The following is a 57,671-nucleotide window of genomic DNA, read 5'->3' as shown; positions in this document are numbered from 1 at the left end:
CGCCTATTCTGGGTAACCCAGCCACCTACGCAGTATCCTTTACGAATAACGGACCGGCCGAGGCACTGAGCAGCACCCCGGAGCTGCGCATCACTACTTACCTGGGCACGGTAGTGGCGTCGGGCGGGGGCGTATATGACCAGACGACGGGCATCATCACCTTCCCTACTATTACCAACCAGGCGGTGGGTGCTGCCGGCACCGTAACCCAGACCGTAACGATTACCGTGCCCGACCGGCCCATTATTGGCGCCGCCGGGGTGGCCAACGTATCGCGGGCCACCAACGACCCTATTCTGAGCAATAATGCCGGCGGCCCCATTGCCGTAGTACAGCCCGCTACCAGCACTCAGGTCGATTTGCAGACCACCATTACGGCCACGGACAGCAACAACTCGCCGATTACCACGCAGCAGGCCGGGCAGCCGGTGGTGTTTACGGTAGTGGCTACCAATGCCGGCACCGTCGCCTCCGCTATGCAGGAGCGCGTGAGCCTGCCAGCCGGTCTCAGTGTAGTGGTGCGCGATGCCACCAGTAGCGTGCTGGCGGGTGCCTATGATGCCGCCACAGGAGTTGTTACCTTCCCGAGCATACTCAACCAGATGGGCGGCACCAGCAGTACGTACCGGATTACCGTCAACAACCCGCTCAACGACCCGCTCGTGGCCACGGCCCTCATCGATGGTGTGTACTCTGACCCGGTGGCCAGCAATAACCAGCAGTCGTTCAGCGTTGCTATTCAGCCCATTGCCGACGTAGCCATTCAGCTCAGTGGCCCGGCTCAGACGCTGCCCGGCAGCGTGGTTACCTACCAGGTGATTGCCCTAAACAACGGGCCTTCGCCGGCCAACAGCGTGAGCCAAACCGTACAATTGCCTACCGGCCTCACCGACGTGACGGCCTCGGGCGGCGGCAGCTACAACCCCACTGGCGGCCTGGTTACCTTCCCCGGCATTGCCAAGCAGTCAGTAGGCAGTCCTGGCACTGTAGCTAATACCATCTCCTTCACCTTCCCGACCACGGCCCAGACCCTGACGGCTGCCGTCAGCACAACGACGACTGAAGTAAGTGGGGAACGGCCAACAACACCTCGCCGGTGCTCACTACCCTGGCCAACCAGTTCCCGGTAGCTAACGCCCGGTTCAACCGCCTGCAATCGCCGGCCGGTAATACCGCCGATGCGCTCCCCCTGGGTGCCATCAGCGGTATTGACCTCGATGGTGCCGTGGCTTCCTTCACTGTTACGACGCTGCCAGCGGCGGCAGCCGGGGTATTGGCTCTCAACGGTACCCCTGTCGCAGCCGGGCAGTCTATCGCCCTTGCCGATATAAGCAGCCTCACCTTCGACCCGGCCGCTACGTCTGTGGGCAACGCCTTCTTCACCTTCACCGCTACCGACAATGCCGGAGCCGTGTCGAAGCCAGCCCTGTACGAGATTGCCATTGGCCAGGATAATGCGTCGGTGTACACTAGCACGCCGCTGAAAGGCGGCGCTAACGAATACCAGGACGGCGACGCAATTGCCAACGTGGTCGATGCCAACAGCAGCGTGTACAACAGCGCGGCGGCCCTCACCGATAACGGGGTGCGCACGGCCAGCGTGAGCAGCGGCAGCCTCGCGCCCGGCCTCGAGTTGGATGCCGAAACGGGCCAGGTGCGCGTGCTCGACCGCCAGATGCTGCTGGCCGGCACGTACCCGGTGGGCATCCGGACCGTGGATGCCAACGGGGGCATCACAACCCAGACGGTGAACCTGCAAATCGGCAACTACCCGCTGCCGGTGGTGCTCACGAGCTTCACGGCTACGGCTGCGGGCGTCGATGGGCAGCTGCGCTGGACCACGGCACAGGAGCTTGCCAACAGCGGCTTCGGGGTAGAGCGCTCGTTCGATGGTCTCCGCTTCGAAACGCTCACGTTCATAGCGGGCGCAGCCACCTCGGCGCTATCCCACCGCTATGCCTATGATGATGCCGGTGTGGGACGGCTGCACCTCGGTACGGTGTACTACCGCTTGCAGCAGCTGGACCAGCGTGGCAAAGCCAGCTACAGCCCGGTACAGGTGGTGACGTTTGCCCCGCCCGCGCTCACGATGCAGGTGGCGCTTTACCCCAATCCGGCCCAGGCCTCGACTACCCTCGACATGACTCAGCTGCCTGCCGGGCCGTATCAGGTAACCATGCTCGATGCTACCGGCCGCGTGGTACAGGTGCTGAGCCTGGCCGGCGGCTTGGCCCACGAGCTCGCGGTGGCTGACCTTCGCAGCGGCCTCTACCAGCTTATTATTCAAAATACTCCCCTGAGAGTCATGCAGCGCCTGCTCAAAGAGTAGCCCGCTGAGCGGCCCACCAAAAAGTCTCTCCCCCAAGAGAGGCTTTTTGGTGGGCCGTTACTACCCGAATTGCCGGGCAGCGTGCTTTTGCCTACTGGCTGATTAACAGCCCGCAAGCAGCCAGCCCTGCTTTTGGCCAGCCGTAAGCTTAACGCTGGCGGCGGTTGACCATGACCCAAAAATTGGGTAGGCTTTTTACCCGCCCCACCCGCCTAAGCAACCGAAATTTGTTATCTGGCAGCCCAACAGCCCAGACCAGTGCTTCGTCTAAGGGTATTTATTCGCGTTGTTTTTGGGCGGGCAATCCGCCGCCGCTGCCGGCCTGGCTGCGGCAACCATTCTCTACTACCGCACCGACAGCTATGGCCGCCCCCACGACACCCGAATTTTAGAGAGTTTGATGAGCTATTCCTCCGACGTTATCTGCGTTATCGACCCCCATGGGCGGTTTCAGCGGGTGAGCACCGCCAGCCTGAGCATTCTGGGCTACGACAGCGACGAGATGGTCGGCAAGTCGTTTGGCGACATCATGCACCCCGCCGACCGCCAGACTGCCCTGGCTCAGTGCCTGCGCACCTACCAATCGGCCCCGATGTATTTCGACAGCCGCTGCCTGAAAAAAGACGGCCGGGAAGTAGGTATTTCGTGGTCGGCCTTCAAGGTGCCCGCCGATGGGGTACTGCTGTGCGTGGGCCGCGACACCACGTCTGAGCGCCAGCCGCCGCCCACCTACGGGCACGAAGCCCTCAACGAAGTATTTATCGGGCATGGGTTCGACATGGTAGGGCTGCTTACTGAAGAAGGCGTGTACACCTACGTGGGTGGCGCTACACTCAAAACGACAGGCTACCGGTCCGAAGACCTCATTGGCAGAAGCTGTTTTTCCCTGATTCATCCCGACGACCTGCCCCAGGTGCTGGCCCTCTGGAATCAGATTGGCGTTCAAAAAAATATTCAGATATCCGATTTTCGCTTTCAGACTGCCAGTGGCGAATGGAAATGGATTCAGACAACGGTAAGCAACCAGCTGCACAACCCGGCCATCCGGGCGTATGCGGTAAGCTCGCGTGATGTTTCGGAGCAGAAGCGGGCCAGCTTTGAGCTGGCCGAAAGTGAGCAGCGCATGCGGCTGCTCTTCGAAAACAACCCGGCCCTGGCCGTTTTTCAATCCACGGAGGGCCTTATTCTGGATGCCAACCCGGCCTTCCTCAGCTTCTTTAAGAAGCAGAAACCGGAAGTAGTCTACCATCCGCTCGCCGAGTTTTTGCCCCATAGCCTGCGCCTGCTTTTCGAGCAAAGCTTCCGCGAGGCCGCGGGTGGCCGCCGGGCAAAATTTGTGGCTGCCGTCAACAACGAGGCCGGGGAAGAGCGGCACCTGCGCGTGAAGCACGTGCCCCTGGTAGTGCAAGGCGAGATAGTGGGCGTCCACGTAATGGCCAAAGACATCACAAACATCCTCACCGCGCAGCGCCTTATCAAGCAACAGGCCGAGCAGCTCACCACTATTCTGGAGAGCATGACCGATGCCTTTTTCTCGCTCGATAAGAACTGGAATATTACTTATCTCAACCGCGAAACCGAGCGGGTTTTTGCCATAAAGCGCAAGAACTTCTTAGGTAGATGCATTTGGGAGGTCTTCCCCGACCCTGACCCTATCTACCGCAGCAGCTACCAGCAGGCCCGCGACACCAACCAGACGGTACAGTTCCGGGTCTTTGAAAAGCTATTGAACTGCTGGCTACAATTCAAGGTCTTTCCATCGCCCGACGGCCTGGCCGTGTACTTTTCTGATGTCACCGAGCAGGTAAGCGCCGAAAAGAAGCTCAAGCAGCTGGCACTCGTGGCCAGCGGCACCGACAACTCCGTTATTATTACTGACGCGCAGGGAATTACGGAGTGGGTAAACGAAGGCTTTACCAAGCACACGGGCTATGTGCTGGCCGATATGGTGGGCAAAACCCCCGGCCAGGTCTTGCAGGGAGCCGAAACCGACCCCGCCACCATCGAGCGCATCCGCGAGCGCCTGCTTCAGCAGAAGGCCTGCCACGTGACTATCCTCAACTATAAAAAGTCGGGGCAGAAACTCTGGTTTGCCATGGATATTACGCCCATCTACGACGATAGCGGGCAGCTTATGCAGTTTATATCCATTCAGCAGAATATTACCTACCGCAAGGAAATTGAGGCGAGCCAGGCCAAAATGACCCAGGACCTGTACCGACAAAACCGCGACCTTCAGCAGTTTACCTACGTGCTTTCGCACAATCTGCGGGCCCCGCTGGCCAATGCCCTGGGCCTGGCCAACGTGCTCACCAAGGTTGATAAAAACAGCGCGGCCTTCACCAACTCGCTGGCCATGCTGGGCCAGAGCATGAAGCAGGTCGATACCGTACTGCACGACCTGAACCTGATACTATCGCTGCGCGATAACCAGGACGTCCAACCTCCCGAAACAGTAGCGCTGGCCGACGTGTGCCGGGAAGCCATCGAGCACCTGGCCGGGGCCCTGGAGCAGTGTGGCGGTCGGGTAGAGCTTCGGCAGGAAGAGGGCCTTAGCATCCACGGCAACAAGGCTTTTTTATATAGTATATTTTATAATTTATTATCCAACTCCATCAAGTACCGCTCGCCGGAGCGCTCGCTGCTGGTAGAGATAAGCTGGCAGCGTACGGCGCAGGGCGGCATCAGCATTTCTTTTACCGATAATGGCTCGGGCTTTGACACGTACAAAGCGGGGTCCGATGTCTTTCAGCTCTACAAGCGTTTTCATACCAACCAGCGCGGACGGGGCATTGGCCTGTTTCTGGTCAAAACCCACGTCGAAGCCATGGGTGGCAAAATTGAGGTAACTAGTGCCGTCAATGCCGGCACCCGCTTCCTGATTCATCTCGACGCTCGCTAACTTGCTTATGCTTACGTATTTAATCGACGATGACCTTATCAGCCTGTATCTGGCCGAACAGGTGGTGGAGCTGGAAGGCTTTGCCTCACAAATCTGCACCTTCCACTCGGCTACCGAGGCGCTGGCGCACTTGCTGCCCCGCCTGCCTGCCCCCGAGCCGCAGGTCATTTTCCTCGACCTCAACATGCCGGTGATGGACGGTTGGGATTTTTTGGAGGCCCTGATGCCCCACGAAGAAGCCCTGTTGAAATCTACCCGCATCTACATCCTCACCTCGTCGCTGGCCCAGGCCGATACGGCCCGCGCCGCTAGTCATCGCCTCGTAGCCGGCATTATCCGCAAGCCTATTGCCGAGCAGGAGCTGCGCGCTATTGCCTCGCAGCTGCGCAGCCTGGGCTGGGCCTTCCCGGCAGCCGACAAGCCCCACCTAAACCACTAATTTACCAGGAAAAGGGCATGGATAAGCTACCGCATTTAGGGTAGTATTTTTTGAAGTCGGCGGTGGTAGCAACAGCTAATTTTGCTGTGTACTTTTTGCCCGATTTATGTGCTCATACTTTACTTCATTACCTGCCCTGGCAAATAGCAAGTGCTCCGGCTCCGGGCAGGAGGCTCTGGTTACTAAACGCTTATTCTGGACTATTTGGCCTATTTTGGTGGCCGTACTGTTGCTGGCAGCGCAGCCCGGCTATTGCCAGAGTCCTCAGTGGCAATGGGCCGTGCAGGCGGCCGGCAGCGGTACTTCGCAGCTTAAAGGCGTAGCCACCGACAAAGAAGGCAACACCTACGCAATAGGATTTTTCACAGAAAAAACTGATTTTGAGCCAATTTCGCTCACCAGCCAGGGTAAGAGCGACCTGTTTGTAGCCAAGCTCTCGCCCGCAGGCAGCTGGGAATGGGCCATAGCGGCGGGCAGCAGCGGCAGCGACCAGGGAGCCGGCATTGCCCTCGATGCCTCGGGCGCCATTTTCGTTACGGGCAGCTTCAGCAACCAGGTTACGCTGGGGGCCACTACCCTCACCAGCCAGGGTGCTACCGACGTGTTTGTGGCCCAAATCGGTACCGATGGCCAGTGGCTGTGGGCTACGTCGGCCGGCGGCCCCGGCCTCGACCTGGCCCGTGCCCTGGCCACTACCGGTACTGGCGCGCTAGTAGTGGCCGGGCAGTTTGCTGCTACCGCTGCTTTTGGCCCCAAAACCCTGACCAGCAACGGCATCAGTGATGCCTTTGTAGCCAGCCTTACGCCGGCCGGCGGCTGGCAATGGGCTACGGCCGCCGGCAGCGAGGGCAATGATGAGGCGCGGGCACTGGCCGTATCAGGCAAAGGTGATATATACGTAACAGGCTATTTTAGTGCGCTGGTTGCCTTTGGGGCCACCACGCTGCGGGGCCGAGGCCTCAACGATGCCTTTGTAGGGAAGCTGAGCAGTACGGGCCAGTGGCAGTGGGCCACGGCGGCTACCGGCACCAACACGGCCTATGGCAAGGGCCTGGCCGCCGACCCCGCCGGCGGCGTATTTGTAACAGGCTCGTTTAGCGGCGATGCCTTTTTCGGGCCCATTCACCTCTGCGGCGACAACGATGATGGCTTTGTGGGCCGGCTTAGCGCCAACGGCCGCTGGGATTGGGTCAAGAGTATTTCAAGCCCGTTTCTGGAAAGTATTGTGGGCATCGCGCTCGATAAGAAGGGGAAGCTCTACGTGGCCGGCACTTTCAGCGACCAGATTAAGGCCGGCGGCTTTCAGCTCGTTAGTCATGGGCACACCGATGCCTTCGTGGGCTACCTAAGCCGGGCCGGTAACTGGCTGGGCCTGACGGCGGCCGGCGGCGCCGACGACGACGATGCCCAGGCAATGGCGCTGGCGGCTGGCGGCGAGGTATATATAGGCGGTGAATTCTCCTCCGAGGCCACATTTGGCAGCTCGCAACTCCAAGCTGCCCAGCCCTATACCCAGCTCTACGTGGGCCGGGCCAGTGTGCTCCCGTCTGCCCCACAGCCCTAGCCAGCACCGTTGACTATCGGCTGAGCGCTGGACTTATCCAGGCTGCTCGCTTTATCTACGGCTATTGTCAGGTTGGTGTACACAGTGGGCTGTCGGCTTTTGGCCGGCAGCCCGCTCGCATAGTAGAGCGGCTTAGCGGTCAGAGTACACTTTCTCCTAGCCTCATTCCTCCTTTCTGAAGGAGAAGGGGCCGGCCCCAAAGGGTCTCGTAAGGCGAACGCCAGAACGCCCGTATACGCTGACCTAGACACTTCTCTAACTCCCAGGGCATTACCAGGCTTTAACCGGCTATGCCGATTTACCGCTGCTTACCCATTGCTACCTAACCAAGCGGAGTCTAGCTACAACTCGCATCAGGTGCCGACGCCCGGTATTTCGGGAAAAGAAGGAGGTAGGGAGAAGCAAGCTGGCCCACCACAGCGGGGGCATAGCATAGAAAACATATTATTTTCTTAATATACAAAACAACTTGAACCTATCAACTTGAATTACACGGAGGCGCGAGAAAAAAAGAGAAAAGAATACTAGCAAATTACGAAAGATGCAGGTTATATGAAGACAAATTATACTTATAATAATCCTAATAAAGATGACCTAATAAAGTTTTCAAGGCGCTCATTATCAATAAAAGCATAAATGCGCTACACTACCTGCTAACTTTACAGTGGGAATTGCGACAATAAAGTATCTTCCCTTCTATACTAATATGAAAAACAATTATTCAGGGGCGTTTACTAATTTTTCGCTACGGATAGGCCTGTGTTTCTGCTTGCTGGGGTTGTTGTCTCCGGCTCTGCTACAAGCCCAGACTATCGTCTTGCAGGGCTCACTGCAAGGGTTTGGCACCATACCGGTTAACCGTACCTCGGCTAGCCAATCGTTTCAGGTAAGCGGCCAAAACCTGGCCGACAATGTGACCGTGACGGCACCGGCCGGCTACGAGATGCGGGTTGGCAGCAACAGCTTCTCGTCGGCTGCCATCACGCTGGCGCCATCGGCCGGCACAGTTAGCGCTACCAGCATTGATGTGCGCCTGGCCCCGGTGCCCTCCGGCACCCACCCCGACGGCACCGGCGACTATAGCGGCAGCATTACGGCAACGGCTAGCGGCGCGGCAACGCAGTCGGCAGCCGTTACGGGCAATGCGCCGGCCGGGCCTTATGTATTCGTGGACCCGGCTACGCTGCCGTTTGGGCAGGTATCGGGCAGCGGCTCGGGCCAGACCAAAACCTTCGTGGTCGGCGGCGGCAACCTGGGCACTACGGCCCTCACGCTTACGGCTGCCCTCACGGGAAGCACTACATCAGGAGCCATTCAGCTACGTAACGTGGCCGTTTCGGGCACTTTTGCTACTTCGCTTACCATCGCTCCCATCAATGGGCAGGTTCCAGAAACAACGATTGAAGTCCGCATCGTGGGGCCGATTGCCAGCCAGAGCAACTTCACGGGCACTATCACGGCTAGCAGCGGCAGTGCCGTAGCCGCTCCCGACAATGTGGTGCAGGTGACGGGTAACAATCCCTTCACGGGCAGCAATACGTCTTCAACGTTTACAGTTAGCAACCCCAGCGGCGGCCAGCCGCTGCTGCCATTCAGTACCGTGCCCGGCAAAGCTTCCGCCAGCCAGCAACTGCTAGTAAGCGGCAGCTTTCTGGTAAATCCTATCACGGTGGTGGCACCCAACAACTTTCAGATAGCGCTGGACCAGGCCTTCACCGGCCTCGGCGATGGCAGCACCGGCACCACCACGGGCAACACCATCAGCATCAGTCCGGCCGCGAATGGCACCATCAATAACCAGACGCTGTATGTGCGCTACGTACCCCAGGTAGCCGGCACGGAGAGCGGCACGGGCATCACCTTTGATAGCTCGCCCGCCACTTCAATTGCGACCATTGTACAGGCCAACAGCATCGGCAGTGTGCAATCGCGTACCACTTATGTGAAGCCGGGCCCGCTGGTTATCGGGCCCGGCGTGCGGAGCACGGCTCAGCTCATTCACCTTCACGCGGAGCTGGTAAGCAGCGCCATGCGCATCTCGGTATCGAGCGAATCGGCCGGGGCACTTGGCAACCCAAGAGGCTATGCCCAGTTCCGGGTTTCACTCGATGGCACTACTTACACCGACCCCACCGCTGCCGGCACCAGCTACCTGGTACTCACGCCCGATGCCAGCACCAACCTCATCGACCAGGATATCTACGTGGTGTATGCGCCCACCCGCGTAGGCGCGGCGCAGGCGGTATTGCAGTACCTCACGCCCGACGTAACAGCCTCGCCGGCCAATACGCTCACGCCCGTTGTTAGCAGCTTTTCGACCACCGACGCCAATAAGCTGCTCGGTACGACGATTGCCGTAGCGCCCACCCGCGACACGCCCTTTACAGCCACCCGCAACACCGGGGAATCATCAGCTTCCATCACGTTCAACCCCGATAATCAATACAGCGATTACGGTCAGTTTCATATTGTGCTGATAAGCACCAGCTCCAGCCTCACTACGCCGGACGTGCAGCCGGTAAACGCGACGGATTACAACTCCAGCAACGGCAGCTTCCAGGGCACAGGCCAAAGCACGCTGCAAGACAGCAAAGGCAACGTTTACTACGTGGTATTTACCGGCGGCGGCCCCGCCACCATTACCAACCTGAACCCGAATACCAACTATTACGCCTACGTATTCGACTACAACAGCACCAACCCGAACTCGACGACGTTTATCAACAACGCCGAGAACTACAAAAGCCCGGCTCAGTCAACCGTCTTCGGGGCATTACTGCCGGGCTCGCCTCCGCTGCCCGTGGGCCTGACCGCCTTCCTGGCCCAGCTACAGGGTGCCGCCGTGCGGGTGAGCTGGACTACCGCTTCGGAGGTCAATAATGCTGGCTTTGTGGTTGAGCGTAGCACGAGCGGCCAGGACTTTACCAGCGTGGGTAACGTAGACGGCGCGGGCACCAGCGCCAGCACCCACAGCTACTCGCTGCTCGATACCCGACTGCCGGCCGGCGCTACCAAGCTCTATTACCGCCTGCGCCAGACCGACCTGAACGGTATCAGCACGTATTCGCCCATCCGGACCGTATCGCTGGCCGGCGAGCCCAGCCCGCTGCAGCTGGTGGCTTATCCCAACCCGGCCCGTGAGGCCCTGCACGTGCAGGTACTTGGCGCTACCACCTCGGCACCGCTGGAACTATTCGATGCGCTGGGCCGCCTGGTGCGCTCGCAAGCCGCCCCGGCCCTTGGCACCGAGGCCACGCTGCCACTCAATAACCTGCCTGCGGGCTTCTACATGCTGCGCTGCGGCCAGCTGAGCCAGCGCCTGACGCTGAACTAATTGCCACCTGCAACAGGAAAATAGCAGCAAGGGAGCTGGCCGATGGCCAGCTCCCTTGCTGCTATTTCTATTATGGCTACACTCCCTCAAAATCATATGGATAGCCAATCTGCTGCAAATCGGCCGCCAGCTGCGGCCAGTCCTCCAGCTCGTCTACCAACGCCAGCACCCTGGCTCTGGTTAGCACCTCATGGCGGTAAACCGGGGCCACTGCGCTCGCGCTAACCGGCTTCTTATCAGTTTCCTCAGTATAATATTCGGTGGCCCATGCGGCATAGGTGGCCGGCTGGTTGTCCAGCATAAATAGCAACTCCTCCGAGCCATCGGCCGCCCCGCCTTGCCAGCCCTGAACGGGCGTATACCACAGGCAAAAAGTAGTACCTATGGAAGCCACTGGCTCGCCAAACATAAACTCCTCGAAGGCAGCCGGCAGGCCGTGCGTGGCCAGTGCCTTGTCGGGCTGGTCGTACCCGGCCAGAAAACCATTCATAACGCAGCCCTCGGGCCGGAATAAGACCAGCAGCTGGTCGCCTTCGCCATCGTTGAGCTCAAAAGCCGCCTCATTTTCGCTCCATTCCGGGTTATAGGAAAAGTAGCGATACTCCTCATCGGGCGAGTTTACGGCATCGAGGGCGGCCAGTGCCTGGCACAGGCGCTGCAAGTCGGCGGCGGGTGGCAGGGCTGTATAATCAGTAGTGGAAAGCATTTGCCGCAAATATTATAAATTTACTATATTAAGAAGCGAGCATTATATCTTTCGGCCCGGTACGGGCTAAACGTACAAAAAGCCGCCGGGATACCCCAACGGCTTTTTGTGCCTTTAGTAAAGTGTTGCTTGCGGGGCCAGCTAGTTGCGGCGCTGCACCGGCAGGTCTTCGAGCTGCGCATAGCTTAGCTTCCAGGTGCCATCGGCGGCGGGCTTCCAGAGCAGCAGAAAATTGCCTTCGCCGTAGCCAGCAGGCTGGCCGGCCGCCACCGGCAGCACATCGACCGAAAACGTGCCAGCCTCATACGTCAGCTTATCGCTCGACTCGGAGCTTACCACACTGGTTTTCAGGTTGCTGATACTCGACTGGGTTGCCCGCACCCACTTATCACTGACCTCAGCTTTGCCGCTGAAATGAGCATTACCTTGCAAAAACTGCACATCGTCGGCCAAGAAGCCAAGCGTTTTTTCGAGGTCTTTGTTGTTCCAGGCCATGATAAACTCGCGGTCGAGGTCAGCGGCATTGGCGGCAGTAGCCGTTGTGCCGGCCGACTTGCTGCAAGCGGCCAGCAGGGGCAGTGCACCTAACAAAACAAAACGGGCCAGGGAAATACGCATAATTCAGGTGTTTTTTAAAGAAGAATGAGAGAAAGAAGGGCAAGCCAAAAGCCCAGACCGGTTGGCCTGGGCTTTTGGCTTGCTTGATAACTGCTTACCAACTGCGCTGGCGATAGGCCGAGCCGGCATAGGGATTGGCAGGGTCAGCAGGAGCCGGGTTGGGCAGGTAGTTAGCTTCTGAGGCCGTGAGGGCCGTGCCGGAGGCACCGGCTGCCAGGGCCGTAGCGCCGGCCACGCCGGCAGCCGGGCCATAGCTTCGCACCCCGGTTTCGCGGGTGGCAGTGCGGCTGGCAACGGCCGAGCGGTGGGCAGCCTCCTCGCGGTAAGCGGCTTCACGCTCAGCTTCGGTAGCCGCAGCGCGCTTTTTCTGGCGATTGTCGATGTGCTTGCCCACGGCGTAGCCGGCTCCTGCGCCTACCACGCCCCCGATGATGCCACCCACGCCTCGGTTATGCTTATCAATAACGGCGCCTAGAATGGCCCCGCTGCCGGCCCCGATAACGGTACCTTTAGCCTCTGGGCTGAAGCGACGCTGGGCCTGGGCGGTAAATGTGCTGCCGAGAAGGGCAGTCACCAAAAGAAAGGCGAGAAAGAACTGGTTATTTTTCATGGTTTGGAAAGAATAGGTACTCGTGGCAAGGCCTCACCCAACAAGCACCGTGCCGTAACGGCAAATACCCGAGCTTAGTTACGCAACTTGCCCTTGCTCACACGTAGCTTCGCCGGCTCGCCACCAGGTCAGCTTTCCTTTCTACTAGCTTATGACACCCCTCCCACCCGCCCCCAAGCAACCTGCCGAGCTGGCGCTGCCGCTCTACGTGAAGGCCCCGCTCATTTTGCTGGGGCTGGCGCTGCTTGTGCTAACGCTGCACCTGGCCGCCGACCTCGTTTTCCCGCTGCTGTTTGCGGCCATTTTTGCCATTATGCTGCATCCGGTGGAGCAGTGGCTGCTGCGGCACCGGGTGCCGCAGGTGCTGGCTATCGGCCTCACAGTAGTGCTGGGTGTGGCCGTCACGCTGGGATTGTTTTATTTTATCTATATAGAAGCCGTTCAATTTTCCAGCCAGCTTCCGCTTTTCAAAACCAAGCTGCTGGAGCTTACCCGGCAGCTCACCCAATGGCTTAACGTCCGCTTTGGTCTCACCAATCAGAAGCTGATGAGCTACGTGAACGAGGCCAGCAGCCGGGCAGCGGGCCTGCTGGGTGGCACGCTGGCCGCCATATCGGGCTTACTCGTGATGGCTACGCTTATCCCGGTTTATATATTTCTGCTGTTCCTCTACCAGCGGCGACTGGTCGATTTTCTGACCCAGGTATTTTCGGGCCGGCGGCGCGATACCGGCGTGGCCGAAGTGCTGCGCGAAAGCAAGGCTGCCATTCAGAGCTACATGGTGGGGCTGCTCATTGAGGGGGGCATTGTGGCGGTGCTCAACGTGGTGGGGCTGCTGGCGCTGGGCATTCCGTATGCGCTGCTGCTGGGCGTGCTGGGCGCGCTGCTCAACTTTATTCCGTACATCGGGGCCTTATTGCCATTGCCCTGCCGGTGCTCATGGCCTTTGTGAGCAAGCAGGGCTACGGCTATCCGCTGGGCGTGGTGGCGGTGTATGCCGCTATTCAGTTTATCGACAACCACTTCCTCATTCCGCGTATCGTGGCTTCCAAAATAAAGGTGAACGCGCTGGTGGCTATAGTGGGCGTGCTGGTGGGCAATGCCATTGGCGGGGTAGCCGGCATGTTTCTAGCCCTGCCCGTCATCGCCATTCTCAAAATAGTGTTTGACCGTATCGAAAGCCTGCGCCCCTGGGGCCTGCTGCTTGGCGACGAGGAACCCACCGCCAGAGGCCGCCGTCAACGCGTTCAGGATACAAAAAATGTATAAGATTCGGGCTTTATATGAAATTACTTTCTTGATATTGTTCTATTCTTCATGATTATCAATTTCTGGGCCAACCAGCGGCGGCTGCTAGCCTAGTCTGATTTTCTTCAGTCAAGCATCATCTAAAAAGCCTCCTTTCGCAGAGAAAAGGGGCTTTTTTTTGTATTATCTAATCGAATGTGCTGTACATCAACGAAATCGGGTTGCTACATTACTTCATTTTTAATTCATAATTAACAAATTAGGTAGGTTGAGCAAACTTGCTACCTTGCACGGCCTTCAGGCAACAATCATTCTCTCTTTTACCAAACCAATCTTCTATGTTCCACAAGTACCATGCAGCAGCCTGGCTCGTCCTGGGTGTTGCGGCATTCCCCACGTAGCCAATGCCCAGGATAACCTGGTGCAGGCCAAAGAAATAGGCACCGACGGCCAGCCGACCCTCGTGCAGTTCTCCCCGGCGGGCCGCGCCCGCTTCCGCGCGGCCGATGCGGCCCAGGTGCTGCGCCAGCACCTGCCGCTGCAAGCCAGCGACGACCTCAAGCCGGCCCGCGTCGAAACCGACCAGCTTGGCTTCAGCCACCAGAAGTTTGAGCAGTACTACAAGGGCGTGAAGGTGGAGCACGCTACGTACACTGCCCACTCGCGCGGCGGCCAGATTGAAAGCCTCAGCGGCGACTTTGAGGCCGTGCCCGAGCTGAGCGTACAGCCTACCCTAAGCGCCGAGGCAGCCCTGAGCCGGGCGCTGGCCACCATCGGGGCCAGAAAGTATATGTGGCAGGATGCCGCCGAAGAAGCTGGCCTGAAAGTACGCGACAGCAACCCAGCCGCCACCTACAAGCCCCAGGGTGAGCTGGTGCTGGTGCGCGACAACCGCACCAGCCCCGACAACACCGGGCCGCTGGTACTGGCCTGGAAATTTAACGTATATGCCCAGCAGCCGGTGAGCCGCGCCTACTACTACGTAAATGCCAATACGGGCGACGTGGTGCTGCGCGATGCCATTATTAAGCACGCTACCGGCGGCACGGCCACGTTTGCCACCGCCTACAGCGGCACCCGCTCGCTGGCCGATGAAACCACTACCGGCGGCTACCACCTGCGCGAGTACACCCGCGGCCAGGGCATCGAAACGTATAATATGAAGAAAGGCACCAGCTACACGGCTGCCGTCGACTTTGTGGATGCCGACAATAACTGGACGGCCGCTGAGTATAACAACTCGAACTACGACAACGTGGCCGGCGATGCGCATTTTGGGGCCCAAAGCACCTACGACTACTGGAAGGGTGTACACGGCCGCAATAGCTACGACAACGCGGGCGCCAAAATCAGGAGCTACGTGCACTACAGCACCAGCTACGAGAACGCCTACTGGGACGGCACCGAAATGACCTACGGCGACGGAGCGACAACCTTTAAGCCGCTGACGGCGCTGGACGTGTGCGGCCACGAGATTGGCCACGCCGTGTGCCAGAGCACCGCCAACCTGACTTACTCCAACGAGTCGGGCGCGATGAATGAGGGCCTCTCCGACTGCTGGGGCGCCAGCGTAGAGCAGTACACCTGCGCCAACCTGGGCATCACCAAATCGACCTGGGATATTGGCGAGGATATTATGAAGGCCGGCGGCGCGCTGCGCTCGATGAGCAACCCCAACCTGTATAGCCAGCCTGCTTTGTACAAAGGCAAATACTGGTACACCGGCACCAGCGACAATGGTGGGGTGCACACCAACTCGGGCGTGCTCAACTACTGGTATTACCTCATCAGCGTGGGCAAAACCGGCACTAATGAAGCAGGCAGCAGCTACTCGGTAGCCGCGCTGGGCATTACTGCCGCGGCGAAGATTCTCTTCCGCACCGAAAGCGTGTACATGACGGCCTCTTCAACCTACGCCAACGCCCGCAGCTACTCTATTCAGGCCGCAACCGACCTGTATGGCGCGGGCTCGACGCAGGTGCAGGCCGTAACAAATGCCTGGTACGCCGTGGGCGTGGGCGCCGCTTACGGTGGCACTACGCCTCCCCCTACGGGCACTACGTACTGCACCAGCAAAGGCAGCACTCAGAGCTACGAGTACGTTGACCTAGTGAAGCTAGGCAGCATTAACCGCACCAGTGGGGCCGATGGTGGCTACTACGACGGCTCGGCTACGAGCACGAGCGTGGCAGCCGGCTCAAGCCAGACCATCAACTTCTCGGCGGGCTTCACGGGCTCGGCTTATACCGAGTACTGGAAGATTTACATCGACTACAACCAGAACGGCGTCTTCACCGATACCGGTGAGCTGGTGGTAAGCGGCAGCAGCAGCAGCAGCGGCACCCTGGCCAGCACGTTCACGGTGCCCACTACGGCCCGGAATGGTACCACCCGGATGCGCGTAGTGATGAGCGACAACTCGGCTACAACCAGCTGCGGCAGCTATACCTACGGCGAAACCGAGGATTATAGCCTCACCATTACCGGTGGCGCGGCTATCGCGGCCACGCCGGCTTCGCTCGCGGGCCCCACGGCCATCAGCGGCGATGCCGTGCTCAGCGCTTACCCGAACCCGGCTACTTCCCTGCTCACGCTCTCGCTCAGCTCAAACGCCGAGCTGACGAAAGTAGAAGTGCTGGATGTGCGCGGGGCTACCGTGCCCACTGCCCGCTACCAGGGCAACGGCCAGCTCGACGTATCGGGCCTGGCGGCTGGCCTCTACCTGCTGCGGGCCAGCGATGGCCAGCACAGCTTCGTGCAGCGCTTCACCAAGCAATAAGCGAAGCTACCCGGCATTAACCAAACGAAGCCCGGCCAATTGGCCGGGCTTCGTTTGGTTAATGCCATTTACTCAATACTCAGCAGCCAGGCTTCGGCCTCGGCAATAGTATCGAACCGCTTGAATATAAAACCAGGGGCGCGGCACTCACCACGCTTTGCGTTGAAAGGCGGTGCATGGGGTTAGCGCCCTCTACAATCGCGCAGTGGCAGGCGCGGGCCTGGCTGATAGCGCGAGGTATCCAGTTGGTTGTAAGCCAGCTTTGAGCTTCGGGCAGCAAGGGAACCCGCTGGCCGTGGTCAGATAAGATAAGATGCGAGGTAGTGCGCAGGAGCAGCGCCAGCGCCTGCTCATAATAAGCCTTAACGATTTCTGTCGTTGTCCGCTCGCTGCTCCACGCTAGCCGCACATACCCAGCCGTATGATAGAACAACTGCCCAGCTTGGTTTTCGAAATAAAGTTTTTCCTGTGCGTGGGGGGCATAAACATGAAGCAAAACGAATTGTAAAGCTACTCAGGCCGGCCCGCCCGCCACCAACACCGCACCCAAAACCGGTAGCCCGACTCTACTTGGCGTTCGTGCGCAATAGTCACCGGCCTGCCCGGCCTGCCCGGCCTGCAGCCCGCCACCCTCAAGACAGCCGGCCACCCGGTAGGTAGCAGCCTGCCAGCTACGTTTTCAACGTGTAGTAACGAGCGCGGGTTACGAAGCCTGACGTGCCCGGCCCTACCTGATTATTACTTTGTTATAACCAGCTCTACCCGGCGGTTGAGCTTGCGGGTTTCCTCGCGGTCGTTGGAGAACTTGGGCCGCGAGCCACCGTAGCCAACGGTAGTGATGCGGCTGGCGGCCACGCCCTTGCTTACCAGGTAGCGTTTTACCTCGGCTACGCGCTGCTCGCTGAGCACCTGATTTTTATCGGCCGGCGGCTCATTAGAGGTATGGCCTTCGAGGCGAATCTCCAGCTGCGGATTATCTTTCAGCGACTCGGCCAGCCGGTTGAGCGTCGCGTACGACGAGCCCAGCATCTTGGCCTGGCTTTGTACAAACAGCAGGTCGGGCAGGTCGAGGCGCGAGCCTACGGTGGCGGGCGTCAGGCGCGGCTCGTAGCGGCGCGACTCGCCGGCCCGCACCGTGAGGGTATCGACACGGGTGAGCAGGCCGGCCGTGGTGGTGAGGCGGTAGCGACCAGGGGCCAACGACATCTGGAAGCCTACCTGGTCGGCGTGGGCCGTGCTGCGGAAATCAATCGGCCCTCCTATCATCAGGGCCTGCACTTCGGCCCCACCGGCCAGCGGCTGGCTGGTGCGGGCATCCAGCACCCGGCCCGTAAGCATGGCGCGCGGCTGGCTCATGGGGTCGGCCGCGGCGGCGATGATGGCCGTGGAGTCTATGACTGGCGGCGGGCCCGGCGGAGTACGAAACAGCTTTTTGGGCGAGGTATCGCGGGCGCCGGTGCTGGCATAGTACGCCGTGCCATCGGGGCCCAGGGCAAAAAAGGCGTCGTAGCCCGGCCCGTTGAAGCGAGGGCCCAGGTTTTCGGGCTGGCTCCACTTCGTCCAGCTCTCATCGAGGCGCTGGCTCACGAATATATCGGCCGAGCCATAGCCCTGGTGGCCATACGAGCTGAAGTAGAGGGCCTTGCCATCGGCCGATAGCCAGGGCGCGAACTCATAGCCCGGCGAGTTTACCACTGCGCCCAGGCTCTGGGGCGCAGTATAGCCGCCGGCCCCGTCGGGGCGGCTGAGGTACAGGTCGTTGGCCCCCTGCGAGTCTTCCCGCTCCAGCGACAGCAGCAGAATTTTCTCATCCGGCGTCATATAAAAGCCAGTGGCCGGGCTGCTAGACGAATACCCCGCAATGCGTAGCGGCACGGGCCGGGCAGTACCCGCCACTGCCACCCGCGAGGCTCCCTCATCGTGAAAGCCAGCGCCGTCATAAGCCCCGCGCAGCAGCAGCACCGGGCTACCAGCCGTCCCTACCACGGCCTGCACGGCATTGTTCTGGGCCGTATTCAGGCCGGGCGGGCTGTCGAGGTGGGTGGGGGCTGCCCAGGTGCGACCCTGGTCGGCGCTCCGGCTCAGCCAGATATCACCGCTCTCGGCCACGCCCTCCACGTTGCCGGCAAAGCGGGTACGCGTGAAGTATAGCGTTTTGCCATCGGGGCCGGCACCGGCTGCAGCTCGTTGCCGGCAGGTGAGCTAAGGGCAGTCAGCGGCTCGGGCGCGGCAAAGTAGGGCGGGCCGGTAGCCAGCTTTAGCTGCAGCTGAAACAAGCGCCACTGCTGACTAACGCGCCCCAGCCCACGCGCCGCCACAATAGCCGTATTGTTGAATTTGTCGTTGGTAGCCAGCGTGGCTACCCGACCATCGAGCCGGTTTTCGAGCTGAAACGAGCCGGGGGGCCGGTGGGCACCAGCCGCCACTGCTGGCCCAGCCCCCCCGTAAAGGGCCGCTGCACCAGCGGCGTATTGGCCCCGCTCGGCGCCGTGGCGTTTACTTCCAGCGTCAGGCACTGGCCGCTGTGCTTGGCTTCGAGGCGGTAATATTCACCGCCTTCCCGAATAATAACCAGGTGCCACTGCTGGCTGGGCGCGTGGGTAAACTCCCACTGCACGGCGGCGGCCCCGCTCGTGGTGGCAGCCCGTGCCACATCGAGGCAGCGCCCGCTACTGCGGTTGATGATGCCGTACAGCGCCCGGTTGTCGGGCGAGAGTGGGGTTTGGGCAACGGCTGAAAGTGCCAGCAGACACAGGAAAAGTACTCTAACCATGCGGCAAAGGTCGGGCAATAAACGCTAATGCTTTTTTACGAGCCGTTTGCTTACGTAAAAATCCCGCCGGCCGCCAGGGCCATGCCAGTGCCGCTAACCCAATAAACCTGGGCGGGCCGAATCTTCTGGCCGCCGGCAGCGTTAAAAAGATACTATTTTAACTTCGCTTCACGTATGCGCAAAGGCACCCAGGTTAGCTGGAAATACGGCACCGGCACCGCAACCGGCAAAATCGAATCTGTTCACAAAGAACCCATTACGCGTAAGCTAAAGGGCAGCGATATCCACCGCGCCGGCTCGGCCGATAATCCGGCCCTGATTATCGTGCAGCAAAACGGCGACCGCGTACTTAAGCTCCGAAGCGAGGTAACGGCGGCCGGCTGATTCTGTTCTGGCTTCCGCCGGAAATCAAAAACCCCGCCGGCGTTACTGCCGGCGGGGTTTTTAAGATAGTCGACGCTGAAAAACTACCGATTGTTGGGGTCAGGCTTGATAAAAGCTTCCTCGTCCATCTCCGTAGGTACTACTACGATACCTTTTTGAAGCATTGAGTTGCGCTTACCATATAGGAAATACACTATAAATCCGAGCAGCATCCAGCCAAAAGCTACTTGCAGCGTAAACGAGTCGAGGCCCACAATCAGCAGCGTACACACGATAGCGCCCATGATGGGCACCAGTGGGAAGCTGGGCGTGGAAAGCGGCGAGCGGAACGGACGCGGCTGGTCGGGGTCAGACTTACGCATAATCCATACGCCAAGGCTCACGAGTACGAAGGCGAGCAGCGTGCCAAACGAGGTGAGGTCGCCGGCCAGCGAGCCCGGCACGAAGGCTGCAAACAGCCCCACAAAGACCATCAGCATGAGATTGGACTTATACGGGGTGCTGAAGCGAGGGTGCAGTTCGGAGAAGGCTTTGGGCATGAGGCCGTCCTTGGCCATGGAAAAGAAAACCCGGCTCTGGCCCATCAGCATAACCAGGATAACCGAGGTGAAGCCCAGCAGGATACCTACCGTGACGGCCGTAGCCAGCCAGCCATAGCCGGGCATGTGCGCCCGGATAGCATAAGCTACGCTGGCCTCGCCGCCCAGGGCCGGGTCGGCAAACTCGCGCCAGTTGGCCACCCCCGTCAGCACGTGCCCAAACAGGATGTAGAGCACTGTGCAGATGGCTAGCGAGCCCAGAATACCGATGGGCATGTCGCGCTTGGGGTTGCGTGCCTCTTGCGCGGCCGTGCTCACGGCGTCGAACCCGATAAAGGCGAAGAATACAATGCCGGCGCCGCCGATAATGCCGCCCCAGCCGTGCTTAAAAAAGCCATCGTAGGTGCGCACCACTTCGCCAGCCGCATTTTTCACTACGGCGTGGTCCGGAATGAGATAAGGCGTGTGGTTGGCGTGGTTGATAAACTGCCAGCCTACGGCAATAAAAATGATAACGATGAGCACCTTCAGCACCACCACAATAGCGTTGAACAGGGCCGACTCCTGGGTGCCTTTCACCAGCAGCAAACTCAGGGCCACAATGATGAGCAGAGCCGGCAGGTTGATAAAGCCTTGCTCCGACACGCCGTTGATGACGGCGTGCTCGAAGGGCGAATGGCTCAGATTATACGGTATACTGGTATGAAAGACCTCCAATAGCTTGTTTAGGTATTCGCTCCAGGCAATGCTGACGGTGGCCGCGCCCAGCGCGTATTCCATAATCAGCGCCCAGCCGATAATCCAGGCCACAAACTCGCCCATAGTGGTGTAGGCATAGGTGTAGGCCGAGCCGGCGATGGGAATCATGGCCGCAAACTCGGCGTAGCAGAGTCCCGCAAACACGCAGCCGAAGGCCGCCAGCACGAAAGCCAACGTCACGCCCGGCCCCGAGGCCTGCGCGGCGGCGGCGGCGGTGCGCACAAACAGGCCGGCCCCGATAATAGCACCCACGCCCAGGGCCACGAGATTGCCGGCACCCAGCGTGCGCTTGAGGGCACCGTGGCCGGTTGAGTTAGCTTCACCCAGAAGTTGGGCGAGCGGTTTTTTGGCAAAAATACTAGCCATGCAAAAGGAGGTAAAAGAACGAGTGGGGGAGGTAATAGTAACTATTTTTTCACGTTTAAAAAGGGCCGAGCGATAATCAGCCGGGCCGAAAATACGCTAAACTTCGCGACCAGCCTCCGCCTGGGTTTGGCCAGGCGGAGGCTGGTCGGCCGGGTAGCCCCGCCTTGCGGCGCGACGCCCCCGTTTTGCCCGCCGCCCAAGGCCGGGGAACCTACTTTTACCGAATTGCTTTTCTTGAAGCTGTTATGAAAAATATCCTTATTCTTACCGCTCTCTTTAGCTTGGCAGTGGCCAGCACCCAGGCCCAGCCTACGCCGGCCGTGCAGGCGGCCGTGGCCAGCCAGGCCCAACGCATGGCGCAGGAGCTGGGCCTCTCGCCCGACCAGCACGCCCGCCTGCGCCAGGTGCTGCTGCTGACCCGCCAGCATATGGATGCCGACCTGACCACCCACCACGACGACCCCGCGGCCCTGCGCACCGCCATGGCCTTCGACCGCGCCAAGTCAGATGAGCTGATTCGCGGGGTGCTCACGCCCGCGCAGTACGTGCGCTACCAGCAGTACAAGGCCGCCCGCATCGGGCAGCTTCACAGCACCAGCCAGGTAGGCCGGTAATAGTTTTGTTGGTCGGCAAAAAAGCCCTTTCCATCGGCGTGGAGAGGGCTTTTTTGAGCCTGAGGCTCTTTTGGCTTACTCCTTGCAACCTACCAGGCATCCGGAGCCAGCGTGGCCGCGCTTCCTGCTTTTCTCTCCTTTTTTCTGCTTAAAAATTTTGTTATCCTTATGAAAAAGTCCCTGCTTCTGCTGGCTTCTATGGCCTTTGCTACCGCCAGCTTTGCTCAAACTACTCCTGCTACCGCTGCTACAGCACACCACGGCAAGCGTCATAAAACGCCCGAGCAGCGGGCCGACCATCGCACGGCTATGCTCACCAAAAAGCTCAGCCTCAGTGCCGAGCAGCAAGCCAAAGTACACCAGATACTGCTAAGCCAGGCGCAGGAAGACGTTACCATCCGGGCAAAATACCCAGCCGAAGCCCAGCGCCAGATTATGCACCAGGAAATGGAAGCCGGCCGGGCCAGGTACCAGACTCAGCTACGAGGCGTGCTCAGTGCCGAGCAGTTTGGCAAGCTGCAAGCCATGCACCAGGAGCACCAGCATAAAGAGAAAGGGGAGCCCGGCAGCAAAGCCAAAAGCTAGTTTTCCGCGTCCTTTTTCCTGGCAAAACCCCGGTCCGACAGCCGGGGTTTTTTCGTGCCCAACGCCTGGCAGGCCGCCGCAGCCAGCGCAGCAATGTTGGGCCGGCTTGTTATATTTGACCCAAACACCTACCCCGGCAGCCCGATAATCAGGCATTTAGCTCAACGGTTGCCACTCCACCCCATGCCGCTTCCCAGTAGTAGCACCCCCGCGGTGCAAATTCAACAGTTTTACGATAAAGGACTGGCCCACGCCTCCTACGCCATTCGCTGCGGCCGGCAGGTTGCCGTTATCGACCCCGGCCGCGACCCGCAGCCCTACTACGATTTTGCCGACGAGCACGAGGCCGAGATTGTGGCCGTGATTGAGACACATCCCCACGCCGACTTCGTGAGCAGCCACCTGGAAATAGCCCAGGAAACCGACGCGACCATTTATTGCAGCAAGCTCACGGGCGCCCGCTACCCGCACAAAAATTTTGACGACGGCGACCGCCTCCGGCTGGGCAACGTGGAGCTGCACGCCATTAACACCCCCGGCCACTCACCCGACAGCATCAGCGTGCTGCTTATCGACGAGCTGGCGCAAACCCGTGCTGTGTTTACCGGCGACACGCTGTTTGTGGGCGACGTAGGCCGGCCCGACCTGCGCGAGGATGAAGCCGTGGGGGCCATGCCCGCGAGGCCCTGGCGGCCCAGCTCTACCGCAGCACCCGCCAGAAGCTGATGGCTCTGCCGCCTACTACACGGGTGTACCCGGCCCACGGCCCCGGCTCGCTCTGCGGCAAAACTACCAGTCCCGACCTCGACAGTACTATTGCCAGGGAGCTGGCTACCAACTACGCGCTGCAACCTATGTCGGAGCAGGAGTTTGTGAAGGTGCTGCTGGCCGACCAGCCGTTTGCGCCCAAATATTTCGGCCACGGCGTGCAGCTTAACAAACAAGGCGCCCCCAATTTTGAAGACAGCGTGCGGGCCGTGCCACGCCTCAGCGCACACGCGGCGCTCCAGCCCGGCGTATTAGTGCTTGACACCCGGCCAGCTGCCAAATTTCGCGCCGGCCACCTGCCCGGCGCCATCAACCTGCAGGATGGCGCCAAGTTCGAAACCTGGCTGGGCTCCATCGTTGGCCCCCAGGAAAAGTTCTACCTGCTGGCCGATACCCAGATTCAGCTCGACGCGGTGATTCGGAAGACGGCTAAAATCGGCTACGAAGGCAATATCAAGGGGGCCCTGCTGGCGCCCAGCGTGCAGCCCGCCACCAGCCCCACCGTCGAGGTTGCGGCTGTGCGCCAGCACCCTGAAGCATTCACTATTGTCGATATTCGCAACCGTACCGAGGCGCACGACAAGCTCTTCCCCAGCGCCCTGCTCATCCCGCTACCCGAGCTGCGCGAGCGCATACGGGAGATTCCGACCGATAAGCCCGTGCTGGTGCACTGCGCCGGCGGCTACCGCTCGGCGGCCGGGGCCAGCATTATTCAGGCGGCGCTGCCGGACCAGGAAGTGCTGGACCTGGGCGAGGCCGTGACGGAGTTTGCGCCAGCGAACAGCTAATATAAATTACTGGCTATAACACGCGTAGCTGCTATCAGCCGCCCTACTCCACACACTTACTAAATAGCATCTAACTCCAGTATAATTTTTAACATTTTTGGTCAGTTATTTATATGTTTGCACTTGGATAGCCTACACTCTCTAAGCACAAGCAGATGCGAATACATTCTACTTCTTTCGCAAGAATTTTAGCAAGTTTTTTGGTGGCTATACTGGCTTCCTGCTCTCAACAACACATTGAGCCAAACCCGGCGGCCTCAACGCTCGGGCTAACTACCATATAGGCACAGGCATGGTACCAGAGTACTTATCCAACAGCAATCCCTAAAAGCACGCGTCTGCTTTGGACAAAAGCAGTAAGCATTGGGACGCAGACTACTCCGCTGCTAGTTGTGCCAATGGCCAATGACCCCGGAGCCTTCACTGGTAATCCCTGGCAAGGCTTTCGCTACCTATTTATAGCCCGAACGCCTGACCAAGCCTTACATGGTAGCATAGCTGAGCTTCTACTCAAACCAGCTGGCCTGCCTGTCGATACGCTGGCCTTACTTACCAGCCTCTACCACGGCTATCAACAGCCATCTTTGGCTATTCCCACTCACGCAGCTGGAATATTTCTACTCTATTCGGCTGGTTATCAGTATCTAAATGGACGCAGGTTTAGTGATGGAGCCATACTGCAGGGCCAGGTTAAGCTATGGTTTCAAGGGGTGAAGGTTAGTGCTGCTAAAGCTTCTACTGCTGCAACCGGTAAGCAGAAAAAAGAAATCACTAATAAAATAAATAGTTTTATATTCTATTACAACTCTATAACGGGCGAGTACTTAGGCTCTTCGGCTGGCTGTGGGCTCTCCGATGATAGCGGCGGATATAACAGTGGCGATGGCTCCCCTACTGGCCCCGGCGACTACGGCGGCACTCCCGGCAACGGCGGCAACAGCCCTAATGACCCTGGTAGTGGGCCGCAGGGGCCATTGCCTGGCGGCAGTACACCTACTGCAATTACGACTATTGCAAGCGATGGTCTTAGACCTTGTATTCAACCCATCCTTGCGGCTCTGCAAGGGTTGAAAGGCAATGACATAGCAGGCATTTTTTCCTTGCTAGGGAACAATACAGCTATCACTTGGACAATTACAAGTGGCAATGTTCCCCTGCCTCCCGGCTCTCCAGTTGGAAGCGTTGTAAATGCAAAAACTAATAATTCACCTACTGACCTGACCCAGTTTATTACTACTGTTGACCTGACCTTTACTTCTCAAGCCACTAATCTTGCTGTAGCCAGAACGTTAATTCACGAATCTCTCCACGCCTACCTGGAAAAGTGGGGAGAAGGGAAAAACTTGGACTCGAATGCGACAATAGACGACTTACTTGACAGGTATGTGGGCTCAATGGACTTGGACCAGGATGAACAGCATACCCTCATGAGTTCTATTATCAGTCAGATGGCTGATGCCTTGCAAGCCTACGCTACCAGCCAGGGCATTTTATTAGACCATCAATTAGCAGAAGACCTGTTTTGGGGCGGCTTGCAGGGAACCGCTACCTTCCAAAGCTTTTCGCCTACCCGCAAAGACTTAATCGATAGAGAAACGCAGGCAGAGCAGCACAATACATCCTACCCGAATCCTAGCAATGGCCTTATCATTAAGGCGCAGGGCAGTCAGGCATGTCCGTAGGTATAATTTTTTAACTCGTCTTTTATTATGAATTTACTTATCAGAGCAGCACTGCTTTGGTTTTGCTTCATCAGCTTGGCTGGCCCGGCTAAAGAAGCGATTGGCCAGCAATTAATTATTCGTAAATCCTACATCCTACTCGAATCAGCCAAAAACCGCATTACCTACGTTCGCACGCAGCGCACGCGGCTGGGCAAGCCTGAGCAGGTGGACATCGTTAATATACTGGCCGACAGCACTTATTTCCTACATAGCTCTGGTGAGGATGCCGATAGCAGGCTGAATGGCTTTTACCCTACAGACAAGCTATTGGTCACCCTTGCCGTGCTGCCCGACGAGCAAACCGGGCAAGTAACGTGGAATCTGGTAAATATAGACACGTTGAGCAGCCGGGCCAGGGTGCCACTGGAGGCAGTGCTGCGGAACGGAGTTGAGCAGCTAGTGGCCTACAAACGGCAACTCCCGGTTTTAAATATGCTGACGCGCCGCCTGGACTGGCAGCCCATTATTAAGCGCCAGGGCCGCTACTATACTACCCCGAACCAAGTGCTGACGGAATATTTTCTGGTGCGAAGGCGTCCCGTCTGGTTTCCCGGCACCGCCGACAATGTTACTCTCAATTGCGGGGCCCAGCCCTTTGCGCCGGCCGACTTCGCAGCGCTGCAAAAACGACTCATCCTTACCTTTCCCAAGTTAGCCGACCGGCCATTTGTAGCCGGCGAAATAATCGTCCGGCTGCACCTAGCCAGCAAAGCACCAGCACTCTACACGTTTTGGTCCATCCCACTAAAAGTGTTCGACGGTCCACCGGCTATTTTATACTTTGGAGCGGTGGACCTTAAATTCAAGCCCGGCATCGGCGTCATATCGGGCAAGTACCCGGACCACTTTCACATGAGTTACGATAACGGCTACAACACTTTTTTCGATACGGTAAGTATCGAGGTGCTTACCAGCCCAAAATAATGCGAGCGGCCCGGACAGGCTTAATGGCACCGCCCAGCCTACCCCCGCACCAACCTATCCCCTCGCCACAGCGGCAGAATCTCCGGGTGGGTATCGACGTTCATGCAAAATGTGAAGTCGTCGTGGGCTTCGAGTGCGTTGAGGCGGCGCACGGCGGCCGACTGTAACAAGTAGTGGGGCCAGGTAGACTTAGCGTCCTGCCACAGATGCAGGGCGGCCAGCGCCGCATCAGAAGCGGCAATATCGAAGCCTCGCGGAGCCAGCCGTTCAGCTAGCGCGCCGCCGAAGAGGCTGTCTTCGAGGCAGAACTGCCCTTTCCAGCCGGCGCACACTACCAGCACGTCGCGCCCCTGCGCTACGGCAAAGTCGGCCACGGCGCTTAGGTTGAGAAACGCGCCGCACACGATGGCCTGGGCCGCCAGCGAGCGGCGCAGCGCCTGCGTGCCATTGGTAGTGCTGATGGCCAGCGCGCGGCCCTGCACCGCCAGTTTGCCATCTAGAAAGCCAAAGGGCGAATTACCCAAATCGAAGCCGGCGGCGGCGACCCCATCGCGCTCAGCAGCCGTAATGCAGCCCTGCTCGCGGCCCAGGGCCGCGCACTCATCGAGCGTGGCGGTCGGAAAAACCTCGGTCATGCCCTGGGCCAGCGCCGTCACAATGGTGCTGGTAGCCCGCAGCACATCCACGATAACGGCCACCTTACCGCGCAGGTCGTAGAGCGGCAGCAGGTCGGGCGAAAAGCAAACGTCGAGTTTCATGCAATTAAAGGGCAGTTTGATAATCCAGCCGTCTGTCATTGCGCGCAACGCGAAGCAATCGCACCGGAACGACACCCGTACGGCTCGTTCTGATGCGGTTGCTTCGCGTTGCGCGCAATGACAGACGGTGGTGAATTTGTTGAAGTGTTATACCTCCTCCGTACCGGGCACCAGCGGCAGCTTATGCACCGTGGCAGGCAGGTTTTTGCCGCGCACCTGCACAAAAATCCGGGTGCCGGGAGCGGCAAACCCCGTTTTGACGTAGCCCAGACCGATGCCTTTGCTGAGGCTGGGCGACTGGCCGCCGCTCGTAACTTCCCCAATGGCTTCGCCGCTGGCATCTACCAGCGGATAGTGGCTGCGAGGCAGGCCGCCGGGGCCGTCCATCACGAAGCCCACGAGCTTGCGCTGTACGCCGGCCGCTTTCTGGGCCTTGAGGGCTTCGCCGTTGGTGAAGTCTTTGGTAAACTTGGTAATCCAGCCCAGGCCCGCTTCGAGGGGCGAGGTGGTGTCGTCGATGTCGTTGCCGTAGAGGCAAAAACCCATTTCGAGGCGCAGCGTATCGCGCGCGCCCAGGCCGATGGGTTTGATACCGAATGACTTACCTGCTTCCATTATCTTATTCCACACGCTGGAAGCATACTCGTTGGGAATGTAGAGCTCGAAGCCGCCCGCGCCAGTATAGCCCGTGGCCGATATAATAACGTCGGGGGCGCCGGCAAACGTCCCTTTTACAAAGCTGTAGTACGGAATGGCCGTCAGGTCGACTTCCGTCAGGGCACGCAATGCCTCGGCGGCCTTGGGGCCCTGCACCGCAAAAAGGCTGAGCTGGTCGGAGACATTCTCCATCTCGGCACCATTCGTATTGTGCTGTTGCAGCCAGCTCCAGTCCTTATCAATATTGGAGGCATTGACTACCAGGAAGTAGTCTTCGTCGCCCATCATGTACACCAGCAGGTCGTCCACGATGCCGCCTTCGGCATTGGGCAGGCACGAGTACTGCGCCTTGCCGGGCTGTAGCTTACTGGCATCGTTGGAGGTAGTGCGCTGAATAAGGTCGAGCGCCTGCGGGCCGCGCACCCGAAACTCGCCCATGTGCGACACGTCGAAGATGCCTACCGCCCGGCGCACCGTGTGGTGCTCTTCCAGGTCGGAGGAATAGCGTACGGGCATGGCGTAGCCGGCAAACGGAACAATTTTGGCCCCCAGTTGCTGGTGGGTGGCGTGCAACGCAACGGTTTTAAGCGAAGTATCTTCCATAAAGAATGCGAGGGTGGGCAGAGCAATTACCCAGCCGGGCTGAGCACTTGCAAAGCTACTTCGTACTAAGGCAATACCCCCACCGGCTGCCTACCTTTGCGCTATGTCGCCCGAAGCTATCAAACAGGATTTTGAGTCCGCTTTAATTAAGCATTTCTCTTTTAAGGCTCGCCTCCGCTCTTTCCTGCATGGCAATGGTACGGAAGAAGGCCCCTTGCGCGACCCCGAGCAGTGCGGACTGGGCGTTTGGATAAAGGAGCGCCGCGAGGGTGCCTATCGCAACTTGCCCGAAATGAGCGAGCTTGACCAGCAGCACCGGCTCATCCATAAGCAGGCTAACCGCCTCATGGACCTGCACCTGGCTAATCGCGGGGAGGAGGCGCTGGCGGGCTTTGGCGAGGTACAGGCCCTGGCCGACACCCTCACTACCCTGCTCCAAACTATGGAAGCTAAACTGCGTACTGCCGGGGCCCAATAGCAGGCCCGAAAGCCATGAAGAGTAACCTTACCACCAAACTGTTTGCCGGCTTCTTACTGCTGCTGGGCTTATTTACCGCAGTGGTAATTGTAAACTATCGGCTGGCTGAGCAGGTGCTGCGCAATTCGCAGCGCATGGAAGCCTCGCAGCGCACTTCTGCCGATGGCACTACGCTGCTACGGAGCATCATCGACATGGAAACCGGCTTTCGGGGCTACCTGCTGCTGGGCAATGAGCAGATGCTGCAGCCCTACTACTCGGGCGAGCGCGACCTGCTGCACCGCTTCAACACCCTGCGCCAAGAGCTGGCCGACGAAGCCCAGCAGCGCGCCCGCCTCGACACAACCGAGCACCTGTTTCGGCAGTGGTCGGAATATACACACCTGATGATAAGCGAGAAGCGCGCCGTGCACAACCGCAATGCGCAGCTAACCGGTCTGATGGGAATGCCCCACGGCAGCCTGGTCACGGGGATGTCGGGCAAGCAGATAATGGACGCTATCCGCTTTCAGATGGCTAACTTCGATGCCATGGAGAACGCCGGCCGCCAGACGCAGCGCCTGCGCCTGGCCAGCAGCATTGCCCGCGCCCAGCAGCTGTCGGGCCTGATAACGGGCCTGGCGCTGGTATTTGGCCTGCTCTGGGCCGTGTACTTGGTACGTCTGCTCTCGCGCCGCCTGCGCGGCATGATAAAGATGGCCCGCCACCTGGCGGATGGCGACTATAAGATGCAGCTGCTTGATAATGAACATGATGAAGTGAGCGAACTGACGGCGGCGCTCAATACCATGGCCCGGACTATCGACCAGAACATCAGCCAGCTCGAGGGCCGCAACCAGGAGCTGGACCAGTTTGCCTACGTAGTATCGCACGACCTGAAGGCCCCGCTGCGCGGTATTGAAAGCGCCTCGCGCTGGATTGAGGAAGATATGGGCAAAGACACCCTGCCCCCGCACATCCAGGAGTTTCTGGGTTTGATGCGCCAGCGGGTTCACCGTATGGAAAACCTCATTACGGGCATTCTGGACCTGGCGCGGGTGGGCCGGGTGGCCGAAGCCAACGAGGCCGTATTTGTGCGGCAGCTGCTGCGCGAAATTACCGACACGGTGGGCCTGCCCGAAGGCATGCACCTTGAGCTGCCCTTCTTTCTGCCTACACTCCCCACCAACCGCACGCAGCTGCAGCAGGTTTTTACCAACCTGATTTCCAACGCCATCAAGTACCACGACCATCCCGAAACCGGCACGCTGCGCATCGGCTGCGAAGACCTGAACGACAACTTCTACTGCTTTTCGGTGCAGGACGATGGCCCTGGTATCGCGCCGGAATATCACGAGCGCATCTTCGTTATTTTTCAAACCCTGGTCGAGCGCGACACTCTCGAAAGCACGGGTGTGGGGCTGGCCATCGTAAAAAAAATTGTGGAGCGGCAGGGCGGCCGCATCTGGGTAGAGTCGGCCGAGGGAAAAGGCGCTAGCTTCTTCTTCACCTGGCCTAAAAAACCCGTTACCAAGCCCAGTTCGGGCACAGCAAAGGCCGTACCCGCTAGTCAGCTAAAGCCCTGGCTGCCTAATTTAAGCATCCTTCACGTCTTTTTTACCATTACTAGAGAACGCCTATTTTGGTAAGCCTGCCTTTTTCACTACTCATGCCCCCCTTTCCTCACCTGCAGCGCCTAGCATCCTTCTTGTAGAAGACGACCAGATGGACGTCATGAATGTACAGCGGGAGCTTCGCAAGCAGAATATTACCGTACCGCTAATCCATGCCCGCAACGGCCGGGAGGCCCTGAACCTGCTGCGCGGCGAAAATGGCGAAACCAAAATCAGTCGGCCCAGCCTGGTGATGCTTGACTTAAATATGCCGCGCCTCAATGGCCTGGAAATGCTCAAGATTTTGCGGGCCGACCCCGAGTTTAAAGACCTGACCGTATTCATCATGACCACTTCGGACCTGGATACAGACCGTATCGGGGCCAGCGACCTGGGCATCAGCGGCTATATTATCAAGCCTCTCACCTTCGACTCCTTTGGCAGCGAGGGTGGAGGCACGGTAGACAGCTTCAGCCTGTTTCTCGATTTGCTCAAGATGAAGGACAGTGAATAAATATTAATTTTTTAATATATATTATATTCACAATAATCTAAAGCCCATGCGGTGGTGCCGCGTGGGGCCGTGCTCGCGCAGCGCAGCGCGGTGGGCCGCTGTAGGATAGCCCGCATTCCGGGCCCAGCCATAGTGCGGAAATTCCCTGTCCAGCTCCAGCATGTGCGCGTCGCGAAAGGTTTTGGCCAGCACCGACGCGGCGGCAATGTGGCGGTAGCGGCCATCGCCGCCCACGGCGCAGGTGTGCGCCAGCCCCGGATAGGGTCGAAACCGGTTGCCGTCGACTAGCAGGTGAGCGGGCGATACGTGCAGGGCAGCCACTGCCCGGTGCATAGCCAGATAGCTCGCCTGGGCTATATTGAGCGCTTCTATTTCTTCTGTGGTAGCCGAGGCTACTGCCCAGGCTACCGCCTCGGCGCAGATAGCTTCGCGCAGCACCTCGCGCCGACGCGGCGTTAGCTGCTTCGAGTCGTTGAGAAAAGGCGGGTTAAAATCGGGCGGCAGCATTACGGCCGCCGCAAAAACCGGCCCGGCCAGACAGCCGCGCCCGGCTTCATCGAGGCCGGCCTCGTGCGGATGACCGGTGTGGCTCGCAAGCAAGCCGGTTGAGATAGTGGCGGCAGAGCGGGAAATAACAGATGACATAGTACAAAGCAATGAGCCAGAACCAGTCGCAAAGGTCGGTAAAAGCGCACTTGCCTTATGGGCCTGGGCCGCGCTACCCTTGCAAAGGCCTGCGCGCGGCCAACCTTAAAACTGCACTAGCTGCAGAAAAAAAACCTGCCGCTCGGAGGCATGCTCGGGTTTAATACGCTGAAAGCCACTGGCTACAAAGGTATTGTTAGCCCAAGGCATCAACTCAGGCTGGCGCACTTCAGTTACTTTTTCGGGTGGGCCGGTTGAGGTAAGCAGCTCTACCTTACTATCGTTTGCACTGGGCTCGCTCTGGCTGATGCGCTTGTAGTGCAGCTCATTATCGAGCAGGTAGGCCAGTACCAGGTGGCCATCGGCCAGGGCCAGGGCCTGCACTGCTTCTTCAAGCTCGGAGCGCACTACATCGTCACTGAGCACGAAGTTATTGTCCCACAATAAGCTGCCTTGCTTATCGAAACCACAAACCAGTACGTGCGACGTACGAAAGCCCGTAAAGGAGCGGTTCGACCCGTAGCGGTTATACGGCCCGAAGCCATTGTAGGGACTGTAGGAATTGTGCCCAGTCAGGCCATACGGACTGAGCATCATGTTGCCATAGGTCGAATAGCTGTACTGCGGATTATACACTTCGGCCACTAGGGTATAGCCGCCGTCGGGCTGGGGCAGCAGCTCGTGCAGCAGCAGGTGATAGTGCCAGCGCAAAGGGCTGGCCTTGCGGGCCTCGCGCCGGGCCGAGCGGGCCTGTAGGCGCGCCGAGTGGTTTGGCGCCAGGTAATCGAAGAAATGCCGGAAGCGCCTAAAATCGTAGAAGCGCAAGGCCGGGCGGTCGTCGGGAGCGGGGGTTGCCCGCTTGGTCAGGTCGGTGGCAAATAGTCCTTGCGCGTAGCGCAGGTCACGCAGGCCGTACGTGCCGGCCAGCAGGCGCGTGGTAGTGTCTTCGAGCGGGCTAAGCTGGGCCGTGAGCAGGCTGCGCTCGCTCTCAGTCTGCACCATTTCGGAATTGAGCACCAGGCCCTGCTCGGCCGAGAGGCGCTTGAGCAACAGGCGCTGCTTACGGCCATTGCTCTGGCTAAGCACAAACTCGGCGCGTCCGGCCGGTCGGTCGGCCACGCTGGTCAGCTCCGTATCGAGGGGCTCGTAGAGTGCGGGCAAAAATTGAAACTGCCCGCTGGCTACGTCGAGCAGCAGCACGGTTTGGTGCAGCTGGTCGGCAAGCGTCACATTAACCAGCAGCCGGCCAGTCATGGCTTTAAGGCCTACTACCTCGCGGCTGAGCTTGGTATCGAAGGGCTGCACATGCACCTGCCCGCCGTGCGCATCGTAGGCTACGACGAGTAAGCGGCCCGATACATCGGGGTTGCGAAACAAGGCGTAGGCGATGCCCGGCTCGGCGCATAGGCGCTGCACCTCAAAGCCGGCGGGTATCTCGACGGGCGTTTCGCGGCGCAGGTGCAGGTTGGCCCCGTATTGCTGCAGCACGTAGCTTGGCTGCTTATGAATACCGGGCGCTTCGTGGCGTATCAGCACTACCACGGCCGTATCGGCGGGCAGGGGCTGCACCTGCACCTCATCGTTGGCCGGGTCGAGCAGCAGCTCGGTGCGGGCCAGCTGGGCCGGGGCATCGGGCGGGGGTGGCACCGGCCGCTGGGCCACTACCAGTAAGGGCAAGCAGCTCAGCACTATAGCGAAGAGGTGTTTCATAGCTAATTCCGCAACGCAACCCCGCGCCAGATTGGCGACGGGTCTTCACGAAGATAAGCAAGCCGCTGCGGAATATAAGGGCGAAAACGGGCCGGATAACTAATTTTTCTGCGGCCCGCTTCAGCTTCGCCCGGCCGGCTTATTCGCTCAGCTCCAGCACCAGGTCAAACTCTTCGGGCCGCACAGGCGTGACCGATAAACGCGACTGGCGCAGCAGGCCCAGCTGGGCCAGCCGGGGCTCGGCCTTCAGCGCCGCCAACGATACGGGGCGGCTCAAGGGCACATGGGGCCGCAGGTGCACCGCCACCCAGGGGCTGCCGGCCTCGGCGGTGGTATCGGGCCGGTGAGCAGTGTGGACAATAGCCACCCCTACCACGGCCTTTTCGCTCACGCTGTGGTAAAATAGGGCCAGGTCGCCGGGCTGCATGGCTTGCAGGTTGTTGCGGGCCTGGTAATTGCGCACGCCCGTCCAGTCGGTGCCGCCGTCGCGCACAAAATCGGCCCAGGAATACGCTTCGGGTTCGGATTTAACGAGCCAATAGTTCATGCCCACAAAGGTCGGTACACGCTGGGCCGTGGGGCAATGCTCAGGGGTGGCGAATAATCTCGATGGGCGGCCGCTCGCTCAAGCGGCGCAGCATCAGCACCCCCTGCTTATAGGCCAACAGCTCCAGCTCGTAGTCGGGCGCGGCGGGCTCCAGCTCGGGCAAGTGAATAAGCAGATGGCCGGTGGTGGTTTCGGTCCAGGTGCCCTCCTGAGCCAGCAGCCCGCCGCCGGGCGCCACATCATAACGCACAAAGCGGCCATCCGGCCCCAGCTTAAAGCCCGGCCGGCCCTCCGGCCGGTAACGAAAGCGAAACGTATTGCGCCGGTACGTGAGCGTATCGGCCCGGCTGGCTTCGGGTACAAGCAGCCAGGTGCCCTGTAAGGCTGCCAGCGAGCCGCCCGGCAGCCCGCTTGGATGGTGGGGCTGGCAGGCGGCCAGCAGGGTCAGCAGCACGCCGCCTGGCAGCCGCAGACGTTTCAATGACAACATAGCGGGCAATAGTACGCGCATTTTGGGCATCCCACCGCAGCGTTGGGCCGTACTTTTGGTTTCAGTAACTCTTTTTTCGTTGCCTGTTAGTAGTTGTTCGTTGTCAACAACTGGCTTATCAGCGGGCTACTCAACGAATAACGGGTAACAAACAACGCACTCCGCCAAGCTCGCAATGGATAACCGCGCCCTTATTAAAGCCTTCCGGCTCACGGCTCAGCTCATGGAGCTGCACGACGAAAACCCGTTTAAAATCAGGGCGTACGAGGGCACTGTCACGGCGCTGGAGCAGCTGGAGTTTCCGGTGTCGGAGATAGAGCGTGCGGGGCTGCCCGACCGCACCGGCCTGAGCAAGACCCAGGCCGCCAAAGTAGCGGAGCTGCTCGACACGGGCACGTTTGAGGAGTTGCAGCGCCTGCTCGACAGTACCCCGGCGGGGTAGTTGAGCTTCTGAATATCAAAGGTATCGGCCCCAAAAAGGTGCGGGCGCTGTGGCGCGACGCGGGCATTGAGAGCCCCGACCAGCTGCGCGAGGCTGCGGAAGCCGGCCTCGTAGCCAAGCTTAAGGGCTTTGGGGCCAAAACCCAGGAAACCTTACTGGCCGCCCTCGAATTCACCGACCAAAGTGCGGGCAAGCTGCTTTTTTCGCAGGCTGAAGAACTGGCTAATAGCCTCCTCGAACACCTGCGCCAGGTACCGGGCGTGACGGCGGCGGCCGCGGCCGGCGAAGTACGCCGCGCCCTCGAAATTGTGGAGACGGTGGAAATCATCGTGGCTACCCCGACCCCTCCCCATCCACGCGCTGCTCAACGCGGCCCCCGGCCTGCAGCACGAGGTGCGCCGCTCGGGTCCCTGGGCCTGGTGCGGCACGGCTACCGACTCGGGCGTGGGCGTAACGGTACGCATGACAGCGCCCGAAGGCTTTATCAATCAGCTTTTTGTGGCCACCGGCAACGAGGCCCACCTGACTACCGCGCTGCCCCAGGCTGGCCCCGGCCAGCCAAGCACGCTGCGCCAGTGGGCCAAGCGTGAGCACTTTACCAGTGAGGAGGCGCTGTACGAAAAAGCAGGCTTGCAATATATAGTGCCCGAGCTACGGGAGGGACTGGGCGAAATTGAGCTGGCCGCCGAGCATAAAATCCCGATTTTGTTGCAAGACAGCGACTTGCGCGGCTCGCTGCACAACCACAGCACCTACTCCGACGGCAGCCACTCGCTGCGCCAGATGGCTACTTTTCTGCGCGATGCCGGCTACGAGTACCTCGGCATCTGCGACCACTCGCAGGCGGCGCACTATGCCAACGGCCTGGGCCCCGAGCGCGTGCGCCAGCAGCAGCGCGAGATTGACGAGCTGAACGCCGAGCTGGCGCCGTTTCGTATTTTCAAAGGGATTGAGGCCGATATCCTGGGCGATGGCAGCCTCGACTATGACGAGGCGCTGCGCGATTCGTTCGACTTTATCGTGGCCTCCATTCACTCTAACCTGAAAATGGATGAGGCACGGGCCACCGAGCGCCTGCTGCGGGCCATTGCCAACCCCCACACCACCATGCTGGGCCACCCCACCGGCCGCCTGCTGCTGCGTCGGGCCGGCTACCCCATTGATTTTAAAGCCGTTATTGATGCCTGCGCCCAGCACCAGGTAATTATCGAAATCAACGCCAACCCCTGGCGGCTCGACCTCGACTGGCGCTGGGTGCGCTATGCGCTGGCCCAGGGCGTGCAGCTCAGCATTAACCCCGATGCCCACCACACCAGCGGCTACGCCGATATGCGGTACGGCGTGCTGGCCGGCCGCAAAGGCATGCTAACCAAGAAGATGACGTTTAATGCAAAGTCGGTAGACGAGGCAGCAGCGTATTTTGCGGCGCGCAAGGTGAAGCTGTAGCGTGGACTCTGCGAGTCCGCGCGTGGGTATACAAGGCGGTCCGTTCAACGCGCGGACTCGCAGAGTCCACGCTACATTACTTATGAAAATCCTGGTTCTGCGCTTCTCTTCCATCGGCGATATTGTGCTGACTACGCCGGTGGTACGGCAGCTGAAAACCCAACTGCCGAATGCACAAGTGCATTTTGCTACCAAGCCGGCGTTTGCCAAGCTGTTTGAGGCCAGCCCTTACGTCGATAAGCTGCACCTGCTGAGTGGCAGCCTTTCGCAGCTGGTGCGCGAGCTACGAGCCGAGTATTTTGACTATATAGTTGATTTGCACAATAATCTGCGCACCCGGCTCATTCGTCTCCAACTGCCGGGCGTGCCAGGCCGGGCCTTTGATAAGCTCAACTGGCAAAAATACCTGCTGGTGCAGTTCAAAATCAACCGCTTACCGCCCGTGCATATCGTAGACCGCTATCGGGCGGCCGCCGCGCCGCTTGGTATTCGCGATGATGGCGAAGGGCTCGATTATTTTATTCCGCCCGGTGCGGAAGTTGAGTTGGCTACCGAGCTGCCGGCTGGCTTTCAGCCCTGGGAATACGTAGCCGTGGCTATCGGCGCGCAGCACGCTACCAAGCGCCTGCCGGTTGAAAAGCTCATTGAGCTGGTGCAAAACCTGGCCCCACGCCCGGTAGTGCTGCTAGGCGGCCCCGAGGACGAAAGCAGCGGCCACGTCATCCAGCTGGCGGCAACCTCGCTCGTTTTTAATGGCTGCGGGCGTTTTTCCCTGCATCAGTCGGCTTCCCTGCTGCGGCAGGCGCGCTTTGTTATAAGCCACGATACCGGGCTGATGCACATTGCCTCGGCGTTTAAGAAAGAGATTTACAGCGTGTGGGGCAACACAGTGCCGCAGTTTGGGATGTACCCCTACCGCACCCAGTTCGAAACCCTGGAAGTGCCGGGCCTACCCTGCCGGCCCTGCTCGAAGATTGGCTTTGCCCAGTGCCCACAGGGGCATTTTAAGTGCATGCGCGACCAGGATTTGGCGCGGAAGTGGCCGGTATAGAACCTCCGCGCGGAACCGTTAGCCGGCGCAGGCAACTACTACTTCCAGTCGCCGCCAGCGCCCTTGTCGCTTTCGGGCTTAATCAGGCGAAATTCTACCCGGCGGTTGATGCGCGCATCGGCATCGGTTAGCTCGTCTTTAAGGGGCTTGCTGGAGCCGTAGCCGAAGCTTTCGATGCGGTTGGGACTGAGCTTACCCTTGCGCTCGATGTAGCGGCGGATTTCCTCGGCGCGGTCCTGCGAGAGCTTTTCGTTTACTTCGGGGTCGCCGCGGCCATCGGTGTGGCCCGCGATACTGAGCCGGTACGTAGGGTGGTCGGCCAGAAACAGCGTGATGCGGTCGAGCGTGGGGTGCATAGCCGGCGAAATATTTGACTTACCAGCCTCAAACTCAATATTTTTAAAGATGAGAGGCAGCTTGTAGTTGATGCTGTTGGTGAGCATCGCCATCACCGTGTCGCCTTTCAGCTCAAATTGGCGCTCCACCGTGAACGCATCGGGGCTCTGAATAAGCATGGCGTAGTGCGAGCCATCCATGAGCTCGAAATCGAAGGAACCATCGGCACGCAAGTACTTGCTGGCCACCTCAATCCCGTTGTCGAGGTCGATAATGCTGACCATTCCTTTCAGCGGGCGGTTGCTTACCGAATCGAGGAGCGTGCCCGCCACCTGGGTGGTAGCCATGGGCTGGGCCTCCATGGGAAGCGGAAACGAATACAGGTCGAGGTTTTCGATGTCCTTCGGCTCGGAGCGGGCGTAGTAAAGGTTTTTACTTTGGCTGTCGATGGTAAAGTAATACTCTGAGCCCTTGCCGTTTACAAGCGGACCGATGTTGCGTGGCTCTTGCCAGCGGCCATTTACTCTATATGTTTTATATATATCAAAATCACCAAAATTCAACAACTGCCCCGCGAGCTGAAATACAGCACCTGGTACAAGGGATGAAAAAACGGGCTCACCTCGCTTTCGCGGGTGTTTACGACGGGCCCCATATTCAGGGCCTTGCCCCACTGGCCATTTTTGCCCTTCACAGTGTAATAAATGTCGCTCATGCCAAAGCCGCCGAGGCGGTCGGAAGCAAAATACAGCGTGTCTTCCTTGGGCGAAAGGGTGGGCTGCGAGTCCCAGGCCGGGGAATTCACCAGCGGACCGAGGCTTTTAGGCGTGCTCCACTTGCCATCTTTGCCCAGCGAAGCCGTAAACAGGTCGCAGTTGCCGTGGCATACCGGGCATTCGCAGCGGGCAAAGAAAATGGTGCGGCCATCGTGCGAGAAGCACGCCGAACCTTCGTTATAGGGCGAGTTGATGGGTTTGGGCAGCGGCTCGGCATCCGACCAGTAGTTGGGCCCCTGCTTGTGCGAAACATAGAGATTTTCATCTACTTTCGCGCGCACCCCCTTGCCTTGCTGGCGCTTCGAAGTAAAGAGCAGCACGGTATCGCCCGCGCCCAGGGTGGGGCCGTAGTCCGGAAACCTGGAGTTCACCGCGTCGCCCATGTTGGTGTACACGTTCTTGGGCGGATGAAACGTGTTGATACTCTTGCGATACTCTACCACGTCGTAGTATACCTTAAGCGGCACGTAGAGCAGCGCGGCCTTCTCTTCCAGCGAATCGTAATAGAGCTGCACCCGCGTGATATCGGTGCGGTGGTGCTTGAGCGCCAGCCGAAAATACGCCTTAGCCAGCTCCTGCCGCGAGCTGTCGCGCTGCAACAGCTGCCCCAGGTGCCAGAGCAGGTCGGTATTGCGGTAAAAATTCTCGATACCGAACTGGCCAACGTATTTTTCCAGCAACACCCGGGCCTCGGCGTAGTGGTGGCGGCGCTCGGCTTTCTGGATGGCCTTCAGCGCTTTTTTATCCTCAAAAAACGGGATTCTGTTGATATTCGGAAAGTCAGGGGTACCATCGGGTCGTACGCGCAGGCGGCGGCTGATGCGCCCTTTCAGTGCCCGCTGCTGGTAGGCCGGCCGGGGCGATGCCTCTGCTTTAGGAGTGGCTGGGGGCGCCGCTTTGCCCGCCTTCGCCGCCGCATGCGGCACCTGTTGTGCCTTCAGCGGCCAGGCAATGCCCAGCAAAACCAGCCAGCAGCAAATAAAACAAAAAAGTAGCGGGTGGCGCATGAGCAGGCAGCAGGGCAGAATAGGGCTGCAAGTTCTTACATAATAGCCATTATTATCAAATCACTACTGCGGGTTCGGCGTTAGGGTGCACGATAGCTACAAAGCCTCGCCCTCTTTTGTCATTGCGGGGGCCTGTCCAAGCCACAGGGCTGGTAAACGAGCGGGCAGCACTACGTAGCCCGGCTTCAGGCGAAGGCTGGAACTGGCCGTGCGCAGCGCGCCGGCTTACTCTGCCAGGGCTACTGCCCTGCCGGCTAACGCAGGGTTACGCGCACTGGCTGGCGGGCCACAATCTCCTCATTACCCGCCTTCAGCACTACATCGCCGGCCTGGAGCTGGCCAAATACCTGCACCTGGCCAGCGTTCTCATCACCAAGCTGCACGTCTACCAGCTCGGTGCGGCCGTCGGCCACGCGGATGAGGTAGGTGCGCTCAGCAGTGTTTACCACCGCCGATTTGGGCACGAACAGGCTGTTCGCCGAGACTTTCACCGGCAGGCTGGCCGAGGCGAACATGCCGGGCTTCAGCTCCTCTTTCGGGTTGGGAATGTCCAGCTCGACCTGCTCGGAGCGGGTGGCGGCCTGTACGCTGCCGGCCGTGCGGGTGAGCTTGCCGGTGAAGGTGCGCCCCGGAAAGGCCCGCACCGTGAACTGCACCGGGTTGCCATTTTTGATTTCGCCCACGTAAGCCTCGGGCACGGCCACTCGCAAACGCAGCGGGTTGAGCTGCCGCAGCCGGAACAAGGGCAAGCCCGTGCCCTGGCCTACCATGGCACCGGGGGCGGCATTGCGCTCCGTGATGGTGCCGGCGAAGGGGGCAGTCAGGCGCAGGTAGGCCGCCATCTGGGCAGCGGCCCGGTAATGCGCACGGGCCGCCACCACATTCAGGCTGTCGCTGGTGGCCTGGGTGCGGGCCTGGTCTACGGCAAGGGGTGACACGGCGCCGGCAGTACGGGCTGTTTGACGCAGGCGGCGGTAGCTGCCCTGGCTACCCTGGGCGGTGGCCTCAGCAGCTTTTTGCTTACCCAGCGCCTCGCTGAGGGCGGCCGTCAGTTCGGGGGCATCGAGCTCGGCCAGCACCTGGCCGGCCCGCACGTGGTCACCTATGTCTACATTCACCTGGCGCACATAGGCGCTCACGCGCGGCGTGATGTCGGTCTGGTAAAAGCTTTCCAGCTCGCCGGGCAGGGTAAGGGCCTGGGCCGGGGGCGCGGCCGTCACCCTGACGGCCGCATAGGTGGCGGGGCCGGCGGCCGGCGCTTTAGCAGCGGCTTGCTCATCTGCGTTGCCCGGCGAGCCGCAGCCGCTCAGCAGCAGGGCAGGTGCAGCCAGCAAAGTCGCCAGGGTCAGCAATTGAGTCGGGCGGAAAGAAAGCGGGAGTCGGGAGGTCATAGAATGCAAAATGCAAGGCGAAAGGGGGGTAAGGGCTTCTGCTCGCGCAGCTACCCAAAAAAGAGCGTCATGCAGGGCCCAGCGCAGCATGACATTCTTTAGCAAGCAGTTAGCTAAGCCAGCGCCGGCTCGGGCTGCGGGCGCTCGGCCGTAGGGGCCACGGTGCGGTCATAGTCGGCACTTTCCGGGTCGTCGGGGTCGAGCGAGACAGATACAAAAGTGGTTTTGCGCTGCACAGCCGCAAACACCACTGGCAGAATCAGCAGGGCGGCAACCGTGGAGGCCAGCAGGCCGCCAATCACGGCCCGGCCCAGCGGGGCGGTTTGCTCACCGCTTTCGCCCAGGCCCGAGGCCATTGGCAGCATACCGGCAATCATGGCGATGCTCGTCATCAGGATGGGACGCAGGCGGGCCGCGCCGGCCAGGCGGGCGGCGGCCGTGGCATCGCGGTAGCGCAGGCGCAGGCTCTCGGCATTGGTGACAACCAGCACGGCATTAGCCACCGACACGCCCACCGACATGATGATACCCATGTACGATTGCAGGTTCAGAGTCTGGCCCGTGACTAGCAGCAGCAGTAGCGAGCCAGCCAGCACGGCCGGCACCGTCACGAGCACCACACCGGCTACTTTCAGCGACTGGTAATTGGCGGCCAGCAGCAGAAAAATGACCACGACGGCCAGTGCCAGGCCGGTTTGCAGGCTGCTCAGGGTTTCTTCGAGCAGCTGGGACAGGCCCCGCACCTGTACCACCGAGCCCTTGGGCGGCGCACCCACTTCCTTGATGGCCTGCTGCACAGCGCGGGTGGCGGTGCCCAGGTCCTGCCGGTTGATGTTAGCCGAAACCGTGATGATGCGGCGCGGCCCGATGCGGTCGTACTCGCCGGGCACGGTGGCGGTGCGCAGCGTGGCCACGTCGCCCAAAGTGGGGCGCAGCTGGCCCGGCACGAGCGGAATATTGCGCATGTCGTTCTCGGTTTTCATGTCCTGCGAGGCGAGCTGCACCTGCACCTGGTAGGCAAAGCCCTTGCCCTGGTCGAGCCACAGGTTTTTGGCCGTGAAGCGGCTACTCGACGTGGCCGCTACCAGCGACCTAGCAATCTGGTCGGGGGTGAGGCCAAACTGCGCGGCCCGCTCGCGGTCTACGGTAATCTGCACCGTGGGGTAGCTCAGGGGCTGATTGATGCGCACGTCGCGCAGGTAGGCAATCTGCCTGAGACGGGCCACGAGCTTATCGGCATAGCCTTTACCATCGGATAGGCTTTTGCCAGCTACCAGCACCTCGATGGGCGTTTGGGCACCCTGGCTCATAATCTTGTCGGTCAGCTCGATGGGCTCGAAGCTGAGCTGCACGTCGGGCACCTGGTGGGCCACTGCCTGGCGGATTTTATCCTTCAGCGCGTCCAGGTTCTGCACCTTGTAGTCTTCGGCCAGGTTCACCTGCAAGTCGGCCTCGTTGGGGCCGGCGTTGAAGACGTAGAGCGCGCTCGTGCCATACGAGCTGGGCGTCATGCCCACGAAGGCTGAGGTGATGGCCACGTTCTGCGGCCCCACAATATCCTGGATAATCTTAATAATCTGCTTGGTACGGTTCTCGGTGCGCTCGATGCGCATGCCCTCGGGCGCCACCAGGCGCACCTGAAACTGCTTGGAGTGCGTGATTTTGGGCATCATATCCTGCCCGATGAAGTAGAAGCACGTGCCGATAATGGCGGCGCACACCACGCCATACACAGTAGCTACCAGTGCCCGGTGGCGCAGCAGCCGGTCGAGCAAAGCCAGATAATGCAGCTTCACCCGCTCGAAGCCGGTGACTTTTTCGGGGTGGTGCAGCTCGTAGGTTTCCTGGGCTTCATCGCGGGGCTCGCTTAGGTCGGGCAGCAGGCTCAGGTCGTGCGGACCAGGGTGGGCGTGGCCTTTCAGCCACCAGTTGGCCACCACCGGCACAAAGGTTTGCGAGAGCACATACGACACGATAATCGAAAAGCCCACCGAGAGCGAAAGCGGAATAAACATGCCCGCGGCACCCCACTCATAAGAAACGCCGGCGCAAATACGGCCAGAATGCTGAGCGTAATGAGCAGCAGCGGAAACGACACTTCCTGGCTGGCATCCAGGATGGCGCGGGCCTTGGGCTTGCCCATTTCCAAGTGCTGGTGAATGTTTTCAATCACCACCGTGGCCTGGTCGACCAGGATACCGATGGCCAGCGACAAGCCGAGAGCGTCATCAGGTTGATGGTTTGCCCGAAGAGCTGAAGCAGCAGAATAGCCGACAGAATAGAGGCTGGAATAGTGAGAATCACGATAAGCGACGAGCGCAAATCGCCCAGAAACAGCAGCACCACCAGGCCCGTGAGCAGCGCGCCGAGCCCGCCCTCAAAGGCGAGGCTATGCACGGCCTGCGTCACGTACACCGACTGGTCGAACTCGTAGCTGAGCTGAATATTATCGGGCAGCAGGGCGCGCATCTCGGGCAGCTTAGCCTTGAGGGCGCTTACTACGCTCATGGTGGAGGCATCGGCCGATTTCGTGACGGGGATATACACCGAGCGCTTGCCGTTGATGAGGGCGTAGCCCACCGGGATGTCGGTACCGTCTTCCACCGTGGCAATGTCGCGGATGAAGACGCTGGGCCCTACGCCCTGCCGCAGCGGAATATTCAAAAAATCAGTTATTTTATCCAGCACCGTGTTGCTCGGGTCATCACCATGTAGTCGCCCATGCCCACGGCCCCGGCCGGCGAAACCTGGTTGTTTTTCACGATGGCCGACACAATTTCATCGGGCGTGAGGGCATAGCTTTTCATCTTGTCGGGGTCAACGCGCACCACTACCGTGCGCTCGTTGCCGCCAAAAGGCGGCGGGGCCGACGCGCCCGGAATCTGCGAGAACAGCGGCCGAATTTTGGTCGAGGCCAAATCCTGCATCTGCCCTAGCGAGGCGCTGGCCGAGCTGAACACCAGCTCGCCCACCGGCAGGCTGCTAGCATCGAAGCGTACTACCGTGGGCGGCACCGAGCCGGGCGGCAGGTAGCTCATCACGCGGCTCACCTGGCTGGCTACCTCACCGGCGGCCTGGGCCATGTTCACGTCTTCGTAGAAGGTACACTTGACCAGGCACAAGCCCTGGATGTTCTTCACTTCCACGTCCTTAATACCCGATACATAGAGCATCTGGTTCTGGTAGCGCGTGGCAATAAAGCCTTCCATCTGGCCCGGCGTCATGCCGCCGTAGGGCTGGGCAATGTAGATGGTCGGCAGGTTGAGCCGGGGAAAAATATCAACCGGAATACGCCCAGCGCCAGCCCGGCAAAAACGAGTATGCCGAGCAGGGCCACGATAACGGCGATGGGTTTGGCAAGGGCAGCTTTAAGCATTTGATTAAGCTGTTGGCTTCTTTAAAAGTCGTCCGTCATGCTGACGAAGGAAGCATCTCTACCGGTCAACTATTCAATGCCTTAGCAACGAAGCGGCAGAGATGCTTCCTTCGTCAGCATGATGTTCTTAATCAGGACTCTTAGCTACAGCTGCCCCAGCAACCCGCCGAGGCTACCGCCGGCCGCGCCTTGCAGCAGCACGGCGCGCCAGAGGTTGTTGGTAGCCAGGGCCTGGTCGGTTTCGGCGCGGTTGAGCGCCTCGGTGGCCTGGGTGAGCACGAGCAGGTTGTCGAGTCCGGCGTCGTAGCGGGCGCGGGCGGCGGTGTAGGCCTGGCGGGCAGCGGCCAGCTGCGCGGGCGCCGCCAGGGCCGTTTGCTGGGCCAGCTCTACTTGCAGGCGGGCGTTTTGAAGCTGGGTTTCGAGCTGCAGGGCCTGCTCGTCGTAATCGGCGCGGGCCTGCTCGCTGCGAATGCGCTGCGCCTGCACCGCCCGCCCCGAGTGAATCAGCTCAGTGGCCCGCCACGTGAGGGTGGCGCCCACCATATAGTTATAGGCCTTGAAGGGCAGCCCGGCGCCCGGCGATGAGTCGATGACAAAATTACCTTTGTCATCCACGGCGTCGCGCACGCCCGAGCCCCGGCCCCAGCTCGAAGCCAATAAGTTGAGACTGGGACGTTTATTAGCATTAAGCAATGAGGCTTGCGCCTGGCTGGCCACGATGCGCTGGCGGTAGGCCCGCAGCAGCGGGTTGGTAGCGCGGGTAGTATCGGGCGCGGCAGCGCCGGCCACTGGCAGGCGCGAATAAAACTGCATGGAGTCGAGCTGCACCTCCTGGGTGGGCTGGCCCAGCAAGCCCGCCAGTCGGGTGCGCTGCGTTCGGGCCTGCTGCCGGGCCGCCAGCACTTGCAGCCGGGCGCGGGCCAGCTCGGCATTGGCAGTGGAAGAGTCGATACCCGGCCGGATGCCGGAACGCGTACCCGCCCGGATAACCACAGCCAGCTGCTGGGCGCGCGCCAGGTTAGCCTGCTGCAAGGCTACCGCCTTCTCAGCTCCCAGGGCCAGCAGATAGGCATCGGCCACCTGCGCCTGATACTCGAATACGGCTTGGTCGTAATCGGCCTGGGCAGCCGATACAGCTGCTTCCGAGCGATTCTCGCTGGCCCGGTAGCGGCCGAACGTGACGGCTGGCCACTCGATGGCCAGCACCCCCAGGCTGGAAAAGTTGGTACGCCCGTCGGGCCCGGTCGATTTTACGGCCCCCGACTCCGAAAAAGCGACGCCCGGCAGGTAGGCCCCGCGCACCTGGTTGGCAGTAGCATTAAGGGCCTGCGCCTGCACTGTTACCTGCGGCAAAAAGGCTGACCGGTTGGTACGCACATCTGCTTCAGCGGCCCGTACGGCGGCCTGCCGGGCCCGTAGCGCCGGGTACTTGGCCTGCGCTACTTCCAGGGCTTGTGGCAGGGTAAGCGGCCGAGGCAGCTCGGGGAGCCCCTGAGGCTGCTGCGCCCGGGCTACCAATAGGCCGGGGCCTGTCAGCAGGCCCAGCCAGCTCAGGCAAAGGAAGATTCTCAGCTTCATGCTGCAAACCTCCGGTGGTGGTATTAGACTGGTATTAAGATGAAATTAGAAGTTATTAGAAGGTGTTTCTGTAGCTCTCTGCGTGGGGCCTCACCCCATCAGAATAGCAGGCGCACTTTCACTTTCTGCCTACCCGCCAGCCAGCGGCAAGCTTACCTCGGCGCTGGTGCCGCCGCCGGGCCGGGGCCGCAGCCGCAGCGTGCCCCGTGCCGCTGAATAATGCGCCGCGCCAGCGTCAGCCCAATGCCGAAGCCCGGCACATCGGCCGATACGTCGCGGCCGCGGGTCAGGGGCTCAAACAAGCGCTCAGCTTCCTCCGGGCGAATGCCGGGACCCCGGTCTTCGATACGAATGCGTACGGCCATTTCGGTATCCATTTCGAGGCATACATCCACGGGCTGCCCGTTAGAATACTTAGCGGCATTATCTACCAGATTGCCCAAGGCAGTGCGCAGCAGTGAGGCATGCCCCCGCAGCGAAGGGGCGTGCAACTGCTGCTGCACGCCCTCGCTCAGGTCAAGGTTGAGTACGCGGCCGGGGTGCTGGCGCTGGGCCGTGCTTACCACCTCCAGGAGTACGTCCACCAGGTCGAGCGGGGCGGTAGGCAGCGTGGGGTCGGGGCCATCGAGCCGGGCCAGGTAAAGCAGGCCGTTTGTCAGGGCCGTGAGGCGGTCCAGCTCCTGCACGGCCCGGCCCAGGCCCACGCGCAGGCTATCAGCATCCTGGTCGTAGGCCAGGGAGGTTTCGAGCCAGCCCTTGAGCGTAGTGAGCGGCGTGCGCAGCTCGTGCGAGGCGTGTGAGATGAACGCACTCTGGCTCTCGGCCAGGGCTTCCTGCCGGGCCAGCAGAGCATTGAAAGCCGCCGCCAGCTGGCCTACTTCGTCGCGGGCATTAGCCGGGCGCAGCCGGAAGCCGGCCGCCCCGGCCTGCGAGGTGCGCAGCTGGCCGATAACCAGCGTGAGCGGAGCCAGGGCACGCACCGCAAAAAGCCAGCCCAGCGCGCCCACTACCGCCACCGCCCCCAAAATACCCAGCCCCAGCACCTGCCGCAGCCGGTGCATTTGGTCGTAGCCCTGCTGGTCGTAGGCCGTTACCACAGCCACGTAACGGCCAGCGGCACCCGGTCGATTATAGGTAAGGGCTATGCCTTCCTTTCGCTCGTCGTGGCCGGGGCTTTGATAGGTAAAGGCCAGCGAATCCAGACCCCGCGCCAGCGTCAGCCACGTAGCGGAGGGGTGGAAATCCGGGTTGAGTCCTGCCGAGTACACCCGCTGGCCGCCCGGCGCATACACGTATTCGCTTTGCTCGGGCAGCGAGGCCAGCATGGCCCCGGCGGCGGAGTCGCCCAGCGCCAGCACCTGCTGGGTAAGGGCCGCTTTGCGGGTCAGGCGCTCGGCAAACGTCTGGGCCCGGAAGCGGGCCGTGCTCACGTACACGTAGGCGGCCAGCGCCAGCAAAAGCGCAATAACTAGCGCGGCAAACCAGAGCAGGAGCTTATGTTTAATCTGCATCGCGTACCTGCTTACCCCGCATCATATAGCCCGTGCCCACTATCGTGTGCAGCAGCTTTTGCCCGAAGGGCTTGTCAATCTTATTGCGCAGGTAATTTACGTACACGTCGATGATGTTGGTGCTGGTATCGAAGTTCAGGTTCCAGACCTTTTCGGCAATATCGACCCGGCTCACGGTACGGTTCTGGTTGGTCATCAGGTATTCCAGCAGCGAGTATTCGCGGGTGGTCAGCTCAATTGGCTGGCCGGCCCGGTGCACGGTGCGGGCATTGATGTCCAGCTCCAGGTCGGCCACGCGCAGCACGTGGCGCAGGCCGGCGTAGGCTTCCCCGCGCCGCGCCAGCGCCCGGATGCGCAAGAGCAGCTCCCGAAACTCAAACGGCTTGACGAGGTAGTCGTCGGCCCCGGCCCGAAGCCATTTTCCTTGTCCTGAATCCCATCCAGCGCGGTGAGCAGCAGTACCGGCTGCCGGGGCGAGTGCTGCTTGATGTAGCGGCACAGGTCGAAGCCGTTCATGCCGGGCAGGTTCACGTCCAGAATTACCACGTCGTAGGGGTGCTGGTCGAACATGGCCCGGCCCATCAGCCCGTCGTAGGCCACCCGCAGGTCGTACCCCTCTGCCTCAATGCCTTTCTGAATAAAGTAGGTGACGACCACCTCGTCTTCCACCAGCAGAATTCTCATGGCGCGAAGGTCGGCAGGTTTGCGTAAGTGCGATGCGCTCAGCCATTAATTAAATTTATCAATTTCATATATTTTACTTTTATAATACTAATACTACGCTTCTGCGCATGAGCCGCACGTGCCGCTTTGGCCGGCCCCGCAGGGCTGGCACGGCCCTTGCCCCAGTGCCAGCCCTGCCGGGGCTTACCTTAGCTGATTGGGAGCTGGCTGCCACCGTGGCAGCCGCCCAATTGCTTGCTAGCCGGCCATTTGCTTCAGCTAGTATCTGATAGCTATTCGCTAACAGCCTTTTCTATGTCGTTTGATTTGACTCACCCCGGCCGCCTGGCCGCCGGCGGTACCGATTCACCTTCCGAAGCCATTGCCATTATGGCCGCCGACCCCGACCACCTGATGCCGGGCGCGGACGCGCCCGGCGTGCTGGCTATTCTGCCGGTGCGCAACACAGTGCTCTTTCCCGGCGTGGTGCTGCCCGTAACCGTCACGCGTAAGAAAAGCATCCGGCTGGTGCGCAAGCTGGCGGCCAAAAATGATAAGCTGGTGGGCGTAGTGGCCCAGCGCCAGCCCGATGCCGACGAGCCTACTACCGACGACCTGTTTCCGATAGGTACGCTGGCTCGCATTCTAAAAATTATTGACCAGCCCGACGATACGGTTACCATCATTATCCAGGGGCAGGTACGGTTTCAGGTGGGCGAGCAGCTCACCTTTACGCCCCAGCTCACGGCGCGGGTCACTTATTTCACCGAGCGGGCCCTCGATGCCGAGGTCGACAGCGAGCTGGTGCTGCTGCAAAGCCTGCGCGAGGCGGCCAGCAAGGTCCTGGAGCTCACGCCCGAGATTCCGATGGAGGCCCGCACCATGCTCGAAGGTATTCAGTCGCCGGCTTTTCTGATTCACTTTCTATCATCGAACGTGCAGCTGGAGCTGCCGGCCAAGCAGCTGCTGCTGGAGCTGGCCGACCCTGAAGCCCAGGGCCGCCAGCTGCTCGAAGCGCTGCTGCGCCAGGTAGAGCTGCTCGAAATCAAGAATGATATCCGCACCAAGGTGCACACCGGCATCGACGCTGAGCAGCGCGAGTATTTTCTGCGCAAACAGCTCAAAACCCTGCAAGATGAGCTGGGCCAGGGCGAAGGCAGTGCCGAAGGCGACGTGGCCGCCATGCGCGCCCGCGCCATGGATAAAAAATGGCCCGAAACCGTGGCCAAGCACTTCGATAAAGAGCTGGGCAAATTGAGTCGCCTCAACCAGATGTCGCCCGACTACCCGGTCACGCTCAACTACGTGGAGTTTTTGCTGGATTTGCCCTGGGGCGAAACTACCAAGGATAAGTTTAACCTCAAGAGCACCCGCAAAATCCTCGATGCCGACCATTTCGGCCTCGAAAAGGTAAAGGAGCGCATTATCGAGTACCTGGCCGTGCTCAAGCTGAAGCAAGATTTAAAAGCGCCTATATTGTGTTTATACGGTCCTCCCGGCGTGGGGAAAACTTCACTGGGCCGCAGCATTGCGCAGGCGCTGGGCCGCAAGTACGTGCGCCTGAGCCTGGGCGGCGTGCGCGACGAAGCCGAGATTCGCGGGCACCGCAAAACCTACGTGGGGGCCATGCCGGGCCGCATCATCTCGCAGATTAAGAAGGCCGGTGTGAGCAACCCGGTTATTATTCTGGACGAGATTGACAAGGTAAGCAGCGACTTCCGCGGCGACCCCAGCTCCGCCCTGCTCGAAGTGCTTGACCCAGAGCAAAACTCCACCTTTACCGATAATTACCTGGAGGTAGAGTACGACCTGAGCAAGGTGCTCTTTATCGCTACTGCCAACTCGCTCGATACTATTCAGCCAGCTCTGCGCGACCGGATGGAGATAATCGACCTGACCGGCTATACCCAGGAAGAGAAGGTCCAGATTGCCAAAAAACACCTCTGGCCCAAGCAGCTGCGCGAGCACGGCCTGGGCGAAACCGAGGTTAAAATCAGCGACCCGGCCCTGCACCGCGTGGCCGACGACTACACCCGCGAAAGCGGCGTGCGCAGCCTCGAGCGCCAGCTGGCAGCCCTTACCCGCAACCTGGCCCGCCGCAAGGCCGGCAAAGAGCCCCTGCCCGCTCAGCTCGAACCCGGCGATGTGCTCAAAATACTGGGCTCGCCCCGCTTCGACCGCGACAAGGAGCAGGACCACGACACGGCTGGTGTGGTAACGGGCCTGGCCTGGACCAGTGTGGGCGGCGATATTCTGTTTGTGGAAAGCCTGCTGAGCCGGGGCCGGGGCAAGCTGACGCTCTCGGGCCAGCTGGGCGACGTGATGAAGGAATCGGCCATTACGGCCCTCTCCTACCTGCGCTCGCGGGCCGATGAGCTGGGTATCGACTACCGCCTGTTTGAGCAGTACGACCTCCATATTCACTTCCCGGAAGGCGGTATTCCGAAAGACGGCCCCAGCGCGGGCATTGCCATCTTTACCAGTATCGCCTCAGCCTACACCCAGCGCAAAGTGCGCCCCAAAATGGCCATGACCGGCGAAATCACGTTGCGGGGGCGGGTACTGCCGGTAGGGGGCATTAAGGAAAAGCTGCTGGCCGCGCGACGAGCAGGCATCGACCTGATTATTCTCTCGCCCAAAAACCGCAAGGATGTGGAGGAAATTACGGCCGACTACCTCAAGGGGGTGCACATTCACTACGCCGAGCGCGTCGACGACGTGCTGGCCGTGGCGCTGCTGCCCGAGCTGGTGGCCCGCCCCAAAAACTGCCCGTGCGCGACGAGCCCCCGGCTCCTGCCGGCCCCAGCGTAGAGGTACAATAGCGTACGAGGTAAACTTTCGCCTGCCCGAAATGAGAAAACCATTTTTCAGCTTCCGGCAGGCGAAAGCTTACGCCGTGCTCGTTACTTTAGAACGATGAAGCATCTCTCCGCCTTTTTGCTGCTCCTGCCTTTCGCCGCCCAGGCCCAACTGGGTGGCCGCGCGGCCTTTCCATTTCTGGAGCTGCCACCCTCGGCGCAGGTAGCGGCCCTGGGTGGCATGACTGCCTCTACCCGCAGCAGCGACCCCACGCAGTTTTTTGCCAACCCGGCGCTGCTCAATGCCGATATGGACCACGCGGCCGCCGTCAGCTACGTGAGCTACGTAACGGACATTAAGCAGAGCACCGCGGCTTATGCCTTTAATACCCAGAAGAGCGGCCGCTTTGGCCTGGGCCTGACGTATCTCAACTACGGCAGCTTTGATAGCTACGATGCGGCCGGCAATGTGCTGAGCACGTTTTCGGTGAATGAGTATGCCCTGGCTGCCGCCGATTCTTATACCAAGGGCAAATTCACCTTCGGCCTCACCGGCAAGCTGGTCGTGTCGGGCATTGCCGGCAACCGCGCCGTCGGCTTCGCCGGCGATGCGGGCGTGCTCTATAAGCCTAATGAGCAGGACTTTACGGTGGGCCTGGTGATGAAGAACGCGGGATATATGCTGAAGCCCTATACTGCAGCCGCCCGCGAGCCGCTGCCGCTCGATGTGCAGCTCGGCACCACTATCAAGCCCGAGCACATGCCGCTGCGCTTCACGTTTACGGCCCACCACTTGCAGCAGTGGGATATCCAGTACCTCGACCCCAACAGCAGCACGACCAATGCCAACGGCGATACCGTCCGGGCCAAGAAAAATTTTGGCGACAACCTGGCCCGGCACCTCACCGTGGGGGCCGAGCTGCTGCTGGGCAAGGGCCTGAGCCTGCGCATGGGCTACAACCACCTGCAAGCCCGTGAGCTGCGCCTCGATAATGTGGGCGGCGGGGCCGGCTTCAGCTTCGGAGCTATGGTAAAGATTTCGCAGTTTCAGCTCGACTATACGTATGCTACCCTACAGGCAGCCGGCAGCAGCAATTACTTTACCCTGAGCCGACGCTTCGACAGCTTTAGCAAGAAGAAAGAGTAACTATTTTACCTACTGACTACGTTTTTCCTGCTTATAAGCACGTCATGCTGAGCTTGCCGAAGCATCTCTCGCTCGCATCATTCAACGATTCGCGCAGGATGCTTCGGCAAGCTCAGCATGACGTGCTTTTTTGACGCTACCATTCTCCCTTTTACCCGAATGCTAGATACCACCTTTCTTACGCCGGCCCAGATTGTAGCCGAGCTCGATAAGTACATCATTGGCCAGCACGAGGCTAAGCGCCACGTAGCCATTGCGCTTCGCAACCGCTGGCGCCGCCTGCACGCCCCAGCCGAGATGCAGAAGGAGATTGTCCCCAACAACATTCTGATGATTGGGGCTACCGGCGTGGGCAAAACCGAGATTGCCCGCCGGCTGGCGTTCCTGGCCGACGCGCCCTTCGTGAAAGTCGAGGCCAGCAAGTTTACGGAGGTCGGCTACGTTGGTCGCGACGTGGAAAGCATGGTGCGCGACCTGGCCGAGCAGGCAGTAAGCCGCCTTCGCCAGCGCCGCCAGGAAGAAGTGAAAGCCCAGGCTGCCCAGGCAGTCGAAGACCTTATTCTGGATGCGCTTATTCCGCCCATTAAAGGCTACCCGAAAGATGCCGCTGGTCGCACTGGACTGGGCTTCAGCAGCGAAAGCAGTGCCACGAGCGCTCTGCCCGACTCGGACCAGGAACTGAACGAGCGTACCCGCGAGCGCTTCCGCCAGAAAATCCGGAATGGGGAGCTGGAAGACCGCCGCATCGAGATTAGCGTGGCGCAAAGTGGCCCCAACGTAGGCATTATGGGGGCACCAGGCATGATGGACGAGGCTACGATGTCGGGCTTGCAGGACATGCTGGGCAATATGCTGCCCAAAAAATCGCGTAAGCGCAAGGTATCCGTGGCCGAAGCCCGCAAAATTCTGCTCGAAGAAGAAGCTGCCAAGCTCGTCGATATGGACGAAATAAAGGAAGAAGCTATCCGGCAGGCCGAAAACTCGGGCATCATCTTCATTGATGAGATTGATAAGGTAGCTACCAGCGGCAGCGGTAAAAGCGGTGGCCCCGACGTGAGCCGCCAGGGCGTGCAGCGCGACCTGCTGCCCATCGTCGAAGGCTCGGCCGTGAACACCAAGTACGGCATCGTAAATACCGACCATATCCTGTTTATCGCGGCCGGGGCCTTCCACGTTTCCAAGCCCAGCGACCTTATCCCCGAGCTGCAGGGCCGCTTTCCCATCCGCGTCGAGCTTCAAAGCCTGACCAGGGACGACTTCTACCGCATTCTCAAAGACCCTAAGAATGCCCTTACCAAGCAATACCAGGCCCTGCTGGCCGCCGAAGACGTGCAGCTCAACTTTGAGGATGAGGCATTACTCAAGCTGGCTGAAATTGCCTTCGAAGTCAACAGCGAAGTAGAGAATATCGGTGCCCGCCGGCTACACACTGTTATGAGCCGCTTGCTCAACAAGTTGCTCTTCGACGTGCCCGACAAGCTCCCCGCTGGTACGGAGCTCACCATCACGCCGCAGCTCGTGGAAGAGCGCCTGCGCGACATGGTAAAAAATAGAGATATAAATCAGTATATTTTGTAGACGCTAGTCTAAAAATAGTTTAAATATTGAATAATTATTATTTTTTTATTTTTTAAATAGTAAAATAATAATTATTCAATATTTATAAATTTTATACCATTAGTTTTGGCGTCAGTTCCCTACCCGTAACCCTTCACTTACTTAAGCATGGGCTAGCAAATAAAAAGGATTCGGCATATGCCGAATCCTTTTTATTTGCTAGCCCATGCTATTCCTTAATAGCCAGGATTTTGCTTGATATTAGGATTATTCTGAGTCTCGCGCTGTGGAACTGGAAACAGTAAACGGTTGGGGTCGGTAATGCCTAAAACTTGCTGCGCTTTACCTGTCCGAACAAGGTCAAACCAACGATGTCCTTCTAATGCTAATTCCACCCTGCGCTCTTGGGCAATCGCATCTAGCAGCGCGGTACCGGTAGCCACTGACGGCGCAAGCCCGGCGCGAGTCCGTACCTGGTTTAACAGAGTCAAGGCCCCAGTTGTATTAGCGAGTTGAGCTTTAGCCTCAGCGCCGGTTAGTAGTACCTCCGCATAACGAATATACCGGAAGTTGTCCTCTCCGCTGGGCTGGTAGTATTTAATTTGCACGCCGGCTGGCGCCGGTGCCCCGCCAATAAGGAAAGTCCCATCGGATATAGTGGCCGCCTTGCGCGTGTCGCCTGGCTCATAGGCAGCAGGAAGCGTGGATCCAGAACCAGTGGGCGAAGCCTCGTTGCGGCCACCATTGCTACCAGGAACCATATAAAAAGCTTCATAGCTCTTGTTTCCGGTAGCCTCAAATTGTACTTCCCAGATTGATTCAACAGAATTCTCGGTAGTAAAAACAGAGCGGTAGCTTGGCATAAGCTGAAACTTACCGCTTGCAATAATCTGGTCGGCCAAGTCAGAAGCCTCCTGCCACTGGCCGCGATATAAAGCTAGGCGAGCCTTGAGAGCTTTAGCAGCCCATTTGGTGCCGCGCCCAACGTTTACATCCGGCAGAGCAGTTTCAGCTGCTGTCAGGTCAAGCTTTATCTGGTCGTACACCTGCGCCTTAGGCACGGTAGATACATTAAGCGCGGCACCGGGGCCGGTGGTTGGCGTCAGCACCAAAGGAACATCTCCCCAGAACCGGGTTAAGTCAAAATAAGCTATCGCTCTCAGAAACTGTGCTTCGGCAACTAATTGAGCTTTATGGCTATCTGGAATACTGGCGATACCCGGCGTTAACGCGATAACGTTGTTAGCACTGTTAATCACTGCATAGATGGCTGCCCAGGTATTCGTGATATCAACGTTGTCTGCTAGGATTGCATGGTTCTTAACCTGCGACCAAGTAGGATACGTGCCCGTCCAAGATAGATTGTCGGCTGCCAAATCAGCAAATGCAGGATACGTAACACCTAGGTAACTAGTACTGGTTAGAGCGCCGTATGTGCCGATAAGAGCTGCTGTTGCGCCGGCTTCGTCCGCGAAGACCTGAGAGGGACTCAGCGAGTTTTGTGGTAAGGGCTCTAGAAACTTAGAGCAGCTACCAGCACCCAAACTTAATACTCCAAACAACACAAGAGTTGTTGTTTTAAAAGAGATATTCATATATAAGCTAAATTGAAATGTTGTTAATTAGAGACTGAGGTTAACGCCAACCTGATAAGTCCGCGCTTGCGGGAAGGTGAGGAAGTCGGTACCTAACGAAGTATTCGTACCGCTGAAAGTACTTACTTCCGGGTCCAGACCTGAGTACTTAGTAAAGGTCAACAGGTTCTGGCCAGAGAGATAAACCCGAATATTCTGAAAGTGAATGGCCTCAGACCACGGCTTTGGCAGATTGTAGCCCAGCGTGGCTGTCTTCAAACGCAGGTATGAACCATCTTCAACGAAGCGGGTCGAGTTACGCGTATTTCCGTTAGGATCGCCAGCAGCCGCACGCGGCATATCAGTATTAGTATTATTAGGAGTCCAGCGATTGAGAGTAGTGGCCAACTGCCCAAACTGGCTGTTCATCCCTTCCGCATACTCACGGGTCACGTTGAGTATTTGATTACCATACGTGTATTGAAAGAAGAAGCCTAGGTCAATGCCTTTGTAGCTAAACTGGTTGTTGAAGCCACCAAAGAACTTCGGTTGAGCAGAACCAATTACTTGCTGGTCAGCCGAGTTGATAACGCCATCACCATTCAAATCCTTGAAACGGATATCGCCAGCGCTGGTACCCTGCGCTTGATAAAATGTATTGCTCTTACCACTAGCGGTGCGAGCAGCTGCATTATCAACATTAACTTCATCGGCACTCTTGTAAATCCTGTCTACCACGTAGCCATAGAACGCACCAAGCGGCTGCCCAACTTCAACGCGACTAGCAAAGCCAGTAATATAGGGGCGCCACTAGGATACTGGGCGCTAGGGTTAGCAAGTTGGGTAACCTGATTGCGAATAAAGGAGATGTTGAAGTTTGACGTCCAGGTAAAGACATTACTCTTCACATTTTGGGTCGTTAAATCCAGTTCCAAGCCCTTGTTCTCGAGCGCACCAACGTTCGCTACCAAGCTAAAAAAGCCAGACGTCAGTGGCAAGGGAGATTCTGAAGCAATGCACTGGTTTTGCTCTTGAAAACGTTTGCAGAGAGCAGCACCCGGTTGTTCAATACCCCAAAGTCAACACCTATGTTAACCTGCGCCGACTTTTCCCAAGTTAGGTCCGGGTTGCCCAGTTGCTGGATGCCTAGACCAGCCACATTGTTGTAGTTAGCCAAGTAGGTGCTGCCTACACCGTAGAGCGTGTAAGAAGAGAAATTACCAATGTTAAAGTTACCAGTCTGGCCGTAGCCACCACGAAGCTTTAACTCACTAACAATTGGATTGTCAACCAAGAAGGCTTCCTGACCGATACGCCAGCCAAGTGAGACAGAGGGGAAGTAACCATATTTATTATTGGCACCGAAGCGGGATGAGCCGTCGCCGCGTATACCAGCCGTTACCAAGTACTTACCCTTATAGTCGTAGTTCAGACGACTAAAATACGAAAGTAGTGTCCACTGTGTGGCATCAGATGAAGCGGTCTGCTTTACGGCACCGGCAGCCAACTGCGTGATTAGGTTGGTTGCAAAGGTGGTAGCGGTAGCCTGAATACCTTGCTGGGCCGACTTTTGAGCGCTTTGACCTAACAGTAATGATACATGGTGGTCACCGAATGCTTTGTTGTAGGTAGCTGTGTTCTCGTTCAACCAAGCAATGTCATACCGGCTATTGGCGTTAGCTAGTCCACTGGTTGCGCGGCCAGCGTTCAGCGTGCTAGGGATAAAGCGGTTTTCCTGAAGGTTCAGATAGTCACCGCCTACACTACTACGTAGCACCAAGCCCTGAATGGGCTCTACCTGAAGGTAGACGTTGCCAATGGCACGGGTATTTACCGACGTGAACGTGGGTACTAGCGCCGCGGCTACCGGGTTCTCAATTGAAGCATTAAGGGGGTCGTGAGCGTACGTACCATCCGCATTATAGACCGGGGTCTGAGAGCCTGTCAAAATAGCAGCGCTTAATACACCGTAAATATTGTTGTCGTTGTTAATGCGATTGCTCGTCGAACGGCTTACCGTAAGGTTAGTACCGAATTTGACCTTATCGGATATCTTGTGCTCCAGATTGAGACGACCGCTGCCCCGCTTGTAACCAGAGCCAAGAATAATACCATCCTGATTGAAGTAAGTACCTGATACCAAGAATGTGGTTTTAGCATCACCGCCTGAAGCAGTCAAGGTGTAATTGGAGATGCCTGCGTTACGGAATATCTGGTCCTGCCAATTAGTGTTGGCATTCGAAAACAGAAGCTGCGAAGCGGTAGGGTTGG

The 57,671-nt window shown here is 59.3% G+C and carries 47 protein-coding genes and 3 pseudogenes (1 of these 50 cut by a window edge); 26 read left to right on the top strand and 24 right to left on the bottom strand.

The window, feature by feature from the left end; genetic code table 11:
* The 6 genes from GKZ67_RS00740 to GKZ67_RS00715 form a co-directional block, all read left to right on the top strand.
* Positions 1-1,130, top strand: partial view of a DUF11 domain-containing protein gene (locus GKZ67_RS00740; RefSeq protein WP_173240720.1) — the 3' portion only. The gene continues 193 nt to the left of window position 1, outside the view; 1,130 of the gene's 1,323 nt are visible here — the last part of the coding sequence; its start codon lies beyond the left edge, outside the window; it ends in the stop codon at positions 1,128-1,130.
* The gene (locus GKZ67_RS00735; protein ID WP_173240719.1) at positions 1,097-2,329 is read left to right on the top strand and encodes a T9SS type A sorting domain-containing protein; all 1,233 of its coding nucleotides are present in this window, start codon (positions 1,097-1,099) and stop codon (positions 2,327-2,329) included. The genes GKZ67_RS00740 and GKZ67_RS00735 overlap by 34 nt, the downstream gene beginning before the upstream one ends.
* A gap of 292 nt (positions 2,330-2,621) precedes the next feature.
* On the top strand, positions 2,622-5,231 hold the full coding sequence (locus tag GKZ67_RS00730; RefSeq protein ID WP_173240718.1) for a PAS domain S-box protein: 2,610 nt from the start codon (positions 2,622-2,624) through the stop codon (positions 5,229-5,231).
* Between the two features lie 7 nt (positions 5,232-5,238).
* On the top strand, positions 5,239-5,670 hold the full coding sequence (locus GKZ67_RS00725; RefSeq protein ID WP_173240717.1) for a response regulator: 432 nt from the start codon (positions 5,239-5,241) through the stop codon (positions 5,668-5,670).
* A gap of 217 nt (positions 5,671-5,887) precedes the next feature.
* A complete protein-coding gene (locus GKZ67_RS00720) occupies positions 5,888-7,234 on the top strand; it encodes a hypothetical protein (protein WP_173240716.1) in 1,347 nt (448 codons plus the stop codon).
* Between the two features lie 778 nt (positions 7,235-8,012).
* On the top strand, positions 8,013-10,568 hold the full coding sequence (locus tag GKZ67_RS00715) for a T9SS type A sorting domain-containing protein (protein WP_173240715.1): 2,556 nt from the start codon (positions 8,013-8,015) through the stop codon (positions 10,566-10,568).
* Between the two features lie 76 nt (positions 10,569-10,644).
* Here the strand turns inward: GKZ67_RS00715 and GKZ67_RS00710 are convergent, their stop codons facing one another.
* The 3 genes from GKZ67_RS00710 to GKZ67_RS00700 all read right to left on the bottom strand — a co-directional run bounded on the left by GKZ67_RS00710 (position 10,645) and on the right by GKZ67_RS00700 (position 12,466).
* A complete protein-coding gene (locus GKZ67_RS00710; RefSeq protein WP_173240714.1) occupies positions 10,645-11,274 on the bottom strand; it encodes a hypothetical protein in 630 nt (209 codons plus the stop codon).
* A gap of 141 nt (positions 11,275-11,415) precedes the next feature.
* Positions 11,416-11,892: a YybH family protein gene (locus GKZ67_RS00705; protein ID WP_173240713.1), complete on the bottom strand. Its 477-nt coding sequence runs from the start codon at positions 11,890-11,892 to the stop codon at positions 11,416-11,418.
* 94 nt (positions 11,893-11,986) lie between these two features.
* Positions 11,987-12,466 carry a YMGG-like glycine zipper-containing protein gene (locus tag GKZ67_RS00700; RefSeq protein ID WP_254245297.1) on the bottom strand — a complete coding sequence of 160 codons (480 nt, stop codon included), beginning with the start codon at positions 12,464-12,466 and terminating at the stop codon, positions 11,987-11,989.
* Positions 12,467-12,653: 187 nt separating this feature from the next.
* On the opposite strand from GKZ67_RS00700, the gene GKZ67_RS00695 reads away from it, so the two are divergent.
* The 3 genes from GKZ67_RS00695 to GKZ67_RS00685 all read left to right on the top strand — a co-directional run bounded on the left by GKZ67_RS00695 (position 12,654) and on the right by GKZ67_RS00685 (position 16,529).
* Positions 12,654-13,454, top strand: a complete 801-nt coding sequence (locus GKZ67_RS00695; protein WP_173240711.1) for an AI-2E family transporter — start codon at positions 12,654-12,656, stop codon at positions 13,452-13,454.
* Positions 13,442-13,771 carry an AI-2E family transporter gene (locus GKZ67_RS00690; protein ID WP_254245296.1) on the top strand — a complete coding sequence of 110 codons (330 nt, stop codon included), beginning with the start codon at positions 13,442-13,444 and terminating at the stop codon, positions 13,769-13,771. Before GKZ67_RS00695 ends, GKZ67_RS00690 begins: the two co-directional genes overlap by 13 nt.
* Before the next feature lie 265 nt (positions 13,772-14,036).
* Entirely contained in the window at positions 14,037-16,529 is a 2,493-nt protein-coding gene (locus tag GKZ67_RS00685; protein ID WP_173240709.1) for a M4 family metallopeptidase, read from the top strand.
* 79 nt (positions 16,530-16,608) lie between these two features.
* Here the strand turns inward: GKZ67_RS00685 and GKZ67_RS00680 are convergent, their stop codons facing one another.
* The 4 genes from GKZ67_RS00680 to GKZ67_RS00665 all read right to left on the bottom strand — a co-directional run bounded on the left by GKZ67_RS00680 (position 16,609) and on the right by GKZ67_RS00665 (position 19,302).
* A complete protein-coding gene (locus GKZ67_RS00680) occupies positions 16,609-16,938 on the bottom strand; it encodes a hypothetical protein (RefSeq protein WP_173240708.1) in 330 nt (109 codons plus the stop codon).
* Between the two features lie 329 nt (positions 16,939-17,267).
* Positions 17,268-18,647, bottom strand: a complete 1,380-nt coding sequence (locus tag GKZ67_RS00675; RefSeq protein WP_173240707.1) for an OmpA family protein — start codon at positions 18,645-18,647, stop codon at positions 17,268-17,270.
* Positions 18,611-18,955, bottom strand: a complete 345-nt coding sequence (locus tag GKZ67_RS00670) for a hypothetical protein (protein WP_173240706.1) — start codon at positions 18,953-18,955, stop codon at positions 18,611-18,613. The genes GKZ67_RS00675 and GKZ67_RS00670 overlap by 37 nt, the downstream gene beginning before the upstream one ends.
* Positions 18,889-19,302, bottom strand: coding sequence for an RICIN domain-containing protein (locus tag GKZ67_RS00665; protein ID WP_173240705.1), 414 nt, complete (start codon positions 19,300-19,302; stop codon positions 18,889-18,891). Before GKZ67_RS00665 ends, GKZ67_RS00670 begins: the two co-directional genes overlap by 67 nt.
* A 174-nt stretch (positions 19,303-19,476) precedes the next feature.
* Here GKZ67_RS00665 and GKZ67_RS00660 point away from each other — a divergent pair, with 174 nt between their 5' ends.
* On the top strand, positions 19,477-19,686 hold the full coding sequence (locus GKZ67_RS00660; RefSeq protein ID WP_173240704.1) for a DUF2945 domain-containing protein: 210 nt from the start codon (positions 19,477-19,479) through the stop codon (positions 19,684-19,686).
* An 83-nt stretch (positions 19,687-19,769) separates the two neighbouring features.
* Here GKZ67_RS00660 and GKZ67_RS00655 read toward each other — a convergent pair whose 3' ends face one another.
* Positions 19,770-21,350 carry an amino acid permease gene (locus tag GKZ67_RS00655; protein ID WP_173240703.1) on the bottom strand — a complete coding sequence of 527 codons (1,581 nt, stop codon included), beginning with the start codon at positions 21,348-21,350 and terminating at the stop codon, positions 19,770-19,772.
* Positions 21,351-21,595: 245 nt separating this feature from the next.
* On the opposite strand from GKZ67_RS00655, the gene GKZ67_RS00650 reads away from it, so the two are divergent.
* From GKZ67_RS00650 to GKZ67_RS00630, 6 genes are all read left to right on the top strand, one after another.
* Positions 21,596-21,964, top strand: coding sequence for a hypothetical protein (locus GKZ67_RS00650; protein ID WP_173240702.1), 369 nt, complete (start codon positions 21,596-21,598; stop codon positions 21,962-21,964).
* A gap of 168 nt (positions 21,965-22,132) precedes the next feature.
* A complete protein-coding gene (locus GKZ67_RS00645; protein WP_173240701.1) occupies positions 22,133-22,549 on the top strand; it encodes a hypothetical protein in 417 nt (138 codons plus the stop codon).
* 183 nt (positions 22,550-22,732) lie between these two features.
* A complete protein-coding gene (locus tag GKZ67_RS24245; protein WP_317172207.1) occupies positions 22,733-23,275 on the top strand; it encodes an MBL fold metallo-hydrolase in 543 nt (180 codons plus the stop codon).
* Positions 23,275-24,105 carry a rhodanese-like domain-containing protein gene (locus GKZ67_RS24240; RefSeq protein ID WP_317172206.1) on the top strand — a complete coding sequence of 277 codons (831 nt, stop codon included), beginning with the start codon at positions 23,275-23,277 and terminating at the stop codon, positions 24,103-24,105. Before GKZ67_RS24245 ends, GKZ67_RS24240 begins: the two co-directional genes overlap by 1 nt.
* A gap of 398 nt (positions 24,106-24,503) precedes the next feature.
* Entirely contained in the window at positions 24,504-25,787 is a 1,284-nt protein-coding gene (locus GKZ67_RS00635) for a hypothetical protein (RefSeq protein ID WP_173240700.1), read from the top strand.
* Positions 25,788-25,814: 27 nt separating this feature from the next.
* Complete coding sequence (locus GKZ67_RS00630; RefSeq protein ID WP_173240699.1) at positions 25,815-26,753, top strand: hypothetical protein; 939 nt, start codon at positions 25,815-25,817, stop codon at positions 26,751-26,753.
* Between the two features lie 38 nt (positions 26,754-26,791).
* Here the strand turns inward: GKZ67_RS00630 and GKZ67_RS00625 are convergent, their stop codons facing one another.
* Entirely contained in the window at positions 26,792-27,511 is a 720-nt protein-coding gene (locus tag GKZ67_RS00625; protein ID WP_173240698.1) for a 2-phosphosulfolactate phosphatase, read from the bottom strand.
* Between the two features lie 147 nt (positions 27,512-27,658).
* Positions 27,659-28,771 (bottom strand): glycine cleavage system aminomethyltransferase GcvT, encoded by a 1,113-nt coding sequence (gene gcvT / locus GKZ67_RS00620; RefSeq protein ID WP_173240697.1) that lies wholly within the window; start codon positions 28,769-28,771, stop codon positions 27,659-27,661.
* 103 nt (positions 28,772-28,874) lie between these two features.
* Between gcvT and GKZ67_RS00615 the strand changes: the two genes are divergently transcribed.
* From GKZ67_RS00615 to GKZ67_RS00605, 3 genes are all read left to right on the top strand, one after another.
* Positions 28,875-29,249: a CZB domain-containing protein gene (locus GKZ67_RS00615; protein WP_173240696.1), complete on the top strand. Its 375-nt coding sequence runs from the start codon at positions 28,875-28,877 to the stop codon at positions 29,247-29,249.
* 14 nt (positions 29,250-29,263) lie between these two features.
* A complete protein-coding gene (locus tag GKZ67_RS00610; RefSeq protein ID WP_173240695.1) occupies positions 29,264-30,877 on the top strand; it encodes a sensor histidine kinase in 1,614 nt (537 codons plus the stop codon).
* A gap of 85 nt (positions 30,878-30,962) precedes the next feature.
* Positions 30,963-31,355 (top strand): response regulator, encoded by a 393-nt coding sequence (locus GKZ67_RS00605; RefSeq protein ID WP_254244984.1) that lies wholly within the window; start codon positions 30,963-30,965, stop codon positions 31,353-31,355.
* 27 nt (positions 31,356-31,382) lie between these two features.
* Here GKZ67_RS00605 and GKZ67_RS00600 read toward each other — a convergent pair whose 3' ends face one another.
* The 4 genes from GKZ67_RS00600 to GKZ67_RS00585 all read right to left on the bottom strand — a co-directional run bounded on the left by GKZ67_RS00600 (position 31,383) and on the right by GKZ67_RS00585 (position 34,747).
* Positions 31,383-32,000 carry a ribonuclease HII gene (locus GKZ67_RS00600; protein ID WP_173240693.1) on the bottom strand — a complete coding sequence of 206 codons (618 nt, stop codon included), beginning with the start codon at positions 31,998-32,000 and terminating at the stop codon, positions 31,383-31,385.
* Between the two features lie 105 nt (positions 32,001-32,105).
* Complete coding sequence (locus tag GKZ67_RS00595; protein ID WP_173240692.1) at positions 32,106-33,710, bottom strand: hypothetical protein; 1,605 nt, start codon at positions 33,708-33,710, stop codon at positions 32,106-32,108.
* A gap of 139 nt (positions 33,711-33,849) precedes the next feature.
* Positions 33,850-34,257 (bottom strand): EVE domain-containing protein, encoded by a 408-nt coding sequence (locus GKZ67_RS00590; protein ID WP_173240691.1) that lies wholly within the window; start codon positions 34,255-34,257, stop codon positions 33,850-33,852.
* Positions 34,258-34,297: 40 nt separating this feature from the next.
* On the bottom strand, positions 34,298-34,747 hold the full coding sequence (locus GKZ67_RS00585) for a hypothetical protein (RefSeq protein ID WP_173240690.1): 450 nt from the start codon (positions 34,745-34,747) through the stop codon (positions 34,298-34,300).
* A 175-nt stretch (positions 34,748-34,922) separates the two neighbouring features.
* Here GKZ67_RS00585 and GKZ67_RS24235 point away from each other — a divergent pair, with 175 nt between their 5' ends.
* The 4 genes and pseudogenes from GKZ67_RS24235 to GKZ67_RS00575 all read left to right on the top strand — a co-directional run bounded on the left by GKZ67_RS24235 (position 34,923) and on the right by GKZ67_RS00575 (position 37,686).
* Positions 34,923-35,189 (top strand): hypothetical protein, encoded by a 267-nt coding sequence (locus GKZ67_RS24235; protein ID WP_317172205.1) that lies wholly within the window; start codon positions 34,923-34,925, stop codon positions 35,187-35,189.
* A gap of 38 nt (positions 35,190-35,227) precedes the next feature.
* Positions 35,228-35,296, top strand: a pseudogene (locus GKZ67_RS24230) (hypothetical protein); the annotation flags it as partial.
* A 199-nt stretch (positions 35,297-35,495) separates the two neighbouring features.
* Positions 35,496-36,635, top strand: a complete 1,140-nt coding sequence (locus GKZ67_RS00580) for a PHP domain-containing protein (protein WP_317172204.1) — start codon at positions 35,496-35,498, stop codon at positions 36,633-36,635.
* Positions 36,636-36,717: 82 nt separating this feature from the next.
* Positions 36,718-37,686 carry a glycosyltransferase family 9 protein gene (locus GKZ67_RS00575; RefSeq protein WP_173240689.1) on the top strand — a complete coding sequence of 323 codons (969 nt, stop codon included), beginning with the start codon at positions 36,718-36,720 and terminating at the stop codon, positions 37,684-37,686.
* Between the two features lie 38 nt (positions 37,687-37,724).
* Here the strand turns inward: GKZ67_RS00575 and GKZ67_RS22835 are convergent, their stop codons facing one another.
* The 7 genes and pseudogenes from GKZ67_RS22835 to GKZ67_RS00545 all read right to left on the bottom strand — a co-directional run bounded on the left by GKZ67_RS22835 (position 37,725) and on the right by GKZ67_RS00545 (position 48,345).
* On the bottom strand, positions 37,725-38,588 hold the full coding sequence (locus tag GKZ67_RS22835; RefSeq protein ID WP_254244983.1) for an OmpA family protein: 864 nt from the start codon (positions 38,586-38,588) through the stop codon (positions 37,725-37,727).
* Positions 38,582-39,805 (bottom strand): hypothetical protein, encoded by a 1,224-nt coding sequence (locus tag GKZ67_RS22830; protein WP_254244982.1) that lies wholly within the window; start codon positions 39,803-39,805, stop codon positions 38,582-38,584. The genes GKZ67_RS22835 and GKZ67_RS22830 overlap by 7 nt, the downstream gene beginning before the upstream one ends.
* Before the next feature lie 254 nt (positions 39,806-40,059).
* A complete protein-coding gene (locus GKZ67_RS00565) occupies positions 40,060-41,196 on the bottom strand; it encodes an efflux RND transporter periplasmic adaptor subunit (RefSeq protein WP_173240688.1) in 1,137 nt (378 codons plus the stop codon).
* Positions 41,197-41,309: 113 nt separating this feature from the next.
* Positions 41,310-44,572 (bottom strand): annotated as a pseudogene (locus tag GKZ67_RS00560) (efflux RND transporter permease subunit).
* 144 nt (positions 44,573-44,716) lie between these two features.
* Positions 44,717-46,150: a TolC family protein gene (locus GKZ67_RS00555; protein WP_173240687.1), complete on the bottom strand. Its 1,434-nt coding sequence runs from the start codon at positions 46,148-46,150 to the stop codon at positions 44,717-44,719.
* A gap of 152 nt (positions 46,151-46,302) precedes the next feature.
* Complete coding sequence (locus GKZ67_RS00550) at positions 46,303-47,661, bottom strand: sensor histidine kinase (protein ID WP_254244981.1); 1,359 nt, start codon at positions 47,659-47,661, stop codon at positions 46,303-46,305.
* Positions 47,651-48,345 (bottom strand): annotated as a pseudogene (locus tag GKZ67_RS00545) (response regulator transcription factor). The gene GKZ67_RS00550 and the pseudogene GKZ67_RS00545 overlap by 11 nt, the downstream one beginning before the upstream one ends.
* Before the next feature lie 294 nt (positions 48,346-48,639).
* On the opposite strand from GKZ67_RS00545, the gene lon reads away from it, so the two are divergent.
* The 3 genes from lon to hslU all read left to right on the top strand — a co-directional run bounded on the left by lon (position 48,640) and on the right by hslU (position 53,847).
* Positions 48,640-51,135 carry an endopeptidase La gene (gene lon, locus GKZ67_RS00540; RefSeq protein WP_173240686.1) on the top strand — a complete coding sequence of 832 codons (2,496 nt, stop codon included), beginning with the start codon at positions 48,640-48,642 and terminating at the stop codon, positions 51,133-51,135.
* A 105-nt stretch (positions 51,136-51,240) separates the two neighbouring features.
* Positions 51,241-52,269, top strand: a complete 1,029-nt coding sequence (porQ, locus tag GKZ67_RS00535) for a type IX secretion system protein PorQ (RefSeq protein WP_173240685.1) — start codon at positions 51,241-51,243, stop codon at positions 52,267-52,269.
* Between the two features lie 159 nt (positions 52,270-52,428).
* On the top strand, positions 52,429-53,847 hold the full coding sequence (hslU, locus tag GKZ67_RS00530) for an ATP-dependent protease ATPase subunit HslU (protein ID WP_173240684.1): 1,419 nt from the start codon (positions 52,429-52,431) through the stop codon (positions 53,845-53,847).
* A 215-nt stretch (positions 53,848-54,062) separates the two neighbouring features.
* On the opposite strand, the gene GKZ67_RS00525 is transcribed toward hslU, so the two are convergent.
* From GKZ67_RS00525 to GKZ67_RS00515, 3 genes are all read right to left on the bottom strand, one after another.
* Positions 54,063-55,421: a RagB/SusD family nutrient uptake outer membrane protein gene (locus GKZ67_RS00525; protein ID WP_173240683.1), complete on the bottom strand. Its 1,359-nt coding sequence runs from the start codon at positions 55,419-55,421 to the stop codon at positions 54,063-54,065.
* Positions 55,422-55,448: 27 nt separating this feature from the next.
* A complete protein-coding gene (locus GKZ67_RS00520; protein ID WP_173240682.1) occupies positions 55,449-56,138 on the bottom strand; it encodes a hypothetical protein in 690 nt (229 codons plus the stop codon).
* A gap of 250 nt (positions 56,139-56,388) precedes the next feature.
* A complete protein-coding gene (locus tag GKZ67_RS00515) occupies positions 56,389-57,579 on the bottom strand; it encodes a TonB-dependent receptor domain-containing protein (protein WP_173240681.1) in 1,191 nt (396 codons plus the stop codon).
* Between the last annotated feature and the right edge of the window lie 92 nt (positions 57,580-57,671).

The sequence above is a fragment of the Hymenobacter sp. BRD67 genome (assembly GCF_013256425.1).
Taxonomy (GTDB): Bacteria; Bacteroidota; Bacteroidia; order Cytophagales; family Hymenobacteraceae; genus Hymenobacter.
This window is presented reverse-complemented; position numbering and strand designations above follow the sequence as displayed.

Coding starts and splice junctions, on each gene's coding strand:
- GKZ67_RS00595 (WP_173240692.1), bottom strand. CDS start 33,710: ATGAAACACCTCTTCGCTATAGTGCTGAGCTGCTTGCCCTTACTGGTA.
- GKZ67_RS00660 (WP_173240704.1), top strand. CDS start 19,477: ATGCGCAAAGGCACCCAGGTTAGCTGGAAATACGGCACCGGCACCGCA.
- GKZ67_RS00615 (WP_173240696.1), top strand. CDS start 28,875: ATGTCGCCCGAAGCTATCAAACAGGATTTTGAGTCCGCTTTAATTAAG.
- gcvT (WP_173240697.1), bottom strand. CDS start 28,771: ATGGAAGATACTTCGCTTAAAACCGTTGCGTTGCACGCCACCCACCAG.
- GKZ67_RS00625 (WP_173240698.1), bottom strand. CDS start 27,511: ATGAAACTCGACGTTTGCTTTTCGCCCGACCTGCTGCCGCTCTACGAC.
- GKZ67_RS00610 (WP_173240695.1), top strand. CDS start 29,264: ATGAAGAGTAACCTTACCACCAAACTGTTTGCCGGCTTCTTACTGCTG.
- GKZ67_RS00555 (WP_173240687.1), bottom strand. CDS start 46,150: ATGAAGCTGAGAATCTTCCTTTGCCTGAGCTGGCTGGGCCTGCTGACA.
- GKZ67_RS00565 (WP_173240688.1), bottom strand. CDS start 41,196: ATGACCTCCCGACTCCCGCTTTCTTTCCGCCCGACTCAATTGCTGACC.
- GKZ67_RS24240 (WP_317172206.1), top strand. CDS start 23,275: ATGGCTCTGCCGCCTACTACACGGGTGTACCCGGCCCACGGCCCCGGC.
- GKZ67_RS24245 (WP_317172207.1), top strand. CDS start 22,733: ATGCCGCTTCCCAGTAGTAGCACCCCCGCGGTGCAAATTCAACAGTTT.
- GKZ67_RS00605 (WP_254244984.1), top strand. CDS start 30,963: ATGAATGTACAGCGGGAGCTTCGCAAGCAGAATATTACCGTACCGCTA.
- lon (WP_173240686.1), top strand. CDS start 48,640: ATGTCGTTTGATTTGACTCACCCCGGCCGCCTGGCCGCCGGCGGTACC.
- GKZ67_RS24235 (WP_317172205.1), top strand. CDS start 34,923: ATGGATAACCGCGCCCTTATTAAAGCCTTCCGGCTCACGGCTCAGCTC.
- GKZ67_RS00575 (WP_173240689.1), top strand. CDS start 36,718: ATGAAAATCCTGGTTCTGCGCTTCTCTTCCATCGGCGATATTGTGCTG.
- GKZ67_RS00695 (WP_173240711.1), top strand. CDS start 12,654: ATGACACCCCTCCCACCCGCCCCCAAGCAACCTGCCGAGCTGGCGCTG.
- GKZ67_RS22830 (WP_254244982.1), bottom strand. CDS start 39,805: ATGCGCCACCCGCTACTTTTTTGTTTTATTTGCTGCTGGCTGGTTTTG.
- GKZ67_RS00645 (WP_173240701.1), top strand. CDS start 22,133: ATGAAAAAGTCCCTGCTTCTGCTGGCTTCTATGGCCTTTGCTACCGCC.
- GKZ67_RS00590 (WP_173240691.1), bottom strand. CDS start 34,257: ATGAACTATTGGCTCGTTAAATCCGAACCCGAAGCGTATTCCTGGGCC.
- GKZ67_RS00710 (WP_173240714.1), bottom strand. CDS start 11,274: ATGCTTTCCACTACTGATTATACAGCCCTGCCACCCGCCGCCGACTTG.
- GKZ67_RS00630 (WP_173240699.1), top strand. CDS start 25,815: ATGAATTTACTTATCAGAGCAGCACTGCTTTGGTTTTGCTTCATCAGC.
- GKZ67_RS00550 (WP_254244981.1), bottom strand. CDS start 47,661: ATGCAGATTAAACATAAGCTCCTGCTCTGGTTTGCCGCGCTAGTTATT.
- GKZ67_RS00650 (WP_173240702.1), top strand. CDS start 21,596: ATGAAAAATATCCTTATTCTTACCGCTCTCTTTAGCTTGGCAGTGGCC.
- GKZ67_RS00705 (WP_173240713.1), bottom strand. CDS start 11,892: ATGCGTATTTCCCTGGCCCGTTTTGTTTTGTTAGGTGCACTGCCCCTG.
- GKZ67_RS00725 (WP_173240717.1), top strand. CDS start 5,239: ATGCTTACGTATTTAATCGACGATGACCTTATCAGCCTGTATCTGGCC.
- GKZ67_RS00655 (WP_173240703.1), bottom strand. CDS start 21,350: ATGGCTAGTATTTTTGCCAAAAAACCGCTCGCCCAACTTCTGGGTGAA.
- GKZ67_RS00635 (WP_173240700.1), top strand. CDS start 24,504: ATGGCCAATGACCCCGGAGCCTTCACTGGTAATCCCTGGCAAGGCTTT.
- GKZ67_RS00585 (WP_173240690.1), bottom strand. CDS start 34,747: ATGTTGTCATTGAAACGTCTGCGGCTGCCAGGCGGCGTGCTGCTGACC.
- GKZ67_RS00690 (WP_254245296.1), top strand. CDS start 13,442: ATGGCCTTTGTGAGCAAGCAGGGCTACGGCTATCCGCTGGGCGTGGTG.
- GKZ67_RS00600 (WP_173240693.1), bottom strand. CDS start 32,000: ATGTCATCTGTTATTTCCCGCTCTGCCGCCACTATCTCAACCGGCTTG.
- hslU (WP_173240684.1), top strand. CDS start 52,429: ATGCTAGATACCACCTTTCTTACGCCGGCCCAGATTGTAGCCGAGCTC.
- GKZ67_RS00525 (WP_173240683.1), bottom strand. CDS start 55,421: ATGAATATCTCTTTTAAAACAACAACTCTTGTGTTGTTTGGAGTATTA.
- porQ (WP_173240685.1), top strand. CDS start 51,241: ATGAAGCATCTCTCCGCCTTTTTGCTGCTCCTGCCTTTCGCCGCCCAG.
- GKZ67_RS00665 (WP_173240705.1), bottom strand. CDS start 19,302: ATGGTTAGAGTACTTTTCCTGTGTCTGCTGGCACTTTCAGCCGTTGCC.